We start from the raw sequence: 55,836 nt of genomic DNA, 5'->3' as shown, positions 1-55,836 counted from the left end.
AGAATCATTTCGCGCACGGCCATGATGCGGTCGGCATCAAAAAACATGTGCTCGGTACGGCACAGGCCGATGCCTTCGGCGCCAAACTGCCGTGCCACCGCCGCATCGGCCGGCGTATCGGCATTGGTGCGCACCTTCAGCCGCCGGAGACCATCGACCCAAGTCATCAGTTCGGAGAAATCACCGGTGAGCTCCGGCTGTACCGTCGGCACCAGACCGGCCATGACCTCGCCACTGGAGCCGTCGAGGGTGATGATGTCGCCCTTGTTATAAACCTTGCCACTCTTGTCGGTGAACTGCTGCTTGTCGTAGCTGATCTTGATGTCGCCGCAACCGGAGACGCAGCACTTGCCCATGCCACGAGCGACCACCGCCGCGTGGGAAGTCATACCGCCACGAGCGGTCAGAATGCCCTGGGCAGCATGCATGCCGTGGATGTCTTCGGGGCTGGTTTCGATCCGCACCAGGATCACCTTGCGACCCTGGGCCTTGGCCTGTTCGGCCTCATCGGCGCAGAACACCACCTCACCCGAGGCAGCGCCCGGCGAAGCGGGCAAGCCCTTGGCGATGATCTGCTTGGGTGCCTTGGGATCAAGGGACGGATGCAACAGCTGATCAAGCTGCTCCGGTGCGATACGCAACACCGCTTCCTGCTCGCTGATCAGGCCCTCGTGCACCATGTCGACAGCAATCTTCACTGCCGCGCGGGCCGTGCGTTTGCCATTGCGCGTTTGCAGCATGAACAGGCGGCCCTTTTCGATGGTGAACTCGATATCCTGCATATCGCGGTAATGCTTCTCCAGCTTCTGCTGAATCTCCATCAGCTGGGTGTAGCTTTGCGGCATCACCTCTTCCATCGACGGCAGGCTGCCGTCGCCGCCGGCCTTGTTGATGGGCTGCGGCGTACGGATGCCGGCCACCACGTCCTCGCCCTGGGCATTGACCAGAAACTCGCCAAAGAACAGGTTTTCGCCAGTGGAGGGATTGCGGGTGAAGGCGACACCGGTGGCGCAGTCGTTGCCCATGTTGCCAAACACCATGGACTGCACGTTGACAGCGGTGCCCCAGTCAGCCGGGATATTGTTGAGCTTGCGATAGGTGATGGCCCGTGGATTCATCCAGGAACCGAATACGGCACCAATGGCGCCCCACAGCTGTTCCTGCGGATCTTCCGGGAAGGCTTCGCCGAGTTCCTCGCGGTAGCGGTTTTTGAACAGGGTCACCAGTTCCTTCAGGTCGGCGGCGGTCAGAGCGGTATCCTCCTCCACGCCGCGGTGCTCCTTCATCTGTTCCAGCAAATCCTCCAGCACATCACCATCAAGACCCTTGACCACGTTGGAGTACATCTGGATGAAACGACGATAGGAATCGTAGGCAAAGCGCTCGTCGCCGCTCTGGCGGATGATGCCCTGAACCGTCTGATCGTTGAGGCCCAGGTTGAGCACCGTATCCATCATGCCGGGCATGGAAGCGCGGGCACCGGAACGCACCGACACCAGCAAAGGGCAGGCCGGATCGCCGAATTTCTTGTCCATCAGCGCCTCGACTTGCCGGAGTTTTTCTTCCACCTGCTCCTTGAGCCCGGCCGGATACTGACGGTTGTTTTTGTAAAATTCGGTGCATACCTCGGTGGTGATGGTAAACCCGGCCGGCACCGGCAGGCCAATGGCCGTCATTTCAGCCAGATTGGCGCCCTTGCCGCCCAGCAGGTTTTTCATTGCGCCAGAGCCTTCCGCCGTGCCGCCACCAAAGAAGTACACGTACTTCACTGCCATCGGATGTCCTCCTCGAAAAAGAATTGCGTCGGTTTTGTAGCGCCGCAGGCCCGATTGTCAGGTCAGGCCGTCAGACGCGAGAAGTCTGCCAAGCCACTGAACAGACTGGAAACGCGAGTAAGCAGTGCCAAGCGGTTGTCTTTCACCGCCGTATCTTCGACCATGACCATGACACCATCGAAAAAGGCGTCGACCGCCGGCCGCAGACCGGCGATCCGTTGCAGGGCCGCGGCATAGTCGGCCACCTGCAGATCCGTCACCAGCGCCTGCTCGACCTGCTCCAGAGCCGCCAGCAAGGCGGCTTCGCAGGGTTGCTCACAACGGGCCGGATCGACCGGGCCAGCGCTGTGGCCCTTGATGATATTGCCGGCGCGCTTGAAGGTGGCGGCCAGGGCGGCAAAACCGTCCTGCTGTTTGAAGTCGGCCAGGGCCTGCACCCGGCGACGGGCATCGCAGACATCGTCAAAACGCACGGCCAGCACCGCCTCGACCACGTCGGCCGGAAACTCCTGCGCCGTCAGCATGTTGAGCAGACGCTGGCGCAGGAAGGTCACCACCTCGTCCTGTACCTGGCCCGCCGGGCGGGTCAGTTTGGGCTCAAGGGCAGCGACAGCCTGTGCCACACAGGTCGGCAGCGACAGGACATAACCCCGGTCAAGAATGATATTGAGAATACCGATGGCGCTGCGCCGCAGGGCATAGGGATCGGCCGTGCCGGTGGGAATCAGGCCGACACCAAAGCAGCCACAAAGGGTGTCAAGCTTGTCGGCCAGCGAGACGAAGGCGCCAATATCATCCGTCGGCAGGGCACCACCGGCCTGCACCGGCAGATAATGCTCATAGATGGCCAACGCCACGCGCGGATTTTCCCCCTCCAGCCGGGCGTATTCGCGCCCCATCACCCCCTGCAGTTCGGGGAACTCGTAGACCATGCCGGTTTCCAGGTCGCACTTGGCCAGCCGCGCGGCCCGGCGCGTCAATTCGACATCGGCCGGCTTGAGCTGCTGCGCCAACGTCTCGGCCAGGGCGGTGAAGCGTTCGACCTTCTCATAACTGGTGCCCAGCTGCGCCTGATAAACCACATTTTTAAGGGCGTCGAGGCGACTTTCCAGCTTGTGCTTCTGGTCTTCCTTCCAGAAAAACATGGCATCGGACAGGCGCGCCCGCAACACGCGTTCGTTGCCCCGCACCACCACTGCCGGGTCGACCGGCCTGGTGTTGGAAATGGTGATGAATTTCGGCAGCAGGCGGCCCTGGGGATCGGTCAGGGTGAAATAGCGCTGATGCGCCTTCATGCTGGTAATCAGCAGTTCGTCGGGCAGTTGCAGAAAAGCCTCGTCGAAGCTGCCACACAGCGGGGTGGGATATTCCACCAGATAGGCCACCTCATCGAGCAGTTGCTCATCGACATTGAGGGCACCACCATGCTCGCGGGCCACGCGGGCGATTTCATCGGCAATGATGCGTTTGCGCTCGGCGGCATCGACAATCACGAAGTGCTCGCGCGTCTTGGTCAGATAATCATTAAAATCAGCAACCTCGAAGGCCGCGGGCGCCATGAAGCGATGGCCCCGCGAGGTGCGGCCGCTGGCCAGGTTGCCAAACCGGACGGGAACCAGTTCACCGCCGAACAGGGCCACCAGCCAGTGCACCGGGCGGGCAAAACGGACATCGAGATCGGCCCAGCGCATCGACTTGCGGAAGCTCAGTCCCGTTACCAGCCGCTGCAGCATTTCCGGCAGCTGATCGGCCACCGGCTGGCCCTCGATCACCCGGGAGAGGAACAGATAGGTGCCTTTGTCGGTCTGGCGCTGCTCAAGATCGGCCACTTCAACGCCATTGGAACGGGCGAAGCCCAGAGCGGCGCGGGTCGGCTGACCCTCGGCATCGAAAGCCACCTGGACCGACGGACCAGCGATCTCCACCTGCTGGCGCTGCTGCTGCTCGGCCACATCGCTGACCACCAGCACCAGCCGGCGCGGCGTGGCAAAGGTCTGCACCGCCCCGTAGGCGATGCGGGCGCTGTCAAATTCGCGCCGGATCATGCTGTCGAGATCCCGCAACGCGGTCGGCAGAAAGCCTGCCGGAATTTCTTCGGTGCCGATTTCAAGAAACAGTTCTTTGGCCATCGTGGGTCGACTCCATCTCCAAAAACGAAGCGGGCCGTGAAGGAGCACGGCCGCGCGGATGCGATTGAACGAATCAGGCCTGCTTGAGCAGCGGGAAGCCCAGCCGCTCGCGCTGGGCGACATAGCCCTCGGCGCACAGCCGTGCCAGGTTGCGCACCCGGGCGATGTAGTGGGCGCGCTCGGTGACGGAAATAGCCCCGCGGGCATCCAGCAGATTAAAGGCGTGGGACGCCTTCATGACGAAATCATAGGCCGGGAACACCAGCGCCTTGTCATTGAGGCGAATGCATTCCTTTTCGTACATATCGAACAGGCTGAACAGCATAGCGGTATCGGCGTGCTCGAAGTTGTAGGCGGAAAACTCGACCTCGGTCTGGTGATGGATGTCGCCGTAACGGATGCCGTCGACCCACTCCAGGTCGTAGACATTGTCGACTCCCTGCAGATACATGGCGATGCGCTCGCAGCCGTAGGTAATCTCGCCGGGGATCGGCTTCAGATCGATACCGCCGACCTGCTGGAAATAGGTAAACTGGGTGATCTCCATGCCGTCCAGCCAGACCTCCCAGCCCAGCCCCCAGGCGCCGAGGGTCGGCGATTCCCAGTCGTCCTCGACAAAACGGATGTCGTGACAGGCCGGATCGATCCCGAAACTGCGCAACGAATCGAGGTAGAGGTCCTGAATGTTGAGGGGAGCGGGCTTGAGGATGACCTGAAACTGGTAGTAATGCTGCAACCGGTTGGGGTTTTCGCCGTAGCGGCCGTCGGCCGGTCGACGCGAGGGTTCGACATAGGCCACATTCCAGGGCTCCGGTCCCAGCGAACGCAGAAAGGTGGCCGGATTGAAGGTGCCGGCGCCCTTTTCCATGTCGTACGGCTGCTGGATGACGCAGCCCTGACGCGCCCAGTAATTCTGCAGGGACAGAATCAGATCCTGAAATGTCACGGTAAACCTCCGGATAGACGTCATGCGGTCTGTGGTTCGCACGGATGGGACAGGGACGGGAAACAGCTGCTGGAGCGCTTTCGGACAGCAGCGCAGCAGGACTGTAAAGCCTGATTAACTAGCCCGTTTACCCTGAACTGTCAAGGTGCAAATCGCCGCGCCGGTCGCAGGCGGCAAACAGATCAATGAAGGGCGGGGTTTTCATCGACCGGGGCAATACCTGCCCCAGCACCTGACCGAGCACCGCGTGGCCCTCGCGCAGGGTCGCGCCACTGAGCCGCACCCCGGCGAAGCGGCACAGGTCGAGGCGGGTCAAGCGGGCCAGACTGCCAAGAGACAGGGCCGCCACCCGCAAAGGCTCGATTCCGCTGGCGCAGGCCAGGCAAAGGGCGCCACCACGACGGCTGTCGAACACCCGCTGCGGCCCGCCGGCCAGGGTGCCGCACTGGGCGCAGTGCCCCAGATGGGGCAACAATCCCGCCAGAGCCAGCAGGCGCAGCTCGAACAGCAGGCGCGCCTCGGCCAGCTGTGTCCCGTCAGCCAGGGCATCGCCATAGGCCAGCATCAATTCAAACAGGGCGGGCTGCGGGTCTTCCTCGGCAAACAGGTTCAGCACCAGCTCGCAGCCATAAACCCCCAGGGCCCAAGCCTGCAAGCGCGGCAACAGCCGGCGCGGCGAGACCAGCAGATCGGCCTGTTTAAGCTGGCGCAGATGACCGGGCCGGCTGCGCTGCCAGTAGATGCGGACATGGCTGAGGGGCTGCAGTGCCGGGCCGAAGCGCCGCCGGCTGTTGCGCGCCCCGGGCGCGAACCCGCTGCACAGGCCATTGACGGCTGTCAGCAGCTGGACCACCCGGTCGGATTCGCCATAATCGGTGGTGCGCAGCACCAGAGCCTCACTGGCTTCGTAAAACATGCAATCGGAGCACTGCGAACGGCCAAAGGCCTAGCTGCTGAGCTTGTCGAGAAAGAGGGTGGCGGTGCTGAAATAGATCAGAATGCCGGTGATATCGTTGGCGGTCTGAACAAAGGGGCTCGACGCGATGGCCGGATCGACACCGATCCGCTTGAAGAAGGTCGGCGCCAGTACGCCGGTGGTGGCGGCCACCGTCATGGCGGTGGCCATGGCCACCGCCACCACCAGACCAAGATAAATGTTGCCATGCCACAGCACCGCCACCAGTCCAACCACCAGGCCGCAAACCAGCCCCATGATGATCCCCACCCGCAACTCCTTGAAGAACACCTTGCGCAGGGTGGAAAAATCGATTCGGCCGGTGGCGAAGCCGCGCACCACGATGGTGGCCGACTGGCCGCCGACGTTGCCGCCCATGCCGGTGATGACCGGCACGAAGGACACCAGGGCGATGATCTGCTCCAGCGTCATGCGGAACAGCCACATCAGATAGCCGGTGATCACACCGCCAAACAGGTTGGTGATCAGCCAGGGCAGCCGCAGACGGGCGATCTTGAACGACTTGAAGCCGTAAAGCAGCTCCTCCTCGCTGGCACCGGCCATCTTGTAGAAATCCTCCGTCGCCTCCTGGCGCATGACGTCGATCACGTCATCGACGGTCACGATCCCGAGCAGATGGTTCTGGTCGTCGACAACCGGAATGGCCAGAATATTGTATTTGGCCACCAGTTGGGCGACCTCCTCCTGATCGGTATCAACCCGCACACTGATCAGTCCTTCGGTATCGACAATGTCGCGCAACAGGCGCTGGGGCGGCACCGTCAGCAACTGCCGCAGCGACAGCACGCCAATCAGATGGCGTTCGTCATCCACCACATAGACATAGAACACCATCTCGGCATCCTCGGCCTCCTGCAGGGCGGCAATGGCCTGCTGCACGCTCAGATCCTGATTGAGGCAGAAAAACTCCGTCGACATGATGCCGCCGGCACTGTCCTCGCGGTAGAGCATCAGCTGTTCGATCTCCTCCGACTCGTCATCGTGCATGCTGCTGAGGATTTCCTCGGCCAGTTCCTCCGGCATGTTCTGGATGATATCGACGGAGTCATCGTAGGGCATGGCCTGCAGCACCTCGACGATGGTGTCCTTGTCGATCTGGGCCAGCAACTGGGCGCTGGAGCTGTGCTCGATTTCCGATAACACCTCGGCCGCCACATCGCTGTCGTCAATCAGATGGAACAGGGTGCGCTGCTCGTTAATATCGAGATAACGAAACAGATGAGCAATATCCGCCGGGTGGGTTTTCTTCAGCAGATTGGCCAGATTCGGCAGGGCACTGCGCCGAATCAGCTTCCTGACCGTCGCCAGCAGCATCTGAATTTTCTGATCCATCGCCCCTCTCTTTCCATGACACAGGCGCAGACCGGTCCACGCCCAAAACCGTGTAGGTGTAGCAGGCTTTGGCGCGTGGCGCAACCGCCCGGCGAAAAAAGCCCCCAACCCGCGACGCCCCCGGCAACCGGAAAAAGCCCTTGACCCCTCGACGGATTTTCCCTATCTTCGTGGCGCGATTCCTGTACATCGCACACCATTTCTATTTCCAAGGAGGAAGAGACATGAAAAAACTGCTGGTTGCCCTGATGCTGGTTGCCTTTGCCGCTACCGCTGCTCTGGCTGGCGATGTCGTCACCTACGAGTGCAAAAACGGCAACGTCACCTTCAACCACAAGGCTCACGAAGGCTATGCCGGTGGCTGTAACAACGCCGCTTGCCACGGCGACGCCGCTCCCGCCAAGATCGAAGTGACCAAAGACACCGCACACAAGACCCTGTGCAAAGACTGCCACACCAAAATGGGCGGCCCGACCAAATGTGGCGATTGCCACAAGAAATAATTCCGGCCTGATCTCGCCTGCGGGCGAAGCCCAAGCCAAGCGACCTTCCCTTGTGGGGAGGTCGCTTTTTTTTAGGCCATCCTCCCGGCCAGCCTCCACAGTGACCTCTCCTGTGGTATGCTGCCGCCAAGGTGCCGATCGGTCCGCCGGTATCCTGAGAAGGCACCACACCGGTGCCCTCGCCCCTCCAGCAGCGTTGCCGGCAGCGTCGCGCAGCGCCGGCCAGCCGTTTTTCGCGAGGTTCGTCATGAACATCCGCCTATCCCCTCTGTTGCCTGTTCTGCTGTTGTTTGTCGCCCTGTGTCTGCCCCGGCCGGTAACGGCTGAACCGTTCAGCCCCCACATCGAACGCAGTGCCTACGGCTGGATCGACTGGGATGCCGGCCTGATCTACGGCACCGGCCGCGCCTACCTTGACAACAATGGCCAGGCCAAGACCAAGGCCCTCGGCGCCGCCCAGCTGGTGGCCGCCGCCAACATTGTCAAACAGGCCGCCGGCCTGCGGCTGGACGACCGCCGCACCCTGGAACGGCTCGGCGGCACCTTCACCGTCCAGCTCAAGGCCTTCCTGCGCTACCAGGAACATCAGCGCCAGCTGGTTCTCAACAGCAGCCGGCCCTATGCCGAGGTCACGCTGGTGACACCACTGCACGGCATCGAGGGGCTGACGGCCCAACTGCTAACCTACCTGCGCGGCAAGCCGCTGGAATGGCAGAAGTTTCCTCTGCCAACGCCCAGCCAGGGACGCAGCGAGCAGGCTGACGCGCCCTGGCTGGTGATCGACGCCCGCAACCTGAGCGGCAGTCAGGCGGTACAACCCGGCCTGTTCCCCAAGATCGCCAGTCGTGACGGCCGGATACTCTACGATGTCAACCGTGTCTACCAGGACGCCCTGCAGCAGCGCGGCATGGCGCGCTATGTTCACAGCACTGCCGATCTTGGTCAGCTGATGGCACAATGGGACGATTCCGCCTGGTGGCAACAGCTCAGCCCAGTCGCTACCGCCTGGGCCGCCGAGCCGCGCAGCAAACGTGGCCGCTATGTGGTGGCAAGGGCCGAGCAGGCCACCGGCCTGACCCGCACCAACCTGGTCATCAGCGCCAGCGACGCCCAGCGTCTGCAGACCGAGGATGCCCACAATGAACTGCTGCGCCAGTGCCGCGTCATCATTGTCACCGCCGCTCCCATCGGCGGCATCGAGGGCCGGCGCAGCCAGCCCCAGCCGCTGCGTTTCTAGTCGCTCGCCCTGCCACTCATGGGCGACGCAGCCGCGCTCGAACGACGCTATCGCCGCAATGCGGCTCTCTGCGGTCTGGCCCTGCTGCTGGCTGTGGCCCTGGCCGCCAGCCTGGGCGCTTTCCACTGGCTCGACCTGCTAACCTACGACCTGCAGGTGCAACTGCGCGGCGCCAGCACGGCATCGGGCCGGGTGGTGCTGGTCTACATGGACGAGGCCAGCGCCGGTGAGCTGGGCCGGGCCCAGGGCTACTGGTCACGCCGGCAGCTGGCCGCCGCCCTGCAGCAACTCAATGCCGCCGGCGCCGAGATCATCGGTCTCGACCTGCTGCTCACCCGGCCGGCCCAGCAGCCAGAGGACGATGTCGAGCTGGCAACAGCTATGGAGCAGGCTGGCAATGTGGTCGTGGCGCGGGTGGCCGCCGTCCCCGGCGTCGGCAGCCTGGAGGCCATTGCGCCGTTCAGCGACGCCATGCTGGGGGACGGGTTCATCGACCTGCCCCTCGACCGCGATGGCAGCCTGCGCCGCATCCGCTTTCTCGCCGCCGAGCCGCTGGCCGACGGCAGTCTGTCACTGACCCCCGCCTTTGCCCTCGAACTGACCCGCACCTATCTCAACCTTGCGTACCAGTTCGACTTCAGTCCGACCGACCACTTCCTGCTCGGCGCCGACGACCAGCAGCGCCTGCGCCTGCCCTACCCGGAGCTGTGGATTCATTTTCTCGGTGGCGAGGCATCATTCCCCCGGCTGAGTTACGCCGACGTGGTTAACGGCCGCTTCGATCCACAGCAGGTCGCCGGCCGTATTGTGCTGATCGGCAGCCGCCTGGCCAGTGACAAGGATCTGTTCAGCACGCCCTTCACCCGCTACCGCTCCCAGCGGCAGCCCTTCGAGCGCTTGTTCGCCCGCGTTGTCGCTGACGTTCAGGAACAGCGCGAAACCGGCCTGGCCTGTCATGCCCAGGCCATCGAAACCCTGCTGGCCGGCCGTTTTCTGCAGCCGGCCGGTCCCGCCGCCCGCCTGGCCCTGCTGCTGCTGTGCGGCCTGGCCGGCCAGCTGCTGTTCTATCGCCGCAGCCTGCCTCTGCCAGCCGCCCCGCTGTTGGCATTGTTGCTGATTCTGTTCGCCGGAGGCAGCCAGGGGGCCTTCCTGGCTGGCTACTGGCTGCCGCTGCCGGCGGCCCTGCTGCTCCTCGTCGGTCAGTTCGTCGCCGGTCATCTGTTGCAGAAAAACCATGAAAAGCAACGCAGCCAGTGGATCACCCAGGTCTTCGGCCGCTATGTTTCGACCAGCATCGTCGAACGGCTGCTGCGTGGCGAGCTGACCGCCGACCTGCGCGGCCAGCGCGCCGAGCTGACCATTTTTTTCGCTGACTTGCGCGACTTCACCCGCCTGGCCGAGGAACTCGACGCGCGTCAGACCGCCGAACTGCTCAACCGTTATTTCAGCTGCATGCTACCGGAGCTGCTGCGCCAGCAGGGCACCCTCGACAAGCTCATCGGCGATGCCATCCTGGCCTTTTTTGGCGCACCGCTGCCCAGCCCACAGCATCCGGCCCAGGCAGCCCGCGCCGCCCTGGCGCTGCTGCAGCGGCTGGAGACCCTGCGGCAGGAACCGCTGGCCGGCGCCGACCGTCTTGATCTGGCCATCGGCATCAACAGCGGCGAGGTCACCATTGGCAACCTGGGTTGCGATAGCTTCATGGACTACACCGTCATCGGCGACACCGTCAATCTGGCCTCAAGGCTGGAGGGACTCAACCGCGTCTACGGCACCCGCATCCTGCTCAGTGGCGCCACGGCCGCCAGACTGCCAGATCATGAATTCTGCCTGCGCCTGCTCGACCGGGTGACAGTCAAGGGCAAGCAGCACCCGATTGATCTGTACGAGCTGGTCGGCGAGGAGCGTTCGATCAGCCCGGCGCAACGCCAGATGCTGCAGCACTTCGCCAGTGGGGGAACGGCCTGGCGCCAACGCGACTGGGCCAGGGCACGAGCGGAATTCGAACAGGCCCTGGCCCTGGCGCCGCTCGACGGTCCCAGCCGGCTGTACCTGCAGCGTGTGGCCGAGTGTGAACAGCGGCCACCAGCGGCGGACTGGGATGGTCTGAGCCACTTCCAGCACAAATGAGGATGGATGAGGATGGGGTCGCAAACAGGCCAGAACGAAATTCGGAGAGACGCGAGAGAACAAGAACGCGGATCAGCGGCCGGCCAGGGCATCCAACCGTTGCAGATTGGTCTGCAGCTGACAGGCGTAGGGATGGTCGGCACGACCGTAGAAGGCCCGCAGACAGGGCTCGGCCAGGCCCAGCGCGGCCAGCTGTGGCAAAACACGCTGCCGCACAAAGGCGGCGGAACCGCGCTGCAGCGCCGTCAGATCGTCGAACAGGAAATAGCCCTGTTGCCGCAGAGTCACACGGCCGTGGGCAAGATAGGCTTCGCTGAACTCGGCGTAAAGGTCCGTCAGCCGCTCGGGGTAGTCGGGCGCCGTTACCTGGGCCAGCAGGTCGGCACTGGTCAGCAAATCCGGCAGCACCCGGAAGGGCTCCGCCAGTTGCACCTCGGGCCGGGCGCCGGCGAACTCGGTGGCGCCAATCAGCTGCCGCACCAGGGTGATGGCTTCCCGCTCCCAGCCCTGTTCGGCCAGCAGATGCGCCGCCAGGCGCTGGCCGCGCACCACATGGTCAAAGGTGTGCTGACCGCCCCGGCCCGTCTCGCTGTGACGCAGCAGATAGCCACTATCATGCAGCAGAGCAGCCGCCAGCAGACCTCGAACGGCCATTGCTGAAGCGGCCTGACAACGCAGTTGCTGCCAACCGGCCAACAGCCGCAGGGCCAGCAGACTGACGGCGACGGCATGACCAAGATCATGGTAGGGCGCCCGGCAGGGTTGCCACCGCCCGGAACCGTGGCGGTACAGCTGCGCGACCTGATCACAAAGCGGCACCAGGGCGCCAGCGACGGCCGCAAACTGCTGCTGCAACAACGCCACCAGTTCCGCCATCCCGTCCGAGTCCGGGCGGACACTCTCAACAGCCGGCAGTACCCGCTTCATCCCTGGCCTCGCTCGCGTGCAACTGATGCCACAGGGCCTCCAGCTCTGGCCGCCGGGCCAGAAAAACATCCACCAAAGCAGCATCGAAATGGCTGCCACGCCCCTGCGCAATCACCGTAAAGGCGCGCTCCAGCGCCAGCGGCGCATACCCCAGGCTGGTCAGCCCATCCTCGGCATATTTGGGGTAGTCGCGCCTTGAGGTCAGGGCGTCGAACACATCAGCTATGGCGATTATCCGGGCCAACGGCGGAATGGCGGTCGCATCCAGCCCGGCCGGATAACCGCTGCCGTCCATCCGTTCGTGGTGGCTGGCAGCAATAAACGGCAGCTGGCGCAGATGGCGCGGCAGCCGCATCTGCTCAAGAATGCGACCACTCCAGGCGGAATGGCCCTGCATCAGTCGCTGTTCATCGGTATCGAAACGGCCGTCCTTGGTCAGCACCCGGTCGGGCACGGCAATCTTACCGACATCGTGCAGCAACGCGGCGTACTGCAGTGTATCGAGGGTCTGCGCGTCCAGTTGCAGACTGCGGCCGAGCAGCAGGGCATATTCGGTCACCCGGTGGGAATGACCCGCGGTGAGGGGATGCTTGGCATCGATGGTGGCGGTGAGGGCGCGGATGAAACTTTCAAACCCCTGCCGCAGTTCCTCGAACAGCTGACGGTTTTCCAGCGCCACGCCGACCTGGGCGGCACAGACCGCTGCCAGTTCAAGATCCTCCGGCGTAAAGGCGCCACCCCGCCGATTGATCATCTGCAGCACGCCCTTGAGCTCTTGCTGGCGGTTGAACAGCGGATAGCACAGGATGTTGCGACTGCGATAACCGTGCTTGCGATCCCAGCTGGCGTCGAAATCGGGGTGGCGCTGGGCGTCGGCCACCAGCAGCGGCCGCTGCTCGCGGGCACAACGACCCGCCAGGCCCCGCTGCAGACTCAGGCGGATCACGCCGGAGACGCCCTCGGCCACCTGAGTCCAGAGCTGCTGGCGTTCTTCGTCAAACACGAACAGGCTGGTGCGATCGACCTGCAGGATGCGCGACACCGATTGGATAACCGCCCTGAACAGATCATCGAAATGGCGCTGGCTGTTCAGCAACAGCGCCATTTCCTGCACCTGTCTGAAAGCGGCGGCCGCGCGGGCCGCCGTCGCGGCCTTAGTTCGGGCTGTCCTGCGACGCCGGCGCATCCGCGTCCTCTCCCAGCACTTCGAGCAGTTCGACATCGAAGATCAGGGCGGCATTGGGCGGAATGATCTCGCCGCGACCTTCTTCGCCATAGGCCAGCTCGGCCGGCAGCACCAGTTGCCATTTGGCGCCTTCACGCATCAGCTGCAACGCTTCACTCCAGCCGGGAATCACCGCGTCCAGAGGAAAGGTGACCGGCTCGCCCCGCTGGTAGGAACTGTCGAACTCGGTCCCGTCAATGGTGCGGCCACTGTAATGCACCTTCACCTGATCCGTCGCGCCGGGCTGACGGCCCTCGCCGTCGCGCTCAACCAGATACTGCAAACCACTGGCGGTTTCCTGGACACCGGGCTTTTGGCGATGTTCGGCCAGGAAGGCCTTCGACTTGTCGGTCTGTTCCTGGGCCAGGGCCTTCTGGCGCTCCTCGAACTGGGCCACCATCTGCTGCTGGAAGGTCCGAATGGCGTCGTTCATTTCTTCTTCGGTCAGGCGCGGATCGGATTTCTGGCGCGCATCCTCAAAACCCAGCAGCAACATCGGACCATCGAGCTCGAAGCCGCTCTGGCGGAAATTGGTGCCAATATCCAGGCCCACGGCGTAACTGATCTTCTGCTGCAGTGTTTCCGGCTGGCTCGCCGGCGCGGCGGCCGCCTTGTCCTCATTTTGCTGACAGGCTGTCAGTCCGGCCAGGGTCAGACCTGCCAGTACCACACCGACCTTGATCCTTTTGCGCATAAAAAAACCTTTCTGCAGGAAAGAGAGGAGCCCCGGCATCCCCGCCGAAGCCGAGAAAAATACCCTTCAACTTACAAGTTGTAGTATAAAATTGCCAACAAAAAGCCAAAACATCGCTGTCCCGCAGCGCCACGCTGCCAGCACTTGCCCCCTGCCGGAGATTTCATGCCTGACTTGTGCCCGTTGCTGCCTACCACCCGCCGCCCGTTGCTGCTGTTTCTGCTGGTGCTGCTGGTGTCTCTGCCCTCCAGTCTGCTGGCCGCACCGCTCAAACTGCTGGTCAGTGTCGCTCCACAGCAATACCTGCTGCAACAATTGGTCGATGAAACCGCCCAGATCCGGGTACTGATCGGGCCGGGCCAGAGTCCGGCCACCTTCGATCCGACACCACAGCAGATGGCCCAGATCGTCGACAGTGATTTACTGTTCAGTATCGGCGTGCCCTTCGAACGTATCTGGTTGCCACGTCTGCGCCAGAACGCCCCCGGCCTGCAGCTGATCGACTGCCTGCAGGGCCTGCCGCTGCGCCAGCTCGCCGCCCATCACCATCCGGGCGAAGAGGATACGGCAACCCATCATCACCAGGCTGACGAACGCGATCCCCACGTCTGGCTCGATCCCCTGCTCTGCTCGCAGATTGCTGTCACCCTGTGCCAGGCTCTGCAACAGCACGATCCGGCTCAGGCGCCCCTTTACGCCGAGCGCCTGAGTCGGCTACAGCAGCAACTGCTGGCTCTGCACGAGGAGATCAGCGCCGAACTGGCCGGGCTGTCGAGCCGCCGTTTCATGGTGTTCCACCCGGCCTGGGGCTACTTCGCCGCGCGCTACGGTCTGGAGCAAGTCGCCATTGAGCAGGCCGGCAAGGAACCGGGCGGCGCACATCTGGCCCGTCTGATCCAGCAGGCCCGGGCAGAAAATATCGGCGTTATCTTCGTCCAGCAACAGTTCAGCCAGCGGGCCGCTACCACCCTGGCCCGGCAGATCGGTGCCCGTGTGGTGCCGCTTGATCCCCTGTCCGCCGACCTGCCCGCCATGCTGCGGGCCACGGCCACCGCGCTCAAACAGGCCCTGGAACCCTGAGCCCATGGCCAGTTGCATCCGACTGCATCAGGTTTCCTTCCGCTATGGCGCCCGGCCGATTCTGGAAAACATCGATCTGGAACTGAAGGACCGGGAATTTCTCGGCATTGTCGGCCCCAACGGCGGTGGCAAAAGCACCCTGCTCAAGCTGATTCTGGGCCTGCTCAAACCCGCCAGCGGCCAGATTGAGGTGTTCGGCACCAGCCCGCGCCAGGCCCGCCATCTGCTGGGCTATGTGCCCCAGTTTGCCACCTTTGACAGCGCCTTCCCCATCACGGTGCGCGACACGGTGCTGCAGGGGCGTTTCGGCTGCGCCACCAGCCGCTGGCGCTATACCGCCGCCGACCGCGCCGCCGCCGAACAGGCCATGGCCCGTACCGACATTCTCGACCTGCAGCAGCGCTCGATGCTGGAGTTGTCCGGCGGCCAGCGTCAGCGGGTGCTGATTGCCCGCGCCCTTGCCGGCAACCCCCGGATATTGCTGCTCGACGAGCCAACCGCCAACATCGATCCGCATCACGGCGAAAGCATCTTCAGCCTGCTGCACCGCCTGCACGACCAGCTCGGCATTGTGCTGATTTCCCATGATATGGGTTTTGTCACCCGCTGCGTTCACCGGGTCGCCTGCCTCAACCGCACCCTGGTCTGTCATGCCCACAGCCCGGTGGACAGCGCCGAGTTGGAGGCGCTCTACGGCATCCGGCTGTCTCAGGTCCACCACGACACCCAGCTGCCGGGGCAGCCGCCCAACGGAGATCCCTCTTGAGCTTTATTGAAGCCCTTACCCATCTCGACTTTCTCGCCCGCGCCCTGCTTGGCGGCCTGCTGGCCAGCATCGCCTGCGGCATTGTCGGCTCCTATGTGGTGGTACGCCGTATCGGCTATATGGCCGGTGGCATCGCCCACACGGTGCTTGGCGGCATGGGCATGGCCTATTACCTCGGTCAGGCACCGCTGCACGGCGCCCTGCTGTGCGCCCTGTTGGCGGCCATTCTCATCAGCCTGGTCAACCGTTACGCCAGCCAGCAGGAGGACACGCTGATCAGCGCCCTGTGGGCCATCGGCATGGCCAGCGGCGTGCTGTTCATCGCCCGCACGCCGGGCTACAACGTCGACCTGATGAGCTACCTGTTCGGTAACGTGCTGATGATTTCGCGCCAGGACCTGCTGTTCATCGCCGCCCTCGATGGTCTGATCCTGCTGTTTTTCCTGTTGTTCCACCGCCAGCTGCTGCTGCTGTGCTTCGATGCCGAATTCGCCGCCATCCGCGGCATCCGGGTCGAGCTGCTGCAGACCCTGCTGCTGTGCCTGGTCGCCCTGACGGTGGTCCTGCTGATCCAGTTGGTCGGCCTGATTCTGGTCATTGCCCTGCTGTGCCTGCCGGCGGCCAGCGCCCGCCTGTTTTCGCGTTCGTTGCACGGCATGATGCTGCGCGCCACGCTGATCGGCGCCCTGACCCTGGTGGCCGGGCTGGCCCTGTCCTTCCAGGCCGACCTGCCGGCCGGTGCCGTCATCGCCCTGCTGTGCGGTCTGGTCTACCTGCTGAGTCTGGTCGCGCAGCGCCTGCTGGGCCGGAGCACAGCATGACCGAGGCCAGGTTGCGGCTGCAGCAGCAGGATCGCCATTTGCGGCTGTGCCTGAGCGGTGACTGGCACCGGGACAGCCACCTGCCGGATCTGGCCGCGGTGGAAAGCGCCCTGCAACACGAGGATATCGCCGGGCTGGAACTCGATGGCAGCGCCCTGGGCCGCTGGGACAGCCTGCTTTTGCTGTTCATTCGCCAGTTGCAGCAGCTGGCCGACAAAACACAGCGCCCCCTGGAACTGACCGCCCTGCCGGCCGGCGCGCAACAGCTGCTTGAGCTGATGGCCGCCGTACCGCCAGCCCGCTTCCCTGCCCGCCCCCGCCCCTCCCTGCCGGAACGGGTCGGCGCCCAGGCCCGCCGGCAGCTGAGTGGCGTTGCCGCCAGCCTGGCCTTCATCGGCGCCGCCAGTCTGGCCTTCGGCCGTTTCGCCCGCGGCCGTGCGCGCTTTCGCGTCGAGGATCTGCGCGACCAGCTCTACTGCAGCGGCGCCCAGGCCCTGCCCATCATTACCCTGGTAGCCGTGCTGATCGGCCTGATCCTGGCCTTCGTCGGCGCGGTTCAGCTCAAACTGTTCGGCGCCGAAATCTACGTCGCCGACCTGGTGGCCATCGGCATGACGCGCGAAATGGGTGCCATGATGGCGGCGATCATCATGGCCGGCCGCACCGGCGCCGCCTTCGCTGCCCAGATCGGCACCATGCAGGTCAACGAGGAAATTGACGCCCTGCGTACCCTCGGCATCGATCCGATGGAGTTTCTGGTGCTGCCACGCATGCTGGCGCTGATTTTGATGCTGCCGCTGCTGTGCCTCTACGCCGACCTGCTGGGCATGGCCGGCGGCCTGCTGGTGGCCGGCGGTCTGCTCGACCTGCCGCTCAACCAGTATCTGCACCAGACCCTGGCCGCCCTGAGCCTCAACCATTTCCTGCTCGGCCTGGGCAAGAGCGTCGTCTTCGGCGTCATCGTCGCGCTGGCGGGCTGTCTGCGCGGCCTGCAGTGTGGCCGCAGCGCCGCCGCCGTCGGCGACGCCGCCACCTCGGCCGTGGTCAGCGCCATTGTCGCCATCATCGTCTGCGACGGTCTGTTTGCCGTGCTGGCCGATCTGTTCGGAGTCTAGTCATGCAGGACAGCCCTTGTCCCATTGTCGTGCAGGATCTGACCATGGCCTATGGCAGCAATCTGATTCAGCGCGACCTCAACTTCTCGGTGCCGCGTAATGCCATCTTCATCATCATGGGTGGCAGCGGCTGCGGCAAAAGCACGCTGCTGCGCCACCTGACCGGCCTGATGGCGCCGGCCAGGGGACGGGTTCTGCTCGATGGAACCGATTACTGGCAGGCGCCGGAGGATCATCGTACCGCCATGCGCCGCCACATCGGTGTGCTGTTTCAGAGCGGGGCCCTGCTCAGTTCCCTGACCCTGGCCCAGAATGTGGCCTTGCCACTGCGCGAACACAGCGACCTCAATCGGCGTCAGATCGACGAACTGGTCGAGCTGAAACTGGCACTGGTCGGCCTGGCCGGTTACGGCAACTTCTATCCGTCACAGATCAGCGGTGGCATGCGCAAACGCGCCGGACTGGCCCGCGCCATGGCACTGGACCCGCAGATTCTGTTCTTCGACGAACCCTCGGCCGGGCTCGACCCGCTGAGCGCCCGCCGTCTCGACGATCTGATCCTGCAGCTGCGCGAGAGCCTCGGCGCCACCATTGTGGTGGTAACCCACGAACTGGCCAGTATCTTCGCGATTGGCAGTGACAGCATCTTTCTGGATCCGCACAGCAAAACCCTCATCGCCCAGGGACCGCCCGCCTGGCTGCGCGACCACAGCGACCAACCGCTGGTGCGCGCCTTTTTGACCCGCGGCGCAGCCAGCTCGCCGCCGACAGGAGAATTCTGATGGCTTCCGATCGCAAGAATCTGTGGATTGGCAGTTTTGTGCTGGGCGGACTGGTGCTGTTCGTCAGTGCCCTGCTGCTGCTCGGTTCCGGCCGGCTGCTGCGTCAGGAGGTCGGCTTTGTGCTGTTCTTCGACGAGGCGGTCAAAGGCCTCGACGTCGGCGCGCCGGTCATGTTTCAGGGGGTGCGCATCGGCTCGGTGCGCGACATTCAGGTACAGTACGATCCAGGCGATCTGGTGGTGCGCATTCCGGTGGTCATCGACATCAACCCCGCCCGCCTGCGCGACGTCACCGGCAACGGCAAAAGCGCCAGCCTGACCCCGAAGCAGCTCGACACCGCTCTGCTCCAGTTGGTGCAACGCGGCCTGCGTGCCCAGCTGCAGATGCAAAGTGTGGTGACCGGCAAACTGATGGTGGCGCTCGATTTCTTTCCCGACCGGCCACCGCGCTATCTGGGCCATAACGGCGATCTGGCCGAACTGCCGACGGTTCGCACCAATCTCGGCGAACTGGCCGACGTGGCCACCAGCCTGATCGATCAGCTGCGCGCCCTGCCGGTGGAGGATCTGCTGGTCAATCTCAACCGCCTGATCGGCTCCGTCGAGGAGCTGCTCAACGCACCAGCCACCCGCGACAGCCTCAGCCGCTTCGCCCAGGTGCTGGCCCAGCTGCAGCAGTTGCTTGGTCGGGCCGACCAGGAACTGCCGCAGCTCAGCGCCGCCTACCGCGACCTGGCCGGCCGGGCCGGCGCCAGCCTGGCCGCCCTTGACACCACCCTGGCCCAGGGGCGCCAGAGCCTGCAGCAGCTCGACCGCACCCTGGCCAACGGTGAGGGTCTGCTGGCGGCGGAATCGGCCGAGCGTGCCGCCCTGCTGCAAGCCCTTGACGAAATCAGCGCCAGCGCCCATTCGCTGCGCCAGCTCACCGACTATCTGCAACGCCACCCTGAAGCCCTGCTGCAGGGCAAGGCCCTCTCCGGAGACCCCCGATGACGTTTTTCCCTGTCCGCCTGCTGAGTTCTTTGGTAGCGGTCCTGCTGTGCAGCGCCTGCATCGGCGGAACCAGTGACGAAGCCCGCTTTTACCTGCTGTCCTCCGAGCAGCTGGCCGGCACCGGCGCCACGACGAGCGCTGCCATTACGCAACAGGTCGAGCTGGGACCGATTCATCTGGCGCAATACCTCGACCGACCGCAAATCGTCACCCGCACGAGCGATAACCGCATCGCGCTGGCCGAATTCGACCGTTGGGCCGGTCGACTGAGCGATGAAATCAGCCGACTGCTGGTGCAACAGCTCAGCCGGCACCAACCCGGCCTGCTGGTACGGCCCGCCCCCTGGCGACTGGCGGCGGCACCAGATGTCCAGCTGGAGCTCTGGATCAACCAGTTCGAAGGGGTGCCGGGAGGCGCAGCCCGGTTGCAGGCACGTTATCTGCTGCGCCGACCCCGGCGAACCGCCCAGCAGGGTCAGCTGCACTACCAGCGCCAGATAACCGGACCGGACTACCCCCAGTTGGTGGCGACCCAGGCGGAGCTGATCGCGGATCTGGCCGCCGATCTGGCCAGGTTGCTGGGCAAGGAACCCTGAAGCGCCCGGCTTGACGCTGAGCGGGGGCCTGTCTACAATGCCGCTGGTCAGCCGCTGTGCCAGGCAAAGCGCCCCCGAGCGGTACACAGCCGCCCGCAACCCTTAGTCCAAGAAGACGCCATGTGCCCTCTCTCCCAATGCCGCAATGGTGAAACCGTTTACATCCGGGGCTTCGTCGGCGGCAGCCAGATCCGCCAGAAACTGCAGGCCATGGGGCTGATGCCCGGCGAGCAGATCGAAATCCTCTCCTGCGGCAACGGCCCGGTGCTGGTACTGGCCAAGGGTGTCCGCCTGGCCCTCGGCCAGGGACTGGCCGAGCACATTCTGGTGGCCTGCCAGCGCAACTGCCCACGCCAGCAGCCACCCCCGGCCTGAACCTCGGCCTCACCCCGCAGCTATCCGCCAGCCAGGTTCAGAAGAAAAGAATAACCGTTCTTCCCGCGCTGCTTTTCTGCTACACTCGCCTGTCATCAGCGCCCGTCCCGGACAGACCACCTGTGGCGTCCGTGCCAGAAACACCACAACGCCGAAAAGCGTTTCGCATGTGACAGGCGTGCGGTTGTTTCGGAAAAGTCTTTCGGAGAAGTCTTTATGTTTGCTCGCTTCGACCGCTATCTGCCACTGTACTATGCCGGCCTCTGCGTTCTTGCCGGCTTGGCGCTGGCCTGGTTGCTGGCGGTTATCAGCGGCCTGCTGCTTGATCCCGGCATCAGCCCAGCAACCGCCGGCCGACCGGCACCGGCAGCACCGGCAGCACCGGCGGTCGCGCCACCGGCCGACAACGGCCGGATTCTCGAACGCAATCTATTTCACTCACGGCTGGCCCCCCTAACGCGACCTGCTGCCGTTTCTTCAGCGGGCAGCGCCGGCAGCTCCAGGCCAGCCGCAATCGCCGGCGAGGCTCCAGCCAATCTGACCCTGATCGGCACCGTCGCCGGCAGTACCCCCGCCCTGGCGGTCATCGCACGCGATGGTCAGATCGGCATCTACCGCCCGGGTGAAACCCTGCCGGGAGCGGGGCGCATTGAACAGATCGCACCGGCTCAGGTCCTGTTGCGCCAGGGTGATGGCAGCCTGCTGCGTCTGGCCTTCAGCGACGCTCCGGCGGCCAGCCGACCGGCCCGGGCTGCCGTTACCGGCCGTGTTGCGCCCCCTTTGCCACAGAACTACGCCATCGAAGCGGCGGGTGAAAACCGCTGGCGCATCGCGGCGGGTCAGGCCCGGCAGTTGCGCGACAACATCGGCCAGCTGTTGCAGCAGGCCCGGCTGGAGGCGCTGGTTGTCCAGGGCCAGACCACCGGTTTCGTTATCCGCCATATCCAGGCAGGCACCCTGCTCGAACAGATGGGCCTCAAACGGGGCGACGTGTTGCGGCAGGTCAACGGCATCCCCCTCGACAGCCCGGAAAAAGGGCTGCAGATTTTCCAGCAACTGCGCGAGGCCAAAAGTTTGCGACTGGCTCTGGAACGTCAGAGCCAGCCACTGACCTTCGCCTACGACATCGAATAAAGGAGATTCCTAGGTGATGAAGCTGTTGATCCGCCAGTGGGTTCTGATCCTCGCCGCCTGCGGCCTGCTGTTGTCCGATTTCACCATGCCGCCCCGCGCGGCGGCCGAGGAAGCCGCCATCACGCTCGATTTCAAGGACATCGAGCTGACGGAACTGATCCAGACCATCAGCGCCCTGACCGGCAGGAACTTCGTCTACGACGAGAGCATTCGCGGCAAGGCCACCATCATTTCATCCGAACCGATGACCCGCCAGGAGGCCTATCGCCTGTTCCTGACCGTGCTCAACATCAAGGGCTACACCGTCGTCCCCAGTGGCGCGACCAACAAGATCGTCTCGACTCGCGACGCCAAGGAGGTGGGACTGCCCACCCTGCGTGCCGGCGAGGCCAGCGATCAGTTCGTCACCCGCATGCTGACGCTGCGCCATATCAACGCTGCCGATGTGGCCGAATCGATCCTCAGCCCGCTGATGCCCAAAACCAGCAACGTGGTGGTCTACGAGCCTTCCAACAAGCTCATCATCAGCGACAACGCCGCCAACATCGCCCGGCTGGTCAGTATTCTGCGTGAGCTGGATGTGCCCCTGTCGCAGCATCAGCTCAAGGTGGTCAGCCTGCGCTATGCCGATGCCACCGAAACCGCGAAAATCTGCAATGAGATTCTCGCCACCGGGCCAGCGCGCAATCTCAACCGGCGCCGCAGCACCAATGTCACCACCAGCGCCACCACGGCCGAGAGCAAGGTACTGGCCTATGATCGCACCAACCGGCTGATCCTGATGGCCAGCAGCGAGGACATGACCAGTCTGCTGCAGCTGATCGCCGAGGTTGATCAGCAGCCGGTACGCGAACATGCCCGCATCCATGTCTATTATCTGGAAAACGCCGACGCCGAGACCCTCAGCACCACGCTCAACGAAATCCTCAGCGGCGTCAAGGCGGCACCGGCCCCGACCGGCACAACCGATGCCGCCAAGGCCGCCGACAGCCCGATCAAAACCCAGGTCAGCGTCACGGCCGACAAGGCCACCAACGCCCTGGTGGTTAACGCCACGCCGGAAGACTACAGCGTCATCCGTGAAATCATCCGTCAGCTCGACATCCGCCGCAAACAGGTTTATGTCGAGGCGCTGATCATGGAACTGTCGATGGAGGCAACCCAGAAACTCGGGCTGGGCCTGCAGGGCGGTTTCGAGATCGGTGACGAGGGCGTGGTTGGCATCAGCTCCAACATGGAAAAAGCGGTCAGTGCCGACCTGCTGACCAATGCCGTCCAGGGCATCATGGCCGGCGGTTTCAGCAAGCTGATCAGCTACACCGATCCGGCCAGCGGTGAAACCCTCTACCTGCCGGCCTTCGCCGCCCTGTTGCAGCTGTCGAAAACCGATGGCGATGTCAACATTCTGTCGGCCCCCCGGCTGCTGACCACGGACAATGAGGAGGCCGAAATCATTGTCGGCTCCAACGTGCCCATCATCACCCAACGCCTGACCGATACCGGCGGCAGCGACTCGCTGGCCCAGAGTGTCGCCATCGAACGCAAGGACGTCGCCCTGACCCTGCGCTTCAAACCACAGACCACCGAAGGCAACCTGGTCCGGCTGACCATCTATCAGGAGACCACCGACCTGGCCAGCACCAATGTCGGCAATGTGGACCAGGTGGGTCCGACCTTCACCACCCGCAAACTCACCAACACGGTGCTGGCGCGCAACGGCCAGACGGTGGTGCTCGGTGGCCTGATCTCCACCAACCTGCAGGAAAATAAATCGCGCGTCCCCCTACTGGGAGACATCCCGTTGCTGGGACTGCTGTTCCGTTCCAGCAGTCTGGAGGAGAAGAAGACCAACATGGTGGTGTTCATCACACCGACGGTCATCGGTTCTCAGGAGGAACTTGACCGCATCAGTGACAGCAACCGCGCCGCCTTTGATGAACTGCGGCGCGCCAACGAAACCGAGACCAACTGATGCAGGGCAAGCGCATCGGCGAAATCCTGCAAGGCCGTAGTGACCTGTCAGCGGTGGCGCTCGACAAGGCCCTGGCCAGCCAGCAGCTGCATCCGGACCGACGGTTGGGCCAGCTGCTGCGCGAACAGGGTGCCATCAGTGCCGAACAGCTGGCTGCCGCCCTGGCCGAGCAACTCGATCTGCCCCTGCTGGAGAACCTGCCGGCCCAGATCAGCGATACCGCACTCCTCGATCTGATCCCCCTGGCCTATGCCCGCCAGCATCTGCTGCTGCCCCTGCGGCAGCAGGACAGCGTGCTGGAACTGGCCATGGCCGATCCCCTCGATCTTGATGCCATCAACGATCTGGCCCAGCGCAGCGAAGCCCTGGTGAGGGTGCAGGTCGCGGCCGAACCGGCGCTGCTGGAGCTGATCAACCGCAGCTTTGAAAGCCGCTCGACCCAGGCGCAGGATGTCATCAGCGATATAGACGATGGCAGCGATTTCAGTCGCAATCTCGAACCGGCCGACCTGCTCGACAGCGATGACGAGGCTCCGGTAATCCGCTTCGTCAACAGCCTGATCACCCAGGCTTACAAGGAACGCGCCAGCGATATCCACATCGAACCGTTTGAAAACGCGCTGGTGGTACGCTATCGCATCGACGGCCTGCTCTATGAGGTGCTACGGCCACCGGCGCGCGCCACAGCCAGCATCAGCTCGCGCATCAAGATCATGGCCGGTCTCAACATCGCCGAAAAACGCCTGCCGCAGGATGGCCGCTTCCGCGTGCGCATCGCTGGCAAGGATATTGACGTGCGCGTTTCCTCGCTGCCGACCGCCTTCGGTGAACGGCTGGTGCTGCGCCTGCTCGACAAGGGCGGCAGCGTGCTGGCGCTGGAGGATATCGGCATGGAACCGGCCCTGCTGGCCCAGGTGGATCGGCTGATCCGCACGCCGCACGGGGTCTTTCTGGTCACCGGCCCGACCGGCAGCGGCAAGACCACCAGTCTCTACGCCGCCTTAAGCCGCCTGAACGAGCGCGACAAGAACATCATCACCGTCGAGGATCCCATTGAGTACCAGCTGGCCGGCGTCGGCCAGATCCAGGTCAATCCCAAGATCGACCTGACCTTCGCCAACGGTCTGCGCTCGATTCTGCGACAGGATCCCGACATCATCATGGTCGGCGAGATCCGCGACCGCGAGACAGCCGAAATTGCCATCCAATCGGCCCTGACCGGCCACATGGTGTTCTCCACCCTGCACACCAACGATGCCGCCGGGGCGCTGACCCGGCTGGTCGAAATGGGCATCGAGCCCTTCCTGGCCGCCTCCTCCATTGTCGGCATCCTGGCCCAGCGACTGGTCCGCACCATCTGTCCGCACTGCCGCGAGCAGGTGCAGCCGCCAGCGACCCTGCTGCGCGATCTGGGCGTCGATCCGGCCAAGGCGCCACCCTTCTATCGCGGCCGCGGCTGTGACCGCTGCATGCAGATCGGCTACCGTGGCCGCAGCGGCATCTACGAGTTGCTCATCCTCACCGAGGATCTGCGCAGCGCCCTGCTGCAACACAGCGACGCCGCCAGTCTGCGCCAGCTGGCCATCGGCCAGGGCATGGTGCCCCTGCGGCAGGCGGGGCTGGAGAAGGCGCGCCAGGGACTGACCAGCCTGGAAGAGGTGCTGCGCGTGACTCGCGAGGAGAACTAGGCCGTGGCGCTGTTCGATTATTCCGGCTTCGATGACCGGGGCCGCAAGACCCGCGGCACGGTGGAGGCCGGCAGCAAGCGCGCCGCTCAGGAAACCCTGCGCAGCCGGGGAATTTTCGTCGCCGAGCTGAGTGAACAGCAATCCCGCTCGGCGACGCCCGGCCTGCGCCAGCTGCGCCGGCCGGGGCGTTTGCCGGTCGCCGATCTGGCCACCCATACCCGCCTGCTGGCGACCCTGCTGCAGGCCGGCGTGGCTCTTGACGAGGCCCTTCAATCCCTGGCCGACCAGGTGGAAAAACCGGCCCAGGCCCGCCTGTTCCGCCAGTTGCGCGAGCAGGTGCGCCAGGGCAGTGCCTTCCATCAGGCCCTGGCCGCTCAGGAACGCAGTTTTCCTCCGCTGTATCAGCGACTGGTGGAGGTAGGTGAAAGCAGCGGCTCGCTCGATCAGGTTCTGCTGCAACTGGCCGATTTTCTCGAAGAGCAGGCACGACTGAAATCGCGCACCACGGCAGCGTTGGCCTATCCGCTGCTGATGGCGTTGGTGGGCAGTGGCGTCCTGCTGTTTCTGGTCAGCGTGGTCGTGCCAAAGATCACCCGGATGCTGGTTGACCTGGGCCAGAGTCTGCCGCTGGCCACCCGCCTGCTGATCGGCGGCAATGCCCTGCTGGCACGTTACGGCTGGCTGCTGCTGCTGATCGGAGGTGCCCTGGGCCTGCTGCTGCGTCGCTACTACCGCAGTCCCGCCGGCCGGCTGCGCTGCGACCGCGCCCTGCTGCGCCTGCCGGTGATCGGCCCCTTGCAGCGGGCCATCGCCACCGCCCGCTTCAGCCGCACCCTCGGCACCCTGCTGCGCAGCGGTGTGCCCCTGCTCGGCGCGCTGGAGATCAGCAATAGCCTGCTGACCAACCAGCTGCTGCGCCAGACCGTCGTCGCCACCCAGGCTGCCGTACGCGAGGGCATCAGCCTGGCCGCGCCCCTGCACCAGGCCGGCGCCTTCGCGCCGCTGCTGGCGCAGATGACCGCCGTCGGCGAACGCAGCGGCACCCTCGAAGAAATGCTGTTGAAGGTAGCCGACCAGCAGGAACGACAGGTGGAAATCCGTCTCGCTACCCTGCTGGCACTGCTGGAACCACTGATGATTCTGCTGATGGGCTCGGTGGTGGGTTTTATCGTACTGGCAGTGCTGCTGCCGATTTTCCAGGCCAGTCAGGGCCTGGGTTAAAAGGATTGCCAACCTGCAAGGAGAGAACAACTGATGAACCGACAGAACCTGCTGGCGCGCGACCAGCGCGGTTTTACTCTGATTGAAGTCATGGTGGTGGTCGTCATCCTCGGCATCCTCGCCGGGGTGGTGGTGCCCAAACTGCTCGACCGACCGGAACAGGCCCGCCGCACCAAAGCCGAAATGCAGGTCAGAAGCCTCGAAGAGGCGCTGGGGCTCTATAAACTCGACAACGGCCAGTTCCCTTCGACCGAACAGGGCCTGCAGGCGCTGGTAACCAAGCCCCAGAGCGGTCGCATCCCACTGCGCTATCGCGAAGGCGGTTACATCAATAAGGTGCCACAGGATCCCTGGGGCGGCACCTACATCTACCTGTCTCCGGGACTGCACGGCGAATTCGATCTGCTGTCCTACGGCGCCGACGGTGAAGCCGGCGGCGAAGGCAAGGATGCCGATGTCAGAAGCTGGGAGCTTGAATAACACGCGGGCCTTCACCCTGGTCGAACTGGGACTGGTTCTGCTGCTGCTGAGCCTGTTCGGCCTGCTGAGCCTGCCGGCGCTCGACATCTACCGGCAGGATGCGCTGGACCAGAGTGCCCGCCGGCTGACCAGTCTGGCGCGCCACCTGTTCAACGAGGCGGCCCTGACCGGTGCCCGCCACCGGCTGTGGTTCGATCTCGACGGCCAGAACTACCGGGCCGAGCGGCTGCAGGACAGCGGCGAATGGTTACGGCTTGACGGCCGTCTGGGCGGTGGCACCTGGCCCGCCGGTGTCCGTCTGTGCGAATTACGCATTGAAGAGCAGGGCAGCCTGACCCGCGGCACGGCGACGGTGGAATTTCTGCCACAAGGCTATTTGCCGGCCACCACCCTCTATCTGCAGCAGGAGGGTGACCGCCAGCTCAGTCTGCATCTGGAGCCGCTCAGTGCCCAGGGGCTGATTCGGGAAGGACACCATGTGTTCGACTGATCATCGCGGCTTCACCCTGCTGGAAGTGATGATCGCCCTAGCGATTATCGCCATCGCATTGCTGAGCTGCCTGGGGCTGGCCAACCGCTGCATCGCCAGCCATGCCCAGGTACGCCACATCACCACGGCCACCCTGCTGGCCCAGCACAAGATGAGCGAAATCGAGGCGTTGGCAACACAGCGGCAACTGGACCAACAGGACGACAGCGGCACCTGGGAGGCCCCCTTCGACCTCTATCAGTGGCAGGTCAGCTTCAGCACCACGCCTCTGCCCCAGGTGCGGCAGGTTCGGGTTTCGGTGCGCTGGGGCGACCCGGCCCGCAACGAAGAGGTATGGCTTGATTCCTTTGTCCTCGACTGAACGCTGCCGTTCCGGCCAGGCCGGCTTCACCTTGGTGGAAGTGCTGGTGGCTGTAGCCCTGGTCAGTCTGGTGCTGACGGCTCTCTACGGGCTGTTCGGCGGGCTGTCTCAGACCCAGCAGCAATTGCGCGACGAAGCGGCGCTCTATCATCAGGCGCGGGTGCTGTGCGACCGGCTGGCGCGCGAGTTGCGCAGTGTCCTGCCGCCCGGCGGCGATGACGGCAGCCGTTTCAGCGCCGGATTTGACAGCCGCGGCAACCCCTATCTGCAGTTCGCCAGCCTCTCGGCCGTCAGTCCGGGCGCGCCGGCGGGTCAGGCCATCGCTGTGCGCTACGCCCTTGAACGTCTCGACCGCAACGCTCCCGCAACGCTGCGACGTTATGCCCGCGGTCTGCTGGAAACCCGCACCGCTGAGCGCGGCCTGCGCGTGACCAGCGCCATACTGGCACTGCAGTGGCGCTTCCATGACGGTATAGACTGGCGCGACGACTGGGACAGCGACCGCGATGGCGGCCTGCCGCAGCGTATCGAACTGCGCCTGAGCCTGCAACAGGCCGATCAGCCATTGCACCTGCTGACCGCTTTTGATCTGCCGCTGGCCGGAGAACAAGACTGATGCGGGCCGCTCTGCTGGCACCCTTGCACAACCAACGCGGTGTCGCTCTGCTGCTGGTGCTGGTCGTCACCAGCCTGCTGGCACTGCTGATCAGCGAGCTGGCCTTTTCCACCCTGGTGGATCTGCGCCTGGCCCAGACCCAGCGTGACAGCACCCAGGCCTCCTATCTGGCCCGCGGTGGCCTGCAACTCGGCCGCAGCCTGCTCAGCCGTGACACCAACAGCTACGATGGCGCCGATGAGCTCTGGGCTCAGGGTTTGCAGCAGTATCCGGTAGGCGATTTCGGCCTGCTGAGCCTGCAACTGCAGCCTCTCGACGGCCGTATCAATCTCAACCGGCTGATTCACAGCTCCGGCAACACCGACGCGGTGGTCAAGGATCAGCTGCTGCGCCTGTTTGAACTGCTGGGGCTTGATCAGCCGCACCAGCGCGTTGATGCCCTGATCGACTGGCTCGACGCCGACGACATTGCCGAACCAGCCGGGGCGGAAAGCACTGTCTACGCCCGCCGCGATCCGCCGTTGCGCTGCCGCAACGGACCACTGGAGACGGTTGCTGAGCTGGCGCTGGTGGAAGGCTTCAGCGCCGCCGATATCGAACGGCTAAGGCCCCACGTCGACGTAAAGGGCGACAGTCGCCTGCATCTGAACTCGGCCAGCGCCGAGGTCCTCTGCGCCCTGTGTGCCGAGCTTGACCTCGAACGGGCCGAGCAGATCGTCCGCCGGCGTCAGGCACAGCCGTTCCGCCAGCTGGAGGAGTTGAAGCAGCTGCCCCGCTGGGAGGATTTCTACTGGGCGCTCAGTCCCCAGCTCAAGACGCGGGCAGTCTATTACCGGATCGACAGCCAGGCCCAGATCAACCAGGGTTTTTACCGCATTGAGGCCATCGTGCAAAAAGACAACGACCGGCTGCTGCGCTTTCGCGTTTACTGACCGGGCGCGCCACGGGCGGGGCAACCCGCCTCCACAACTGAAGGCAGGCTGCACTTTTGTGGCCAGGGGAAACGACCCGCGCCATCGTTTGCTAAAAACCCGCACAGGGCGCCTGCGCCCTGCGCGCCCGTTGCCATTGCAAAGGAAGTCACCATGAGCAAACGCCGCATCGGCATCGAAATCGGCAGCAGCCAGCTGCGCCTGGCCCAGTTCAGCGGCCAGGGCGACAGTTTGCAGCTCGAACGCCTGTGCCAGCTGGCCCGCGATCCGCAGCGCCCCCTGGCCGAGCAGCTGACCAGTCTGCTGGAGCGACGGCTGGGATTCGCGGACCGGCTGCTGGCGGTGGTGCCCGCGCTGCAGGGCTACGTCCGACGGCTGGAGTTCCCTTTCAGCGATCCGCGCAAGGTGACGGCCGCTGCTCGCATGGAATTGCAAAGCCGCCTGCCCCTTGATATCACCGACCACCAGCTGGCCCTCGGGCCACTGCAGGCCGAAGGAACCGGTTGCAGCACCCTGGTGGCCAGCGTGCCCGTCAATGCCGTTGCCGCAGCCCTCGAACCCTTCGATGCCGCCGGCCTGCCACTCCAGCAACTGGGGCTGACCCCCCTAAGCCAGGCCGCAGTGCTGGCCCGTTGGATCGAAAACGGCCTGATGGTGCTGGCGCACGAACAGCAGCTGCACCTGGCGCTATTGCAGCACAGCCAGGTTGTCACCACCCTCAGCAGTACCCTGCCCCAGAGTTCCACGGAACATCTGGCCCGGCACCTTGAGCAGCAGGCGCGACGACTGTGCCACGCCAATCGCTGCCCTCTTCCGGCCCTTTATCTGTTAGGCGATGGCTGCGAAGCCCAACTATCCGACGCTTTGCGCCGGATTGACTTAAACCCTCAGCCCCTGCCCCTGCCGCCGGCACCGGCGGACGGTCCGCCCCTGAGCACCGCCTTGCTGCCGGTCTGCCTGGCCGCCCTACAGGACGGCGAGGCGGCCTTCAACCTGCGCACGGGTGCCTTCGCGCCACGACACAGCCTGGGACGCCTGAAAAAACACCTGATCGGCGGCGCTCTGTTGCTGACCTTCAGCCTGCTGGCCGCAGGCAGCGCGGCTCTGCTGGAGTTGCGCCATAAGCAGCAGCTGGCGCAAACCTATCAGCAACAACTGACCGCCCTGTTCCGCCAGACCCTGCCGCCGGGCACGGCAATGGTCGATGCCGACTTGCAGATGCGCAACGCCACCGAACAGTTGCGCCAGATCAGCCAGCAGGTCGGGCTTGATACCAGCAACTCGGCCTTGGCCCTGCTGCGCGAGCTTTCCCGTCTGGCGCCGGACGACAGCAGCCTGCGCCTGACCCGCTTTACCTATGAAGAAAAAGACATCGCCATCGACGGCAGCGCCAACTCCTTCGACCGGGTCGACCGGCTGGCTGCCGAGTTGCGCAAAAGCCCACTGCTGGCGGCCGTCCGTATCGCCGACGCCAAGATGGCGCTGGATGGTCAGCAGGTGCATTTTCGCCTGCAGCTGACCCCCACTGCCGGGAAAGGATCCTGATCGCCATGGCTTCCTGGACTCTGCCCTCCTTCAGCAGCCTGACCGCGCGCGAGCGCCTGCTGCTGCTTCTGACCGGTCTGACCCTGCTGATCCTGCTGGTCTATCTTGTGTTGCTGGCACCCTATCAGCACTACCGCCACCAGCTCGACCAGCGTATTGCCAGCCGGGCACACCAGCTGCAGCAACTTGACGGACTGCGGCAGGAATACCTCCAGCTGCAGCAGCAACTGCAACGCCTGCAGCAGCCGCCGGCCGAATTTTCCCTGTTTTCCTTTGTCGAAGGCCAGATCAGTCAGATCGCCGGGCGGGAAAATCTCACCGCCATGCGCCCGCTAACCCCGGTTCAGCTTGATGGTCTGATTCAGGAGGCCGTCGAGGTGAAGCTTGAGCGCGTACGCCTCGACCAGATCGTTCAGCTACTGGTACAGATCGAACAGGCACCGGCACCCCTGCGCGTCACTGCCCTGAACCTGCAAAGCCGTTTTGACGCGGCCGATCTGCTCGACAGCCGGCTGCTGATCGCCGCCTACCGTCAGGAATAGCATGACCGCGCCCACCAACCGTCGCCGTAACCGCCTGCTGCCGCTTCTGGGTCTGGCTGGCTTGACCCTGCTGAGCTGTCTGGCCGGCTTCTGGCTGCTGTTTCCGACCCAGGCTCTGGAACGGCGCCTCAACCTCGAAATCAACCGCGCTCTCAAGCCGCTGGTCCCGCCCGGCTTTCCCCTCGAGGTTCGGCTGGAGGGTGTCGGCCGACCCGGCCTGCTGCGCCTGAACGCCCGCCATCTGCAAGTGCATCTGCCCGCCAACCAACTGCAGCTCGACCGGCTGCAGCTGCGGCTGCCCCTGACGGCGCTGCTGACCGGCAAGCCACGGCTGCTGCTGCGCGGCCAGCTGTTCGGTGGCCCGCTGCAACTGCAAGCCCGACCCGATGGCAACATCAGTCTGCAAGCCAGCGCCATGCAGGCGGTTGTGCAGCTGCCGGCGCTGCCGCAGCTTCGCCTGGAAGCTCAGCTCGACAATCTGCACCTGCAGGGGCAATTGCAGGGCCAACTGCTGCGCACCCGCCAGCTCAACCTGAACCTGACCCAGCTGCGCTTAAGCGGCCTTGAACCCCTGGGCGGACCGGCGGTCCCCCTGGAACTGGGCCGCTGGCAGCTCAATGGCCAGGGCAGCGACAGCGACACCCTGCAGCTGCAGCTGGACAATCCGGCAGGGCCCCTGCGTCTGAACGGCAACGCCCGCATCCAGCTGACCGACAATCCCCAGCGCAGCCGCCTCGCTGGCGAACTGCAGTTCGGCCCCTTGAGCGACGAGCTGGCCTTTGCCCGACCACTGCTCAGCCTGCTGGGTCAGCCTGCCAGCGATGGTCGCTACCGGTTGCGTTTGGGCGGCACCCTGGCACGACCTCAGCTGCGCTGATCCGCGACGGTTTTCCGGCGTGACGGTTGACAAGTGCAGCGCCACTGATTAGCTTCGCGGAATACATGACGCCGTCTTGGCGTCGCAGCCCCCACAGCGCCCGGCGCCGCCCCAGACCGCTGGCCCGGCCCAACCCGAACAGGATTGCTGATGACGCAGCACAACGAAGAGGATCCGCAGCAGGAGCAGCCGCCTGAGCAGACCGACAGCACCCCTGAAGAAGCCGATGTGACCCCTGCCAGCGAAGAGACCGCCGAAGGTCTGGTTCTGGCCAGCGACATCCTGCCCGACAGGATTCCCATCATACCGCTGCGGCCACGACCGGCCTTTCCCGCCATCCTGATTCCACTCAACATCACTGGCGCGGAAAAGGTCTCAATCGTCCGTAAGGCCGCCGAAAGTGCCTCTCAGGCCATCGGCATGGTCCTGGTACGCCAACTCGACGGTCGAGACGAACCGGACAATCTGCACCCGGTGGGCGTTGTCGGCAAAATCGTCAAGGTGCTCAAGGCGGAGGAGGACAGCGCCCAGGTGCTGGTCAACTGCCTCGAACGCTTTGTCATCCGGGAAATCTTCGACACCCCCGGCGGTCTGTTCGCTCGCGTCAGTTACCAGTTTGAGCAAGACACCAAGCGCCGCGAAGAGCTCAAGGCCTATTCCCTCGCCATTCTTTCCACCCTTAAGGAACTGGTGCAGATCAACCCGCTCTATTCCGAGGAAATCAAGATGTTCCTCGGCCGTTCCAGCATGGACGATCCGGGCCGGCTGGCCGATTTTGCTGCCAACCTGACCAGTGCCGATGGCCAGGAACTGCAGCAGATTCTGGCAACCTTCGATGTCCGCGAACGCATCGAACAGGTGCTGGTGCTGCTGAAGAAGGAACTGGAGGTCTCGCGCCTGCAGAGCAAGATTTCCAAGCAGATCGAAAAACGCATTTCGACCCATCAGCGCGAATTCTTCCTGCGCGAACAGCTTAAGGCCATCAAGAAGGAACTGGGGCTGGAAAAGGAAGGTAAAACCAGTGAAATCGAAAAGTTTCGCGAGCGGCTGGCAGGGCTCAAACTCAACGACGAGGCCCGCAAGGCCATCGACGAGGAGATCGAAAAGCTTCAGCTGATCGAGCCGAGCTCACCGGAATACAATGTCAGCCGCAACTATCTCGACTGGCTGACCATTTTGCCGTGGGGCAAACACACCCGCGATTCCTACGATATCGCCAAGGCCAAGAAGGCGCTCGACCGCGATCATTTCGGGCTGGAGGACGTCAAACAACGCATCCTTGAATTCATCGCCGTCGGCAAGATGAAAGGAGACATCAGCGGTTCGATCCTGTGTCTGGTAGGCCCGCCAGGGGTCGGCAAAACCTCCATCGGCAAAAGTGTTGCCGCCGCCATCGGCCGCAACTTCTACCGCTTTTCCCTCGGCGGCATGCGCGACGAGGCCGAGATCAAGGGCCACCGACGCACCTATATCGGTGCCATGCCGGGGAAATTCATTCAAGCCATGAAGATCGCCGGCAGCGCCAACCCGGTGCTGATGCTGGATGAAATCGACAAAATCGGCGCCTCGTTCCACGGCGATCCGGCCTCGGCCCTACTGGAGGTGCTTGATCCGGAACAGAACAACAGCTTCCGGGACCATTATCTGGACGTGCCCTTCGATCTGTCCAACGTGCTGTTCATCGCCACCGCCAACCAGCTCGACACCATTCCGGCGCCGCTGCTCGACCGCATGGAGATCATTCGCCTGTCAGGCTACATTCTGGCCGAAAAGGTTGAGATTGCGCGGCGCTACCTGATTCCCAAGGCGCTGGAGAACCACGGCCTGACACGTCAGCAGGTCAGCATCCGCAAGGAGGCTCTCGAAGCCATCGTCGAGAACTACGCCCGCGAGGCCGGTGTGCGCGGCCTGGAAAACCGCATTAAGAAGATCATGCGCAAGGCTGCCATGGCCTTTGCCGAAGGGGCGCAGGAGCGCCTCACCATTGGCCGCAAGGAACTGGAGAGCTATCTGGGCAAGCCGGTGTTCAGTCAGGACGAGGTCTTCAAGAATGTCCCCGGCGTGGTCACCGGCCTGGCCTGGACCAGCATGGGTGGCGCCACCCTGCAGATTGAGGCCACGGCGGTCGCAAGCCAGTCCAAGGGCTTCAAGCAGACCGGCCAACTCGGCAAGGTGATGGTGGAAAGCTCGGAGATCGCCTACTCGTACGTCATGGGCCATCTGCAACAATTTGGCCTACCACAGGACTTCTTCGACCGCCACTTCATCCATCTGCATGTGCCGGCCGGCGCCACCCCCAAGGATGGCCCCTCGGCCGGAGTCACCATGACCACAGCACTGCTGTCAATGATCAGTGGCCGACCGGTGCGCAAAAAGCTCGGTATGACCGGCGAACTGACCCTTACCGGCCAGGTACTGCCCATCGGCGGAGTGAAGGAGAAAACCATCGCCGCCCGCCGCAGCGGCCTGAAGGTGCTGATCTTCCCGGAGAGTAACCGCAAGGATTTCGAGGAACTGCCCGACCATCTGCGCGAAGGGCTTGAGGTACACTTCGCCCGAAACTATCAGGATGTCTATGCCGTGGCCTTCGGCCAACCGGCCGCAACCGCCAAGGAGTGATACATGTCATTGGAACAGCTGCAACAACAGATCCTGGAATTGCCCACGGCCGACAAACAGGCCTTTATCCTCAACTGTCTGCCGCCTCTGGCCAAGGAAGCGCTGCAGGACTCCTCCTTCATGATGCAGTTGCTGCCGGTCTTTCTCGGCATCGTCAAGGACAGCGGCCTTGATCTGCAGCAGCTGCTGCAGTTTGCCGCCCTGCATTCTGCCACGAGCGCCGGGCCACGCTGACAGCTGGGGCGGCGGGCACATAAAAAAACCCCCTGGGCAAGGAGGAATCCCAGGGGGAACAGGGGGTTTACTGGTGAATCCGCATCCCGCAAGATGCGTTGTGCTTTATTGATAACCTAAGCAGTGATAATTGTCAAGCCAGCCCGCTTGTTTTTTTCCGTCAAACAGGATCAGGCCGCGTACAGCGCCCGGCGCACTGCCGCCGTCAGCTCAAAGCTGCGGCCGTCGCCACCCTGTTGCTGCCACAGGTGCGCCAGCCCCCTGAAAGCGCTTTCCATTAGTTCCTTCTGAAACAGGTTCATCAGCACCGGCACCTGCTCGCCCAGGGCCGACAGGCGCAGGGCATCGCGACAGCTCCGGGGGCAGGTGGAGGTGACCGCCCGGCACAGCAGCGGCCGCACCGGGTAGATCGTACAATGCCCCTCGGTATCGAGAAAGACACAGTGGCAGCCACAGGCCGCCCGTTCCTCCTCGTCCAGACCTTCAATGGCAATACACAGCCGGTTCATGCGGCGGCGCAGTTCAGCCAGTTCGGTGGCGGACCGGGTCTGCCGCAGATAGGCGGCGATATGCAGCGCTTCGGGTTCGAGTACGGCAACATGCACCTGGCAGCAGGTACCACAACCGGCACTGCAGGCGATGGCGGCAGCCTCCTGCGGTTTCAGGCCCAGACGCAGATCGGTCTCCACCTGTTGCAGAAAATCCGCCATCACCTGGCTGTGAACCCGCCTGTCGCGGGCCTGACGCAAAGGCGCCGCCCAGCGTTGTTCGAGTTGCTTCTGCCAACGGGCCAGATCGGAGGACAAAACAGCTGTCATTGACACCTCCCGTTCGGTTTACGGTTGCAGGGCTTCCTTTTTTAAGAAACACTGTTTTGCAAAACCTCAAGACTGTCAACCCTTCTAACAAATTAAACCATTTCACCGATTTTAACCGTCCTGGTGCACCAGGACACAACCGTGACAGGAGACGGATCATGAAACGATGGATGCAAAGCCTGCTGGCGGCCCTGCTGGTGCTGCCGCTGCTGGGCGGCTGCGGCTACAACGAGATTCAACGGCAGGAGGAAGGGGTTTTCAAGGCCTGGGCCGATATCGAGGCCACCTACCAGCGCCGTGCCGACCTGATTCCCAATCTGGTGGAAACGGTGAAGGCCTACGCCGCCCACGAACGCGAAACCCTCGAACAGGTGACGGCGGCACGCGCTTCCGTCGGACGCGTCCAACTCAACGCCGCGAATCTGAGTGATCCACAGCAGGTGGAGCAGTTCCTTGCCGCCCAGCAACAGATGTCCGGCGCCCTGTCACGCCTGCTGCTGGTGGCCGAACGCTACCCCGACCTCAAGGCCAGCCAGAACTTCCGCGATCTGCAACATCAGCTGGAAGGCACGGAAAACCGTATCAACGTGGCACGGCAGCGCTACAACGAGGCGGTTCAACAATTCAACAGCGCCATCCGCACCTTTCCCGGCAACCTGACCAACAAATTTCTGCTGAAACTTGAGCGTAAAGAGCCCTTCAAGGCTGAAACCGGCGCCGCCAGTGCGCCACAGGTGAAATTCTGATGGCTCTGCGGCGTCTGGCAGCCACACTGATGCTGCTGGTGCTGCTGCCACTGACGGCGCAGGCGACCCTGCCCGAACGGCTGCAGCACTATGTGACCGACCAGGCCGATCTGTTACCGCCCCAGACAGAGCTGCAACTGGAACACTTTCTGGAGGATTTCGAGCGCAGCGACAGCACCCAGGTAGCGGTAGTGACCGTACCCTCGCTGGCCGGCCGCAATCTGGAGCAGTACAGTATCGAGCTGGCGCAGAACAGCGGACTGGGCCAGAGGGGTCGTGACAACGGTGTGCTGTTGCTGATCGCCCGGCAGGAACGCCAGGTGCGTATCGAGGTGGGTAAGGGACTGGAAGGCCGGCTGACCGATCTGCTGGCCGGCCGCATTATCGACCAGGAAATCGTGCCACAATTCCGCCAGGGCGCCTATGCCGACGGCGTTCTTGCCGGCGTGACGGCCATTTGCGCAGCGGTGCGCGGGGAATACCAGGGCAGCAGTCGCAAGGCCAAAAAGGAGCGCGATCCTTTGAGCCTGCTGCTGGTCCTGCTGTTTCTGGCCCCGGCACTGCTGCCACGCGGCAGCCGGCGTTCGGGCGGGTTCTGGATCGGCGGAGGCGGTTTTGGTGGCAGCTCGGGTGGCGGCGGATTCAGCGGCGGCGGTGGCAGTTTCGGCGGCGGTGGCGCCTCGGGCAACTGGTAGGAGGAGGGGAACGGATGGAACGAAGCAAAAGTCTACGGGCCCAACAATTTTTCACCGCGGCGCAACAGCAACGCATCCGCGAGACCGTCGCCAGGGTCGAACAGGACAGCCGGGGCGAAATCGTTCCCCTGGTCATTGACCGGGCCGGTGATTACCGCAGCACCAGCCTGACGGCTGCCGGTCTGCTGGCCTGGGCCGGGCTGGTCCTGCTGCTGTGGTGGCAGCCGGACTGGCCGGCGGCGCAACTGGCCTGGCGCCTGCCGCTGGTTTACGCTGTGCTGTTCGGCCTGGGATTCGCCGCGCTGGAGCTCCTGCCCGGTCTCAAGCGCCGCCTGATTCGGCCCGCTGTGCTGGACGAACGTGTGCGCGAACGCGCTCTGGCGCTGTTCATGCATTACAACCTGCACACTACCCGTGATCACACCGGCGTGCTGATCCTGATCAGCCTGTTTGAACGCCGGGTGCGGATTCTGGCCGACAGCGGCATCAACGCCCGGGTGGCAGCGGAATACTGGCAGCAGCGGGTCGATGACATCATCATCGGTCTGCATCGGCAAGAGGCCTGCGAGGCCCTGTGCCAGGCCATCGACCAGTGCCATCGGCTGCTGGCCGAGCATTTCCCCCATAACGGCGGCGCCAACCCCAACGAACTACCGGACCTGATTCTGCACTAACCAGCGCGCCAGCGGGTCAGACAATAAAAGGCAAGCGGCGAACAATCTGCACCTGGCACGGCAGCTCATCGCCGGTGACGGCCGTCTGCCACACCTGCACCTCGACGCCAGCCTGCAGCGCCGCCTCGAACTGGCGGGCATAGGCCGGATCAATATCCGCCGCCGGTGCGAACAGACGGGCCTCCGGTCGCTGCACCAGAAACAGCAGCACGGCGCGCTGGCCCTGCTGCCGGGCCGCCATCAGCTCCAGCAGATGCCGCCGGCCCCGCTCGCTGACCGCATCGGGAAAGCCGGCACAGACCGGGGTGCTCATCAGGGTGACGTTCTTGACCTCCAGCCAGACCGGCCCACCCGTACCCTGCAGCAGAAAATCCAGCCGACTGGCGCCCAGCCGCTGCTCCGGCAGCACCCTGAAACCGGCCAGATCCGCCAGCCAGCCCGCCCGCAGGGCCTCCTCCACCACCCGGTTGCTGCGCTGGGTATTGATATCGACCCAGGCGCCCGCCACCTGCACCAGCTCCAGGGTGGCGGCGTATTTACGCCGCGGGTTGTCGACCAACGAATAGGCCACCGCGCTGCCCGGTTCAGCGCATTGGCGCATACTGCCGGTATTCGGCACATGCGCAGTCAGCTGACGACCATCGGCCAGCTGCAGATCGGCCAGAAAACGCTGATAACGTCGCAACAGCCTGGCCGGATACAGCGGTGGCAAATTCATGACACAATTTCCGCCAACTCGCGCTCGGACAGCCCCAGCAAAAACAGAATCGAATCGAGCCCCGGCTGGCTGATATGGGTATCGGCCTGTTCGCGCACCCGCGCCTTGGCGTTGAAGGCGATACCCAGACCGGCACGGCCGAGCATCGGCAGATCGTTGGCGCCATCGCCGATGGCAATGACCTGATCGAGCGACAGGCCCTCGCTGGCAGCAATCTGCTCCAGCAGCCGGGCCTTGGCCTCGCCGTCGATAACGGGCCCGAGGGTGCGGCCGGTCAGCTGCCCATCTATCATCTCCAGCTCGTTGGCATAGGCATAATCCAGCCCCAGTTCCTGCTGCAGCCGCTGGGTGAAAAAGCCGAAACCGCCCGAGATCACCGCCGTACGAAAACCCAGCCGTTTGAGAATTCGCACCAGTTCGCGTGCGCCGGGGGTGAAGGGAATGTTGCGGTAGACCTCCTCCAGCGCCGCCACGCTCAGGCCCTTGAGATGGGCAACGCGCTGCTGCAGCGACTGACGAAAATCCAGCTCGCCATTCATGGCCTGTTCGGTAATCCGCGCCACCGCCGCGCCGGCGCCAGCCAGGCGGGCCAGTTCATCAATCACCTCGATCTGGATCAGCGTTGAATCCATATCCATTACCACCAGGCGCTTGGCACGACGATAAAGACTTTCACGCTGAACAGCGACATCCAGCTGCAGGCCGCTGCCCACTTGTAGCAGCTCGCGCTTGAGCTGGCGCAGATTGAGATGATCACCGGCGCTGACCAGCAGCTCGACGCAGCGCAGGCCGCCCTGGGTCAGACGCGAGATGCGTTCGATATTGGCCTGATTCTGCACCAGCACCTGTGCCACCGCCGCCAGTCCGGCGGCACTGATCTCGGCCGCCAGCAGCGTCACCACATAAAGCGGCCCCCGGCTGCTCGGCGTCTGAACCGCATCGACCACGGTAAAATCCAGATGCAGGCCCAGTTCCTTGGCACTGAACAACAGATCCTTGACCAGCGGTTTGTGACTGGCGCTTTCCGCCGAAAGATCCAGCAACAGTGTCAGCACCATCTGGCGTTGGGTCACGGTCATCTCGATATCGCGAATCTGCGCGCCCCGGGTAGCAGCAATCTGCTCGCTCATGGTGGCCAGCACCCCCGGCCGGTCCGGCCCGGTCATGGTAATCAGAATCAATCCGCCCGTCATCAATACCCCTTCACTTCTCCGGCCGTCAGGCCAGTGTCAGATGTTCCAGCAGAATCTTCAGCCCCAGGCCACAGAGCACCAGGCCACCAACCATCTCCATGCGCGGGCCCCACAGCTGGCCGACCCGGCACCCCAGCAGCATGCCCACCAGCGTGAAGGCGCCGGCCACCAGGGCGATCACCAGTGCCGGCCACCAGACGCTCACACCCAGCACGCCCAGGGTCAGACCCACGGCCAAGGCATCGATACTGGTCGCCAGCGACAGGGTCACCAGGGTCAGGCCGCGGGTCGGATCGCAGCGGGGGCTGTCGCCATCGTCCGGCTGAAAAGCCTCATACAGCATCTTGCCCCCCACCCACAGCAATAAAGCAAAAGCGACCCAGTGATCGTAAGCGGCAATCAGCTGCTGCAACCGGACACCGGCCAGCCAGCCCAACACCGGCATCAGGCCTTGAAACAGCCCAAAATGGAAGCTGAGGCGGAACAGGTGACGGCCGGTGACGCAGGGCAGGGCCGCCGCCGTCGCCAGCGCCACCGCAAAGGCGTCCATGGCCAGCGCCACCGCCAGCCCCAGCAGGGTCGCAAGCGCCATCAGACGGACTCCGCCGCCAACAGGGCTTCCAGTTTGGCACACTTGCGCGCCACTGCAGCCGCCACCGCCGCCGGTCCGAACATCCAGCTGAGTTGGGCGACCATCAGGGCCACATCGGCCAATTCATCGATCACCTGCTGCGGAACCGCCTTGCCACGACGGAAATGCAGCAGGGCCACCGCCAGTTCGTTGCATTCCTCAATGGCCTGGTCGTACTGACCCTGTTCTCCCCAGCGCTCCAGGGTGCGTTCAAACAGCGCCACATCCACGCCGGCCAGCAAGTCTCCAAACGACGGCTTTGTCATGCACAATCCTCTCAACGTCCGCACCCAGCCGCCACGCTTAAACGCTTGACAGCGCCCCACCCGGCGCGGTAAAAAGCGGGCACTTTTGTGCCACCCTAGCTCAGCTGGTAGAGCAACTGATTCGTAATCAGTAGGTCGTCGGTTCAAATCCGATGGGTGGCTCCAGTAATTTTAAGGGGTTGCGTCAGCATGGCGCAGCCCTATTTGCGTCTTATACCCTAATTGTCATGTAATTGTCATGTAACTTTCACCCAGGCCAGAACTAGCGCAGGTTTGCAGGGAATAGCGTTTTCCCCGTTGTAACAGTAAATATAGGGGAAATGAAGGTCACAAAGGTCACTACTTCTGTAAAGTACCGGAATCAATAAGAAAACCCCGTGACCTTTGGTTGTGACCTTCAAAGTAAGAAGGTCATTCGCTGGTGAAAGGTCACAGGGCTTGTTTTTGCCTTTTGGCTGTTCGGGTGTTCGGCGGTTCGCCTGGTTCAGCCGATCCACAGCCAGCGGCCACCTTCGCCGGTTTCAAAATTTACGGGGATCCCCCCTTCGATCTTGTCCCGCCACAAAAGCGCCTGTTCTTTTTCAACCGGCAGCCAGCAGGCCCCGTCTGTGTTCACGCGGATACGGATATAATCAGCAGCGTTCACGGCCCGAACAAAAACAGCGGCGGTCATAGTGTCCCCCTTTCTTCGTTTAGCGGGCGGCCTTTTGCCCGGCGGCCTGGCGCGATCCGCTCAGGCGGTCAAGTACGGCAACGGCGCTTTGCAGGTGGTCCGGGGCTAAATGGGCATAACGTAGCGTCATGGTCAGGCTGGCATGACCCAGCAGGCGGGAAACGCTGGTCAAGTCTACCCCGCTCATGACTAGCTGACTGGCGAAGCAGTGCCGCAGGTCGTGAAAGGTGAAGTCATGGATACCGGCGCGGCGGCAAGCGGTGGCGAAACTCCGCTTTAGGTCGTGGTACTTCGCGCCAGTGTCAGGGTTGACAAACACCAGCCCGGCGGGATTGATGTTGCGGGGCAGTCGCTCCAGCACTTCCCGAAACGTTGCATTGATCGGGATTTCACGCGGCTTGCCGCTTTTGGTTTGGGTCAACCGGATAAAGCCATGACGCAGGTCAACCCGATCCCAGGTCAACCCCAGCAGTTCCCCCTTGCGGCAGCCGGTGTTCAGCGCAGCAATCAACAAGGGTCTCAAGTGGGGCGCGGCACAGTCGATCAAGCGGGCGCTCTCTTCGGGTGAAAGAAAACGCAAGCGGGCGTTGTCTTCGCGATCGAGCTTGACGCGGCACAGCCGGTCAAAGGTTTCGCGGGTGATCAGTTCCCAATCAAGACCCTTGCGCAGCATGTGCTTGAAACAAGCCAGGTGCCGATTGACAGAAGCCACAGCCAGCGGCCCGCGTGTTGTCTGGTTTTTCCGGCCCTGTCGGGGTTCGCTCAGAAGTTTCGCCTTCCAGCCCTCGACAGCGGCCAGGTTCAGGGCAGACAGGCGAACCGTGCCGAACTCCGCCCGCATCTCTCGCAGGAAGAGCCTTTTAACAGCGGCGCTTTTTTGCCCAGCAATGAACCTTTCGTATTCATCCGCCAGGGCGGCAAAGGTGGTTTGCTTCGCCTTGCGCAGCCGATCGAGCGGTTGCGTTCCTTCGGCAATCGCCAGGCGGCGCTTGTTAAGCAAAAACTCCGCGTCGGCCCGAAGCTGGCTCCCGCTGCTCTCAAAGTGCTGTTTGCCGTCCGGCCCCTGGTAGGTCAGCCACCAGATTTTCCCGCGTTTATAAATGCCTCGCGTTCGTCGCGCCATCGCTTAACCCTCCAGAATGAAACCGGACAGCAGGGGCGCGGATTGTTGCACCCTTTTCGGCTTGGCCCGTTTGCCTAGCTGCCCGCGTTAGGAAGCGCTCCGGGGCTTGCCTTCATCAGCGTTTCAGCGCCGTCATAAGCTCGTTACACCCGGCGGCCATCGCTTCCGCTCTTTTTTATTTATTGTTGTCGAAAACAATTTATTTTGTATTGTCTTTATTTGTTATTGTCAAGCGGATTATATTGACAAAATAGAAAGGGAACGTTAAATTTCCGTCTATGGCAGCGCGTCCACGTTCAGACATTCGCCGGAATCAAACCGGCGTCCGACTTCGGCCAGAAGTGTATAGGGCCGCTCAACATCGGGCCCTTGATGAAGGGGTTCCGGTCAGTGACCTTATTGAACGCGCCATGATTGAATACCTCGAACGCCAGGGGGTCGAAGTCCCTCCGCCTGAAATTCTCCAACCTGGTGAAACGGAAAAGCCCTAGTCGTTTTCCGTCATGTTTTCGGCCGCTCGCTTTTCCTGCCCGCCCCGCTGCAACCCACCAAGCCGACTTTGCCAGACTTTCGCGGTATCCCATCCCCGCCCGAGTGCCAGGGCAACCGCTGCCGCATCCGCCCCGGCCGCCGTCAACCCGGCCGCTAAAATGATTTCCGGTTGCGACAGCTGGCAATGGTGAAGAGCCGTCCCGGTGGTGGCGCGGAATTGCAGACCACAGGCCGGGCAGGCGACCTTTCGGAACCGCGCAAAACTCAGGGCGCGGCGCTCCGATAGTTTCGCCCCACAGCCGGGGCAGCAGTGGGCGGCTGCCCCCGGGTGAAGAAAGCCAAACAGCCAGGCGCGGCAGCGTTCCGGGTCGAGCAGGCTTGACAGGCCAGCCAGGGCGGCCGGGCCGATCAGGTTTGACGAAAACTCGGCAGCGGTTCCGCTGTTCGGTCCCGGTTTTTTGTTCATGAAATAACCTCCTGTTTTTTCATCGTTTTTCTAAAATTCTAATCAGCCCTAAAGTTTCGAATGGGGTTGAATTTCGGGGCTTAACATCCCGCAGTGAAGCAAACAGCAGAAAGGACCCACGGCGGCAGCGGCCAGCGGCAGAAATTGCACGGCTGCCTGGTGCCGCTGTGCCGGTTTCCGTGACCTTTTTTTTCATCGGGCGTTGTCCATCGTAGGGGCGCGGGGCGGGGCAGAGGCAACAGCCTGCACATAACCGTTCAGCAGCCACAGCCTAATTCCCTGTTGGTTCCGCCGGAAGCTCTCCAGCATCCGGGCGGCCTCGGCTTCTGGAACCTCGTCGTCCAATCTGTGACCGGGCGGCAATGTGGCTGAAGCGGCAGCCACCAGCTGTTGAATATCACCAAGGGAAACCCCGCTTGCATCGGCCAGGGCGCGGGCCATGATTTCGGAATTTTTCATTGCTTATTGTCCTGTTGTCATGTTGTTGTGAATTGCCCCCAGGGTTACCCCTAGGGGCGCGAAAGATCGTCGCTTGTGCGGGCGCTCAGCGCGTCGGTTTTAGCCAGCGGGCGGATTGATTTCGGCCCGCAGGCGGGAAATGTGGGCGGTCAGCTCTTCGCTTCGGCCAGAAATGTAGCAGGCCAGGTGTCCGGGCGGCTCGATACCCGCCTCAAAATAAACATCGTCCATCAGGGCGGTCAGCTGGTCAAGCTCGCGCAAAGCGCCGGTGAAAAAAACAAGCTTTGTTTGTGGTGATAGTGTGCGGGTTTCGGTCATGGGTCGGTGTCCTTTCGCTTTGTGGGGTTGGGGTTTTCCGGTGGAGCGAACAAGGCCTTCAGGGTCGGCGACAAAGCTTGCAAAGACCCACGGCGTAAACTCCGTGATGTGCCCGCGAATAAATATCTCGCAAGCCGCGATCCTCCCACAGCGCGCAGTCCCACGCCAGGCAGGGCTTCCGAGTGAGTGGGCACTTTCTGCGGGTTGCTTCGGCGGCAACGATCAACTTTTTGGCTCTGTTCATGGGTCGGTGTCCTTCGTTTTTCGGGGTTGGGGGTGGTAGCCGGTGATTTCAGCGGCCCGGCGTTCGGCTTCGTCTCGGGGCAGGCCCCCGTCAAATTCCATAATGGCGGCGCGTTCCTCGAACAGCTCCCGCAGGGTGTCCAAGGCAGACTGTCCCCCGGCCCACCATTTGAAGCGGGCCGGGCAATTCAGCGGAATCACCAGTTCCCCGGCCCGGTCCAGGTAGGGGCGCGGCAGGTCGGCAGGCTCAGCGATCCCGGCGGCGATCAGGGCGCGGGCTTTCTCTTCGGCAAGATCCAGCTCCCGCCCGGCAGGCAGCAGGCGCGGGCCTTCGGTGGTTTTCGCTTCAAAATCTTTCAGCAGGGTGATTTTCACGGCCCCAACTCCCCCGGCTCGAACATCAGCCCGGCCAGTTCCGGCGGTGGTTCCGGTGGTAGGGGTGGGGCGTCGGTCAATCCGATTGCCAGTTCGGAGGATGTGGCGCGGGTGAAAATACGCACATGACCTTTTGCGGTGGCGGTGCGCTCGCCCGGTTTTGACAGCACAAACCCAATTCCGGCGGCCTCAAACGCCACCGCCAGCCGCTCCAAAGTGCGGCGCAAGCTGTGCGCGGTAGGGAATTTTTCTTTTGGGCCAGGGTTCGCAATCTCTCGCAGGTGGTCGCAGACCTCTTTGAATGACCCTTCAAGCGGGTTTTTCGTGCGCAGCGCCTCCAGCGTAGCAGCAAAAAGGCCGTCACTCTCGGCTAGTTCCTGATATTGATTGCCCTGATTTTTGAAGAACGCGGCCAGATAGCGCCCACCTCCCCCCGGTTCAGCGGCTTCGGCGCAAGCCGCAGCCAAGCGGCTAAACTCAGCCAGACGCGGCAGGCGCGGCGGTCGATAGCCGGGCAGCACGGCCAGCCCAGCGGCCAAGGCATCAAACAGCCCCCCGAGTATCTCGGGCAATGCCTCAGCAAATTCGGCGTCAAGCTCGCGATCCGTCCGGCGTTCGTCGTCCGCGATCCGCTCCAGCCTGATTTTCAACATGCGTTCCGTCAAGTCGGGCCGATTCGACAGCGCGGAAATGCCGGTGAAAATCAAAAGCACGTCAATATCAATCTCGAGCAGCTCGCTTGTCGTGTGCAGCACACGGCGCAGCAGCCCGGCCCCGGTAATCAGCCCGCAAAAATAGTCAGCCAACTCGGGGGGAACAAAACTCACATTGTCTAAAACCGCCACAAAATGCCGAGATAGGATCAGGTCCAAGTCCTCAACCTTGCGCGGTATCAGTGCGATTTCCGGGGTGCCGGGGTCCAGCAGGCGCTTAACCTTTCGGGCGGCAGAACTTTTGCCGGACCCTTGCGGGCCTTCAACATTGAGTGCCGGACGGGACAGCCCCGGCGCCAAACTCGCAACGAGTGAAAACAAAAAAAGTTCGGCATCCTCCGGCGCGACGCGCACAAAATCGAGCAGGCGGCGCAGATTTCCCCCCTTGACGGGTTCCGGGTGTGGGCGTTTGTGTTGCCAATCGCGAAAGGTGCCGGGTGCGGGTTCGGTCACTTGCCACGCGCCGGGGGTGATCCGTACAGCGCGGCGGTTGCCCAGGTCGAACACCAGCGCATCGCCTACAGCGGCGCAACGGTTCGCCATGGGTGCAAGCTCCCCGGTTTGGCGGGCCTGGTGGGACAGGATATGACAAGCAGCGGTCAGGGCTTCACGGCCGATCGTTTGCCCGGTTGCGGCATAGTAGCGGGCGGCCATCACCTCAGCCAGGCGCGGGCTTTTGGGGTCCAGCGGCAACACATCGCCATCAATTTGAACATAGGTCCCGCCGGTGGAATCGCATAGCAGCGGCTGTCCGGCCAGCATTGCCAGCAGGCGCGGTGCTCCCCGTGTGCTCCGGCTTCGCTCCGGGGTGGTGTCGTCGTCTCCGCCGTCGTCCTCATTCTCCGGCGGTATCACCACCGGCAGCTTTTCCGCCGGGGCTTGCCAGGGTTCGCAGTGGGTCGCGGCCAGGTGAAGAAATTCGGCCGTGATTTCGTCAGCCGACAAGCCGGCAGCCCGGCGGGCGGCGATCCAGTCGAGAACGTCGCCTTTTTCGGGCAGGCCCGGCAGGCGCAAAACCGAAATTGACCCGGCGGACCCTTCCAGCGCGGCGGCAACCGTTGCGGCGTATTTTTCCCCCGGCGCGTCGTTGTCGGGCAAAATCACCACGCGGCGGCCCGTGAAAAAGTGATTGAAGGCTCCCGGCCAGCGGCCAGCGGCCCCGGAATCGGTACAAACCGCAACCTCTCCCCAGGCGGCCAGGGCATCGGCCTTGCCTTCGCCTTCGACCACAAAAACACGCCCGGCAGGCGGTGCAGTCGCCAGCCGATGCAGGCCATACAACAGCGGCGGGTGTGGTCCCCGCCCGGGTGCGAATCCTTCGCCGGTCAGGTGTTCAAAAGCAAACTCTTTCGACTTGCCGTCGCGGCCGGGTTCAAACCTGGTTTTCTGGTAACAAAATACGTTGTTGTCATCATAGTACCGAAACACGGCAACCGCCGGGCCACGCGGCGAAGAAGCGGCGGCCTGTTTCGGGTTGGCTTTGGATGTCGTTTTTTTCGGGGCAGGTGTGGCGGTGTTCTTGCGCGGTGATCCGCCGTGCGGCTCGATCCCGCAGCGGCTTTCCAGTTCGGCCAGGGCGGCGGCGAAGTCCAGCCCCCGGGCGGCCATGTACATATCAAACACGTTGCCGCTCTCCCCGCAGGCTTTGCAGTTATGAAGGCCGGACCGGGTATTGACCGAACAGCTCGGGGTGCTTTCCGAGTGATAAGGACACAGCACTAAAACCTGATTCGCTCCGGCCGGGGTTCGGCGGTCGAACAGTTCAGCAACCAGCCCGGCCACGTCAAGGCGATCCAGTACGGCGGATTTTCTCTCCTCAATCGTCAGCATTCCGGCGGGCCTCACTCGCCGGCGGCTACGCGGTTGGATTCCATCCAGGCGGCCAGCTCCGAGAGCTTGAAGCGGCGAAGTTTGCCCGCTTTATAAGAGGGGACCTTGCGAGATAAGGCCAACTTGTAGCAGGTGTTTTCGGGAATGCCGAGAAATTCGGCGGCGATCTTGACGCTAACAAAGGGTTCAGCGGTGGCGGGTGTTTCGGTGTTTTTGTTGTCGCGGGTTTGTGTTTTCATGTTGTCTAATCCTTTCAGGGTGTGGGGTGTTGGTCACAGCCCGGAGTAGACAACAAAGCCACAAAAAGCAAAAACTATTAAAAAACTTTTTATATTAGGCGGGTGCGGCTTCGGGCTCCCCCTGCAAAACCCGCTGTTCAACGCGGCGGAAGTCCTCGCTGGTGAAGCTGCAATTTGTGTCAGCAGCGGCTTTGCGCATGGCCTCGCCGTATTCAGCGAAAACCCCGGCGGGGTCCGCCTGGGCATCCTCCAGCCAATGGCAAGCCCAGCTGTCAGGGTCGGACAAAAGATGTTTGTTGTTGTCAAAAATCCCGCACAGCGCTTTTACCCCCAGCGCGACAAAGTGCAGCCGTTGTCGGTGGCGGTAATAGCCCCCGCCCGAACTATAGAAGCCTCCGCCTTGATGAGAAAAAATCTCAGCGCATTTTTCCACGCCAAGCCCGGTCAAGGTTTTCAGCCGCAGCAACCCCGCGAATATGGTTTCATCGCGGTCGAGCCTCAAGCGCTGTGCGTATTCGTTCCCGGTTCGCTGCTTGCCCGTCAAATTGAGCAGCGCCCGCAGGCCCTTTTGCCCGGCGGAAGCGTCGAACTCAAAAAACGCATCATAAAGCCACCGTTGAACCCAATAAGGCGGGTCGTAACCACTATCACACGCGAGTAAGTATGCCGTCACAGCGGCACTGGCAGAACCCTGCTCGAACGCTTGGCGCAGGTCGTAAAACTCCACCTGTAAAAAATAGTGGCGTTGCCAATCCTCGTCAGTCTCAGGCCGCGCTATCCAATAGGCCCCCGTCACCTCAAGGACCGAGACAGGGTCTTTTTTGAAGTCGTCAAGGCTGATTTCATCCCAGTCAATTTTCTTCACTCAACCGCCCCCCTCTCAACTTTTAGAGTCACCCTGTCTTGATAGCCCGACTTCATCTTGACAGTCAAGTCCCGCTGTTTTTATGTTGTCATAAACTCAAAAGCGCAACATGACAAACAACATGACACAGGGTTTTAACATGCCGGAAATATGAAAGAATCTGATAGGGCATTTGATAAACAATCAAAAGGCCGGGCGGCAAAGGCAGGCAGGGGGCGCACTTGTGGCGCGTCATACAACGGCCCACAACTCCGAAGCGAAAAACAATCACAGCCGGGCCTAGCCAAAACCCCGCCCCCTTGCTCTCAGCGGGCGAACACAAACCGCAAAGGTCAGGCCGCAAACAATCCCGGCAGAAAATGACCTTTGTGACCTTCCGCTTTCAGAAGGTCATTAAATTTTAGTCTTTGATTTCAGCAGGTTATGACCTTGTGACCTTCGTGACCTTTCTTTTTATTTAATATAAAAAAAAGGGAATACCACAAAGGGCATGACACAGGGTGCGGTGTCATGCGGCTTGTCATGTGCTGGCGCAAGGAAGGGCGAACGGGGCAGGATAAAGCAAGGAGGCATTCGCAGAAAAGCCCGACAAATCAAGGCATCGCGCTACAATAAAAAGCGGGAAAAAGGATTAAGCGAGATTCGTAATCAGTAGGTCGTCGGTTCAAATCCGATGGGTGGCTCCAGCAATATCAAGGGGTTGGGCGACAAGCCCAGCCCCTTTGTTGTTTCACGTTCCTCTGGACATCCCCCTGGTAAACCAGCAACCATGCCACGGTCTCCGCAGCACCGCCCCTTTTACCTCCGCCCGTCAGACAGGTAAAGAAAAAACCCAGCCAGGTCGCGATTCATCGCCCACGGCACTGATGCCGCAAGTTTCAGGCCAGTTGCGCCCTGGCAGCCAGGCGCTGTTCCTGTTCGCTGGCCCGATAGCGACAGGCCACCTCTCGAAACGCCGGCCTTAACAGGGCAAAGGCATCGACGATGCGCGGATCGAAATGCCGGTCTCTCTCGGCAAGAATCAGTTCTTCAGCCTCTTCGAAAGGAAAGATATCCTTATAACAGCGCCGGCTGGTCAGGGCATCGTACACATCGGCCAGGGCCATCAACCGCGCCTCCAGTGGAATCTGTTCGCCCCTGAGCCCCTGCGGATAGCCGCTGCCATCCCATTTTTCATGATGACTGTAGGCGATATTGGCGGCGATACTGAGAAATTCGTTGGTTTTGTTGTAGCTGTTGATCGCGTTCTGGATCACGCGGTAACCGATGGTGACATGGCTGCGCATAATGGCGGTTTCCGCATCGGTCAGCCGCGCCGGCTTGCGCAGGATTTCATCGGGAATGCCGACCTTGCCAATATCGTGCAAGGGGGCGGCACGGAACAGCAAGTCGATCACATGGGGGGACAGTTGCCGCGGAAACAGTCCCTGACACAACAGCTGCTTGGCCAGCAGCCGCACATATTCCTTGGTACGCTGGATATGGCAGCCGGTTTCGATGTCACGGCTTTCGGCCACCATGGTCATGCTGTCAATGGTGGCGGAATGGGCGGCGCCCAGATCCTCCAAAAAGCGTTTGCGCTCAACATAGTGCAGAACGGCAAAAAACAGAGACACCAGGAAGAACAAGAAGGAAAAGGGCAGCAGGAAATAGCCCAGCGCGACATACACCCCCTGGCGCAGCAACAGCCAGGCAAACAGGACCGCCCCGCAGACACCGCCCAGATAGGTGATCCACGACAGCAGATAACGGTGCTGCAACACCAGCCAGACCAGCACCAGCGACAGCATCAGTGACAGGCCGAAGGCCAGTTGTGGCGCACTGTCCGGCTGGTAGAGACTGACACCGCGCAGCAGATTTTCCAGCAGGGCGGCATGCACGAACACCCCCGGTAACACCTCACCAGCCGGCGTGATGTACTGGTCAAACAATCCGGCGGCCGTTGCCCCAATCAGAACGATCTTGCCACTGGCCAGATCCGCCGGCACCTCGCCGCTGAGCAGACGCGCAAGGGAAACCCGCCGGAAAGCCGTTGCCGGATAAAGCCGGGTGAGGGTTTCACCCCGCTGATTGGTGTGCACCGTACGGCCCAGCACATCAAAGCACAAAGGCGCCCAGGACTCCGGTGCCGACGGCAACAGACGAGCCGCTGGATCAATCTGACGCAGCAGTGCCAGGGCCAAGCCCGGCACCAGCTGGCCATCATAACCGATGACCAGGGGCTGACGGCGGAACACACCGTCGCGGTCGAGGGCAGCGTTGATATAGCCACTGCCCGTCGCAGCCTGCTGCAGTATTGGCGTGTTGATCAGCAAGGCTCCCGCCTGGGGCACCTTGCTGTCCGGCGGCAGTGGACCAAAACGGGCAGAGTCCGGCAACGGCCGATCTTCGGCCGTCGGCTGGTGCTGCAGAAACAGCGGCAACACCGTGGGACCACGGGCCAGCGCCGCAGCAAAGATGCGGTCATGGTCGATAAGCGCAGGTGGAAACGATTCCAGCGGCACCTGCAGGCCAAGCAGTTGCCGGTAAAAGCGGGCAATCTGCACCGGTGAGGTGCGGTCAGCCTCAGGAAAAAAGATGTCGAGCCCCACCGCCGCCGGTCGCTGTTGCAACAGCAGCTCCACCGTTTTGGCCAGCAGCAGGCGCGGCCAAGGCCACTGGCCCAGCCGCTGCAGGCTTTCTTCGTCGATTTCCACCACCAGGGTGATGGCACTGTCTGGCGTGAATGGCGCTTCGGGCCGACCAGCCAGCAGATCGTAGCAACGGAAATCGAAAAAAGGCAGTGCTCCGCTGATTCGACAGAGACCATGCAGAACAATGACCAATGCCAGAATCAGGCCGTAGCGGGCCAGAATACGCATGTCAACGAATCAGCAGTTCAACACGCCGGTTGCGCGGTTCCGCCACATTATCAGCGGTCGGCACCAGAGGATCCTCCTCGCCATAGGATTCCACCGACACCGCCAGAATATCGAGATTGCGACTTTCCAACCAGCGCTGCACGGCCTGGGCGCGCCGCAGGGACAGGGCAACATTGTACTCGCGGCTGCCGGTTCGGTCGGAATGGCCGATGATGTTCACCGCGCAGGGTACCCGACGAACGATGGCCTGCTCAATCTGCGGCAGCAATTCGCGCGAGGCCGGCTGCAGATCAGTGCCACCCGTGGTGAAATAAAGCAGAAAGGAAACCGGCGGCAGAGGCGCCTGGTCGATCAGCGCACCATAGCGGGTGTCCACCTCGACCGCGCTCAGCTGACGCACCTGCGGCCGACTGCTGGCCGAGCGCACCTGCGCACAGCTGTTCACCTCCGACAACGCCAGCTCACCTGCGGCAGTGGTCAGACACAGCCCCTGTCCGGCGGACCCGGCATCAAGCAGCACCACGCGACTGGAGGAACAGGCCGCCAGCAGTGCCGTCAGCAGTACCAACAGCAGCCGTGCAAACGAGTAGCCAGTAATAGCGCAACAAGCGGATCTCATGGCTCCACCTCCACGATAAACTTGGTGCCGCGAATGCCGATCGTCCCCTGCGGAATGGCAAAGGAAAACTGTTCCGGTGCCAGGGTGCCGATCTTGCCGGATTCAAACAGCGCACCGCCCTGCTCCAGCGACAGCTGAAAATCGAACTGCTCCTCCAAAGGCTCGAAACGAAACGCCTGAATGCGCAGAAAACTGTTGTCGCGCAGCGCCAGTACGCTGCCATCATGAAAAATCAACCCCACCTGACCATCGGCCGCCGTCGTCAGCACATCGCCGGCCTGCAGGGCCATGCCGGCCATCAGCGGCTGCCGCTGACCAGCCCGCACCAACTCGGCTTGCCCGGCAACCTGTTTGACTACCGCCACTCCCGTCACTGCCGCCCAGCTCCAGGCTGTCGCCAGCACCATGGCCAGAACCAACAGCACCACTCTTGAGCATTTCATGGCCCCTCCCGTGGTTCGCCCGCAGGCGTTTATCCAATGCGCATGATGGCGCAACTCTCGCCACAATATGACCGGCAGCACGGCGCAGGCCCCTTTCTCAGGATTCCCTCTCGGCCAGTTCAACCCGGTTACGGCCGCTGCCCTTGGCGCGATACAGAGCATCATCGGCCCGCGCCGTCAGCCGCGCACCATCCTCAGCAGGCTGCAGTTCGGCAACACCGAAACTGGCGGTCACCGGCCGGGGCAATGCAAAATCGGCCTGCTGCAGAGCCAAACGCAGTTTTTCCGCTACCCGGCAGGCCGCCTGCGCACCGGTCTGCGGCAGCAACAGCAAAAACTCTTCCCCGCCCCAGCGGCCAGCGCTATCGCTGTCGCGCAGATTGTCGCGCAACAGCGCGCCAGCGGTGCGTAATACCATATCTCCGGCCGCGTGACCGAATTGGTCATTAATCTGCTTGAAATGATCGAGATCGAGCAGTATCACCGTCAACGGATGCTGGTAGCGGTTGGCGCGCTCCATCTCTTTCTGCAATAAGCGCTCGGCCTGCATCCGGTTGGCCAAACCGGTAAGGGCATCCGTAGTGGCTTGCTGCTGCAACTGACGATTGAGGGTTTCAAGCTGCTTTTCATAGCCCTTCTGGGCGCTGATATCGTGAAAGGCCAACACCGCGCCCTGATACTGCCCCTCCTGCCAGATCGGTCGGCAGACCAGCGCCACTGGCCGTTCGGGCACACCCCCGGCCGGTTGCAGCAACAGATCCTGACTGTGAAAATCGTGACCGGCTTCAAGGGCCTGCCGCAGCTGCGCGGCCGCCGCCGGCGCGGCGGCAAAAAAATCCAGCAGCTTCCGTCCTGTCCAGGTCGGAGCAGTGGGAGCCGACAGACGTTCCTGCCCCAGCCCCAGCAGTTTCGCCGCTTCGGGATTGGCAAAGGTCAGACCACCGGCGCCATCCACCAGACAGACGCCCTCCCCCAGCACCTCGGTAAGGGTCTTGAGCTGTTCCTCGATGGCGCGATTGCGCTGCAGGGCAGCGATCATGGCATTGAAGGCGGTGGAAAAATCACCGAGAAAATGCACCCGCTGGTTCAGATCGCCCTCGGCCACGCGGCAGGCCTGCCAACTCAGATGCTGCAGATTGGCCTGCAGCGCCTTAAGAGGCATCAGCAACGGATTGTCGCGTGGCAGACTGACCTGCAGATCACCATCGGCCAGTGTCCGTCCCAGGCGGGTAGCCTGCTGCAGCCAGCGCACCAGCAGATTCAGGCGCTCAACCGGCCCGACCAGTTCGTCATCGAGAGACCCGGGCAGCACCAAGGCCGCGTCCTCGGGCAGACGCCCGTTTCGCTGCAGCTGCTGAAGCAAGCCATCGAGCTGCTGCAGCAGCGCGATGGCCGCGCGGCCGCTCTCAGGCACAGGACTCATAAAGGCATGGCCCGGACCTCAAAGCGGCAGGTCCGTCCCCCAGTAGCCCAGCAGTCGATCTCAACCGCCTCGAACGGTCGGCCAAGATACTGTTCGAACACACCGGCAATGAAGCCTTCGTCGTAATCGCAGACGGTTTCGCCCATCAGCGGCAGACCAGAACAGTCGAGATCCTCATCAACGGTCAGGACGAAATGTAAACGTTCCAGATCGGTCTGTTCAAAACGCAGGATACCGATTCCTTCGTCGATCAGCCGCTGTTGCAAAGCGGCAATAAAATCCATCGGCGGCAATCCGGTATCCAGCAGATTTCTGCAGAATTCACGGCCCGCCAGCAGGCCGGCCGCCCGAAACAGCTCGGCAGTCTGTTCGCGGCCAAAACGTTCACAGAGCACCTGCTTGAAAGTGAACTGCATCAGGCGATAACTCTGTACCGAGGTGCTGTTCCCCAGATGGGGACGACCCTCTGTCAAATCCCCCAGATCGTTCCAGTTGAAGCGGTATGGCTGCGCCATGATATTCTCCTTGTCGTTCGCCGACCTATCTCATTAATCGAGACATATGCCGTCACGAGAGGTTTCCTTGACCCGGTACATACGGTTGTCGGCCAATCGAATCAGATCAATTTTGTTATCAGCATCCTCTGGCAGACTGGCAATGCCGAAACTGGCCGTCACCTGCACAGGCGTGCCATTATCCGCCAGCAGAACATGCTCACGGATACGCTGGCGCAACTGACTGACCAGTTCGAAGGCGCCAGTCTTGCCGGTCTGCGGCAGAATCAGCACAAACTCGTCTCCCCCATAACGGGCACCGAAATCAACTGCCCGGATGCGGTTCTTCAGCAGCTGCCCGATCTCCGCCAGCATTCGGCTGCCCACCAGGTGGCCATGACGATCGTTGACCCATTTGAAATGATCCAGATCCATGAACACCAGGGACAGGGGTTCGCCAAAACGGTGGGCACGGCTGATCTCGGTCGTGAGCAGATCATCGAAATAGCGGGCGTTGAACAGCCCGGTGAGATCATCGGTGATCACCAACTCATGCACCCGACTGAAATTGCGGGCATTGGAGATGCCAATGGCAACATAGTCGGCAATGGTTGCCAACAGCTGCATGTCGTTATCGTTAAAAGACGGATCACCGGGACCGTTGACCAGTTGCATCACCCCAAGCAGCTGTCCCTGTATCTGCACCGGCACGCACAACACCGAACAGGTCGGAAACCCGGTCAACCGATCCATCGCGGCACAAAAGCGCGGATCACGGCGCACATCCGCCACCAACAGCGGCTGGCGCTGCAAGGCGACATAGCCGGCGATACCCTGCCCCAGCGCCAGTCGCTGGCCCTTGAGCTGGGGGGCCACCTCGGAAACCACCACATCAAACACCAGTTCCTGGCTGGCCTCGTCAAGAAACAGCAGCGACCAGGCGCGTGACTTAAACAGCAGATTGGCTTTTTCGATGATGATATTGGTCAGTTCTTCAATATCCAGCGTCGACGTCAGCGTCTTGCCGATCTGAACCAGGGTTTGCAGCTCTTCATTGCGCCGGTGCAGCATCTCCAGCAGCCGACGATCCTCGCAGGATTCAGCCATCCGCTCCTCCACGCGCCGTTCGACAAAGTCGCGCGTTCTTGAGTTTGTCCGTCATTCCAACTCGTTGTCGCAAACGCTTGGACACCGCAGATCATCAGATCCGCTATCATTACAGGCCGCCAGTGCCGGCGGCACACGAAAACAGTCCGGCACCAGCGCCACCGGTACGGGTACTCCCAGCAGATAGCCCTGTACCTCCTCACAACCAAACCGGCGCAGGCAGTGCAACTGAGCACTGTT

General features: G+C 62.7%; 57 protein-coding genes and 1 tRNA gene (2 of these 58 only partly in view). 29 read left to right on the top strand and 29 right to left on the bottom strand.

The annotated features are described in order from the left end of the window. The 5 genes from ppdK to mgtE all read right to left on the bottom strand — a co-directional run. Positions 1-1,775 carry the 5' portion of a pyruvate, phosphate dikinase gene (gene ppdK / locus BLR80_RS02160; protein ID WP_092075788.1) on the bottom strand. The gene continues 892 nt to the left of window position 1, outside the view, so 1,775 of the gene's 2,667 nt are visible here — the first part of the coding sequence; its start codon is at positions 1,773-1,775; its stop codon lies off the left edge, out of view. Positions 1,776-1,837: 62 nt separating this feature from the next. Beyond that, positions 1,838-3,904 (bottom strand): glycine--tRNA ligase subunit beta, encoded by a 2,067-nt coding sequence (gene glyS / locus BLR80_RS02155; protein ID WP_092075786.1) that lies wholly within the window; start codon positions 3,902-3,904, stop codon positions 1,838-1,840. Positions 3,905-3,977: 73 nt separating this feature from the next. Next, positions 3,978-4,850 (bottom strand): glycine--tRNA ligase subunit alpha, encoded by an 873-nt coding sequence (gene glyQ, locus BLR80_RS02150; protein WP_092075784.1) that lies wholly within the window; start codon positions 4,848-4,850, stop codon positions 3,978-3,980. Positions 4,851-4,977: 127 nt separating this feature from the next. Then, positions 4,978-5,766 carry a DNA repair protein RecO gene (gene recO / locus BLR80_RS02145; protein ID WP_092075782.1) on the bottom strand — a complete coding sequence of 263 codons (789 nt, stop codon included), beginning with the start codon at positions 5,764-5,766 and terminating at the stop codon, positions 4,978-4,980. 30 nt (positions 5,767-5,796) lie between these two features. Beyond that, the gene (gene mgtE / locus BLR80_RS02140; protein WP_092075780.1) at positions 5,797-7,158 is read right to left on the bottom strand and encodes a magnesium transporter; all 1,362 of its coding nucleotides are present in this window, start codon (positions 7,156-7,158) and stop codon (positions 5,797-5,799) included. A 224-nt stretch (positions 7,159-7,382) separates the two neighbouring features. On the opposite strand from mgtE, the gene BLR80_RS02135 reads away from it, so the two are divergent. The 3 genes from BLR80_RS02135 (at position 7,383) to BLR80_RS02125 (ending at position 11,028) form a co-directional block, all read left to right on the top strand. Beyond that, positions 7,383-7,661 carry a cytochrome c3 family protein gene (locus BLR80_RS02135; protein ID WP_092075778.1) on the top strand — a complete coding sequence of 93 codons (279 nt, stop codon included), beginning with the start codon at positions 7,383-7,385 and terminating at the stop codon, positions 7,659-7,661. 247 nt (positions 7,662-7,908) lie between these two features. Continuing rightward, positions 7,909-8,898, top strand: a complete 990-nt coding sequence (locus BLR80_RS02130; protein WP_092075776.1) for a hypothetical protein — start codon at positions 7,909-7,911, stop codon at positions 8,896-8,898. An 18-nt stretch (positions 8,899-8,916) separates the two neighbouring features. Beyond that, positions 8,917-11,028, top strand: coding sequence for an adenylate/guanylate cyclase domain-containing protein (locus BLR80_RS02125; RefSeq protein ID WP_092075774.1), 2,112 nt, complete (start codon positions 8,917-8,919; stop codon positions 11,026-11,028). 72 nt (positions 11,029-11,100) lie between these two features. On the opposite strand, the gene BLR80_RS02120 is transcribed toward BLR80_RS02125, so the two are convergent. The 3 genes from BLR80_RS02120 to bamJ are packed head-to-tail and all read right to left on the bottom strand — an operon-like array spanning position 11,101 to position 13,874. Next, positions 11,101-11,955, bottom strand: coding sequence for an HD domain-containing protein (locus BLR80_RS02120; protein WP_092075772.1), 855 nt, complete (start codon positions 11,953-11,955; stop codon positions 11,101-11,103). Then, the gene (locus tag BLR80_RS02115; RefSeq protein ID WP_171906277.1) at positions 11,930-13,060 is read right to left on the bottom strand and encodes an HD family phosphohydrolase; all 1,131 of its coding nucleotides are present in this window, start codon (positions 13,058-13,060) and stop codon (positions 11,930-11,932) included. The genes BLR80_RS02120 and BLR80_RS02115 overlap by 26 nt, the downstream gene beginning before the upstream one ends. A 49-nt stretch (positions 13,061-13,109) precedes the next feature. After that, complete coding sequence (bamJ, locus tag BLR80_RS02110; RefSeq protein WP_171906276.1) at positions 13,110-13,874, bottom strand: BamJ family beta-barrel-assembly machinery protein; 765 nt, start codon at positions 13,872-13,874, stop codon at positions 13,110-13,112. Between the two features lie 165 nt (positions 13,875-14,039). On the opposite strand from bamJ, the gene BLR80_RS02105 reads away from it, so the two are divergent. The 22 genes from BLR80_RS02105 to BLR80_RS02000 all read left to right on the top strand — a co-directional run bounded on the left by BLR80_RS02105 (position 14,040) and on the right by BLR80_RS02000 (position 35,112). Beyond that, on the top strand, positions 14,040-14,954 hold the full coding sequence (locus BLR80_RS02105) for a metal ABC transporter solute-binding protein, Zn/Mn family (protein WP_092075766.1): 915 nt from the start codon (positions 14,040-14,042) through the stop codon (positions 14,952-14,954). Between the two features lie 4 nt (positions 14,955-14,958). Further along, positions 14,959-15,720: a metal ABC transporter ATP-binding protein gene (locus BLR80_RS02100; RefSeq protein ID WP_092075764.1), complete on the top strand. Its 762-nt coding sequence runs from the start codon at positions 14,959-14,961 to the stop codon at positions 15,718-15,720. Then, the gene (locus BLR80_RS02095; protein ID WP_092075761.1) at positions 15,717-16,541 is read left to right on the top strand and encodes a metal ABC transporter permease; all 825 of its coding nucleotides are present in this window, start codon (positions 15,717-15,719) and stop codon (positions 16,539-16,541) included. Before BLR80_RS02100 ends, BLR80_RS02095 begins: the two co-directional genes overlap by 4 nt. Beyond that, positions 16,538-17,656 (top strand): ABC transporter permease, encoded by a 1,119-nt coding sequence (locus BLR80_RS02090; RefSeq protein WP_092075758.1) that lies wholly within the window; start codon positions 16,538-16,540, stop codon positions 17,654-17,656. Before BLR80_RS02095 ends, BLR80_RS02090 begins: the two co-directional genes overlap by 4 nt. Positions 17,657-17,658: 2 nt before the next feature. Further along, entirely contained in the window at positions 17,659-18,438 is a 780-nt protein-coding gene (locus BLR80_RS02085; protein WP_216095157.1) for an ABC transporter ATP-binding protein, read from the top strand. After that, entirely contained in the window at positions 18,438-19,430 is a 993-nt protein-coding gene (locus tag BLR80_RS02080) for an MlaD family protein (protein WP_092075756.1), read from the top strand. Before BLR80_RS02085 ends, BLR80_RS02080 begins: the two co-directional genes overlap by 1 nt. Beyond that, positions 19,427-20,026 (top strand): PqiC family protein, encoded by a 600-nt coding sequence (locus BLR80_RS02075; protein WP_092075754.1) that lies wholly within the window; start codon positions 19,427-19,429, stop codon positions 20,024-20,026. Before BLR80_RS02080 ends, BLR80_RS02075 begins: the two co-directional genes overlap by 4 nt. A gap of 120 nt (positions 20,027-20,146) precedes the next feature. After that, on the top strand, positions 20,147-20,401 hold the full coding sequence (locus BLR80_RS02070; RefSeq protein ID WP_092075752.1) for a FeoA family protein: 255 nt from the start codon (positions 20,147-20,149) through the stop codon (positions 20,399-20,401). A gap of 216 nt (positions 20,402-20,617) precedes the next feature. Beyond that, positions 20,618-21,535 (top strand): type II secretion system protein N, encoded by a 918-nt coding sequence (locus BLR80_RS02065; RefSeq protein ID WP_092075750.1) that lies wholly within the window; start codon positions 20,618-20,620, stop codon positions 21,533-21,535. 16 nt (positions 21,536-21,551) lie between these two features. Continuing rightward, a complete protein-coding gene (gene gspD / locus BLR80_RS02060; protein ID WP_092075748.1) occupies positions 21,552-23,507 on the top strand; it encodes a type II secretion system secretin GspD in 1,956 nt (651 codons plus the stop codon). Then, complete coding sequence (gspE, locus tag BLR80_RS02055; protein WP_092075746.1) at positions 23,507-25,195, top strand: type II secretion system ATPase GspE; 1,689 nt, start codon at positions 23,507-23,509, stop codon at positions 25,193-25,195. Before gspD ends, gspE begins: the two co-directional genes overlap by 1 nt. Before the next feature lie 3 nt (positions 25,196-25,198). Then, complete coding sequence (gspF, locus tag BLR80_RS02050; RefSeq protein ID WP_092075744.1) at positions 25,199-26,416, top strand: type II secretion system inner membrane protein GspF; 1,218 nt, start codon at positions 25,199-25,201, stop codon at positions 26,414-26,416. A 33-nt stretch (positions 26,417-26,449) separates the two neighbouring features. Beyond that, positions 26,450-26,896, top strand: a complete 447-nt coding sequence (gene gspG, locus BLR80_RS02045) for a type II secretion system major pseudopilin GspG (RefSeq protein WP_092075742.1) — start codon at positions 26,450-26,452, stop codon at positions 26,894-26,896. Next, positions 26,889-27,386 carry a hypothetical protein gene (locus tag BLR80_RS02040; protein WP_092075740.1) on the top strand — a complete coding sequence of 166 codons (498 nt, stop codon included), beginning with the start codon at positions 26,889-26,891 and terminating at the stop codon, positions 27,384-27,386. The genes gspG and BLR80_RS02040 overlap by 8 nt, the downstream gene beginning before the upstream one ends. After that, positions 27,373-27,747 (top strand): type IV pilus modification PilV family protein, encoded by a 375-nt coding sequence (locus BLR80_RS02035; RefSeq protein WP_092075738.1) that lies wholly within the window; start codon positions 27,373-27,375, stop codon positions 27,745-27,747. Before BLR80_RS02040 ends, BLR80_RS02035 begins: the two co-directional genes overlap by 14 nt. After that, entirely contained in the window at positions 27,725-28,363 is a 639-nt protein-coding gene (locus BLR80_RS02030; protein WP_171906275.1) for a prepilin-type N-terminal cleavage/methylation domain-containing protein, read from the top strand. The genes BLR80_RS02035 and BLR80_RS02030 overlap by 23 nt, the downstream gene beginning before the upstream one ends. Beyond that, positions 28,363-29,295 carry a type II secretion system minor pseudopilin GspK gene (gene gspK, locus BLR80_RS02025; protein ID WP_092075734.1) on the top strand — a complete coding sequence of 311 codons (933 nt, stop codon included), beginning with the start codon at positions 28,363-28,365 and terminating at the stop codon, positions 29,293-29,295. Before BLR80_RS02030 ends, gspK begins: the two co-directional genes overlap by 1 nt. Before the next feature lie 153 nt (positions 29,296-29,448). After that, positions 29,449-30,840: a type II secretion system protein GspL gene (gene gspL / locus BLR80_RS02020; RefSeq protein WP_092075732.1), complete on the top strand. Its 1,392-nt coding sequence runs from the start codon at positions 29,449-29,451 to the stop codon at positions 30,838-30,840. A gap of 5 nt (positions 30,841-30,845) precedes the next feature. Continuing rightward, complete coding sequence (gene gspM, locus BLR80_RS02015; protein WP_092075730.1) at positions 30,846-31,382, top strand: type II secretion system protein GspM; 537 nt, start codon at positions 30,846-30,848, stop codon at positions 31,380-31,382. Between the two features lies 1 nt (position 31,383). After that, positions 31,384-32,259, top strand: a complete 876-nt coding sequence (gspN, locus tag BLR80_RS02010) for a type II secretion system protein GspN (RefSeq protein WP_092075728.1) — start codon at positions 31,384-31,386, stop codon at positions 32,257-32,259. Positions 32,260-32,409: 150 nt separating this feature from the next. Further along, entirely contained in the window at positions 32,410-34,878 is a 2,469-nt protein-coding gene (gene lon, locus BLR80_RS02005) for an endopeptidase La (protein ID WP_092075726.1), read from the top strand. A 3-nt stretch (positions 34,879-34,881) separates the two neighbouring features. Then, positions 34,882-35,112, top strand: a complete 231-nt coding sequence (locus BLR80_RS02000) for a hypothetical protein (RefSeq protein ID WP_092075724.1) — start codon at positions 34,882-34,884, stop codon at positions 35,110-35,112. A gap of 170 nt (positions 35,113-35,282) precedes the next feature. On the opposite strand, the gene BLR80_RS01995 is transcribed toward BLR80_RS02000, so the two are convergent. Further along, positions 35,283-35,930, bottom strand: a complete 648-nt coding sequence (locus tag BLR80_RS01995; protein WP_092075722.1) for a YkgJ family cysteine cluster protein — start codon at positions 35,928-35,930, stop codon at positions 35,283-35,285. A 158-nt stretch (positions 35,931-36,088) separates the two neighbouring features. On the opposite strand from BLR80_RS01995, the gene BLR80_RS01990 reads away from it, so the two are divergent. The 3 genes from BLR80_RS01990 to BLR80_RS01980 are packed head-to-tail and all read left to right on the top strand — an operon-like array spanning position 36,089 to position 38,045. Continuing rightward, positions 36,089-36,676 (top strand): LemA family protein, encoded by a 588-nt coding sequence (locus BLR80_RS01990; RefSeq protein WP_092075720.1) that lies wholly within the window; start codon positions 36,089-36,091, stop codon positions 36,674-36,676. Beyond that, positions 36,676-37,371, top strand: a complete 696-nt coding sequence (locus BLR80_RS01985; RefSeq protein ID WP_092075718.1) for a TPM domain-containing protein — start codon at positions 36,676-36,678, stop codon at positions 37,369-37,371. The genes BLR80_RS01990 and BLR80_RS01985 overlap by 1 nt, the downstream gene beginning before the upstream one ends. A 14-nt stretch (positions 37,372-37,385) precedes the next feature. Then, positions 37,386-38,045 carry a TPM domain-containing protein gene (locus tag BLR80_RS01980; protein ID WP_092075716.1) on the top strand — a complete coding sequence of 220 codons (660 nt, stop codon included), beginning with the start codon at positions 37,386-37,388 and terminating at the stop codon, positions 38,043-38,045. Positions 38,046-38,061: 16 nt separating this feature from the next. On the opposite strand, the gene sfsA is transcribed toward BLR80_RS01980, so the two are convergent. From sfsA to BLR80_RS01960, 4 genes are read right to left on the bottom strand one after another with little or no spacing between them, the layout of a single operon-like run. Beyond that, entirely contained in the window at positions 38,062-38,763 is a 702-nt protein-coding gene (gene sfsA, locus BLR80_RS01975; RefSeq protein WP_092075714.1) for a DNA/RNA nuclease SfsA, read from the bottom strand. Next, the gene (serB, locus tag BLR80_RS01970) at positions 38,760-39,956 is read right to left on the bottom strand and encodes a phosphoserine phosphatase SerB (RefSeq protein ID WP_092075712.1); all 1,197 of its coding nucleotides are present in this window, start codon (positions 39,954-39,956) and stop codon (positions 38,760-38,762) included. Before serB ends, sfsA begins: the two co-directional genes overlap by 4 nt. 25 nt (positions 39,957-39,981) lie before the next feature. Then, positions 39,982-40,548 carry a manganese efflux pump MntP gene (locus BLR80_RS01965; protein WP_092075709.1) on the bottom strand — a complete coding sequence of 189 codons (567 nt, stop codon included), beginning with the start codon at positions 40,546-40,548 and terminating at the stop codon, positions 39,982-39,984. Further along, positions 40,548-40,853: a nucleoside triphosphate pyrophosphohydrolase family protein gene (locus BLR80_RS01960; protein WP_092075707.1), complete on the bottom strand. Its 306-nt coding sequence runs from the start codon at positions 40,851-40,853 to the stop codon at positions 40,548-40,550. Before BLR80_RS01960 ends, BLR80_RS01965 begins: the two co-directional genes overlap by 1 nt. An 89-nt stretch (positions 40,854-40,942) precedes the next feature. Between BLR80_RS01960 and BLR80_RS01955 the strand changes: the two genes are divergently transcribed. After that, positions 40,943-41,018, top strand: a tRNA-Thr gene (locus BLR80_RS01955). 319 nt (positions 41,019-41,337) lie between these two features. Here BLR80_RS01955 and BLR80_RS01950 read toward each other — a convergent pair. The 16 genes from BLR80_RS01950 to BLR80_RS01875 all read right to left on the bottom strand — a co-directional run. After that, entirely contained in the window at positions 41,338-41,526 is a 189-nt protein-coding gene (locus BLR80_RS01950) for a hypothetical protein (protein WP_092075705.1), read from the bottom strand. A gap of 19 nt (positions 41,527-41,545) precedes the next feature. Next, complete coding sequence (locus BLR80_RS01945; protein ID WP_092075703.1) at positions 41,546-42,649, bottom strand: integrase; 1,104 nt, start codon at positions 42,647-42,649, stop codon at positions 41,546-41,548. Positions 42,650-43,136: 487 nt separating this feature from the next. Then, entirely contained in the window at positions 43,137-43,607 is a 471-nt protein-coding gene (locus BLR80_RS01940) for a hypothetical protein (RefSeq protein ID WP_092075701.1), read from the bottom strand. 192 nt (positions 43,608-43,799) lie between these two features. Continuing rightward, complete coding sequence (locus BLR80_RS01935) at positions 43,800-44,066, bottom strand: hypothetical protein (RefSeq protein ID WP_092075699.1); 267 nt, start codon at positions 44,064-44,066, stop codon at positions 43,800-43,802. A gap of 99 nt (positions 44,067-44,165) precedes the next feature. Beyond that, a complete protein-coding gene (locus BLR80_RS01930) occupies positions 44,166-44,384 on the bottom strand; it encodes a hypothetical protein (RefSeq protein ID WP_092075697.1) in 219 nt (72 codons plus the stop codon). Between the two features lie 240 nt (positions 44,385-44,624). After that, positions 44,625-45,002, bottom strand: a complete 378-nt coding sequence (locus tag BLR80_RS01925) for a hypothetical protein (protein WP_092075695.1) — start codon at positions 45,000-45,002, stop codon at positions 44,625-44,627. Beyond that, positions 44,999-47,545 (bottom strand): CHC2 zinc finger domain-containing protein, encoded by a 2,547-nt coding sequence (locus BLR80_RS01920; protein WP_092075694.1) that lies wholly within the window; start codon positions 47,543-47,545, stop codon positions 44,999-45,001. Before BLR80_RS01920 ends, BLR80_RS01925 begins: the two co-directional genes overlap by 4 nt. A gap of 11 nt (positions 47,546-47,556) precedes the next feature. Further along, positions 47,557-47,784 (bottom strand): helix-turn-helix domain-containing protein, encoded by a 228-nt coding sequence (locus BLR80_RS01915; protein WP_092075692.1) that lies wholly within the window; start codon positions 47,782-47,784, stop codon positions 47,557-47,559. Positions 47,785-47,878: 94 nt separating this feature from the next. Then, a complete protein-coding gene (locus BLR80_RS01910) occupies positions 47,879-48,649 on the bottom strand; it encodes a hypothetical protein (protein WP_092075690.1) in 771 nt (256 codons plus the stop codon). Positions 48,650-49,527: 878 nt separating this feature from the next. Then, positions 49,528-51,510, bottom strand: coding sequence for a CHASE2 domain-containing protein (locus BLR80_RS01905; RefSeq protein ID WP_092075688.1), 1,983 nt, complete (start codon positions 51,508-51,510; stop codon positions 49,528-49,530). A gap of 1 nt (position 51,511) precedes the next feature. Further along, positions 51,512-52,129: an OmpA family protein gene (locus BLR80_RS01900; RefSeq protein WP_092075686.1), complete on the bottom strand. Its 618-nt coding sequence runs from the start codon at positions 52,127-52,129 to the stop codon at positions 51,512-51,514. Further along, complete coding sequence (locus BLR80_RS01895; protein ID WP_171906274.1) at positions 52,126-52,572, bottom strand: FecR family protein; 447 nt, start codon at positions 52,570-52,572, stop codon at positions 52,126-52,128. The genes BLR80_RS01900 and BLR80_RS01895 overlap by 4 nt, the downstream gene beginning before the upstream one ends. A gap of 97 nt (positions 52,573-52,669) precedes the next feature. Then, positions 52,670-53,995, bottom strand: coding sequence for a sensor domain-containing diguanylate cyclase (locus tag BLR80_RS01890; protein ID WP_092075682.1), 1,326 nt, complete (start codon positions 53,993-53,995; stop codon positions 52,670-52,672). Continuing rightward, positions 53,992-54,510 (bottom strand): V4R domain-containing protein, encoded by a 519-nt coding sequence (locus BLR80_RS01885; protein ID WP_092075680.1) that lies wholly within the window; start codon positions 54,508-54,510, stop codon positions 53,992-53,994. The genes BLR80_RS01890 and BLR80_RS01885 overlap by 4 nt, the downstream gene beginning before the upstream one ends. Positions 54,511-54,543: 33 nt before the next feature. After that, positions 54,544-55,596 (bottom strand): sensor domain-containing diguanylate cyclase, encoded by a 1,053-nt coding sequence (locus tag BLR80_RS01880; protein WP_092075678.1) that lies wholly within the window; start codon positions 55,594-55,596, stop codon positions 54,544-54,546. Positions 55,597-55,647: 51 nt separating this feature from the next. After that, positions 55,648-55,836 carry the 3' portion of a putative bifunctional diguanylate cyclase/phosphodiesterase gene (locus tag BLR80_RS01875; protein ID WP_092075676.1) on the bottom strand. It continues 1,908 nt past the right edge of the window, so only the last 189 of its 2,097 coding nucleotides appear in the window; its start codon lies beyond the right edge, outside the window; its stop codon occupies positions 55,648-55,650.

This window comes from Desulfuromonas thiophila (assembly GCF_900101955.1).
In the GTDB taxonomy this organism is placed as follows: domain Bacteria; phylum Desulfobacterota; class Desulfuromonadia; order Desulfuromonadales; family Desulfuromonadaceae; genus Pseudodesulfuromonas; species Pseudodesulfuromonas thiophila.
This window is presented reverse-complemented; position numbering and strand designations above follow the sequence as displayed.

Excerpts from the sequence above, each read along its gene's own strand:
- glyS (WP_092075786.1), bottom strand. The coding sequence starts at position 3,904 with ATGGCCAAAGAACTGTTTCTTGAAATCGGCACCGAAGAAATTCCGGCA.
- recO (WP_092075782.1), bottom strand. The coding sequence starts at position 5,766 with ATGTTTTACGAAGCCAGTGAGGCTCTGGTGCTGCGCACCACCGATTAT.
- mgtE (WP_092075780.1), bottom strand. The coding sequence starts at position 7,158 with ATGGATCAGAAAATTCAGATGCTGCTGGCGACGGTCAGGAAGCTGATT.
- BLR80_RS02135 (WP_092075778.1), top strand. The coding sequence starts at position 7,383 with ATGAAAAAACTGCTGGTTGCCCTGATGCTGGTTGCCTTTGCCGCTACC.
- BLR80_RS02130 (WP_092075776.1), top strand. The coding sequence starts at position 7,909 with ATGAACATCCGCCTATCCCCTCTGTTGCCTGTTCTGCTGTTGTTTGTC.
- BLR80_RS02125 (WP_092075774.1), top strand. The coding sequence starts at position 8,917 with ATGGGCGACGCAGCCGCGCTCGAACGACGCTATCGCCGCAATGCGGCT.
- BLR80_RS02120 (WP_092075772.1), bottom strand. The coding sequence starts at position 11,955 with ATGAAGCGGGTACTGCCGGCTGTTGAGAGTGTCCGCCCGGACTCGGAC.
- BLR80_RS02115 (WP_171906277.1), bottom strand. The coding sequence starts at position 13,060 with ATGGCGCTGTTGCTGAACAGCCAGCGCCATTTCGATGATCTGTTCAGG.
- bamJ (WP_171906276.1), bottom strand. The coding sequence starts at position 13,874 with ATGCGCAAAAGGATCAAGGTCGGTGTGGTACTGGCAGGTCTGACCCTG.
- BLR80_RS02105 (WP_092075766.1), top strand. The coding sequence starts at position 14,040 with ATGCCTGACTTGTGCCCGTTGCTGCCTACCACCCGCCGCCCGTTGCTG.
- BLR80_RS02100 (WP_092075764.1), top strand. The coding sequence starts at position 14,959 with ATGGCCAGTTGCATCCGACTGCATCAGGTTTCCTTCCGCTATGGCGCC.
- BLR80_RS02090 (WP_092075758.1), top strand. The coding sequence starts at position 16,538 with ATGACCGAGGCCAGGTTGCGGCTGCAGCAGCAGGATCGCCATTTGCGG.
- BLR80_RS02085 (WP_216095157.1), top strand. The coding sequence starts at position 17,659 with ATGCAGGACAGCCCTTGTCCCATTGTCGTGCAGGATCTGACCATGGCC.
- BLR80_RS02080 (WP_092075756.1), top strand. The coding sequence starts at position 18,438 with ATGGCTTCCGATCGCAAGAATCTGTGGATTGGCAGTTTTGTGCTGGGC.
- BLR80_RS02075 (WP_092075754.1), top strand. The coding sequence starts at position 19,427 with ATGACGTTTTTCCCTGTCCGCCTGCTGAGTTCTTTGGTAGCGGTCCTG.
- BLR80_RS02070 (WP_092075752.1), top strand. The coding sequence starts at position 20,147 with ATGTGCCCTCTCTCCCAATGCCGCAATGGTGAAACCGTTTACATCCGG.
- BLR80_RS02065 (WP_092075750.1), top strand. The coding sequence starts at position 20,618 with ATGTTTGCTCGCTTCGACCGCTATCTGCCACTGTACTATGCCGGCCTC.
- gspD (WP_092075748.1), top strand. The coding sequence starts at position 21,552 with ATGAAGCTGTTGATCCGCCAGTGGGTTCTGATCCTCGCCGCCTGCGGC.
- gspE (WP_092075746.1), top strand. The coding sequence starts at position 23,507 with ATGCAGGGCAAGCGCATCGGCGAAATCCTGCAAGGCCGTAGTGACCTG.
- gspG (WP_092075742.1), top strand. The coding sequence starts at position 26,450 with ATGAACCGACAGAACCTGCTGGCGCGCGACCAGCGCGGTTTTACTCTG.
- BLR80_RS02035 (WP_092075738.1), top strand. The coding sequence starts at position 27,373 with ATGTGTTCGACTGATCATCGCGGCTTCACCCTGCTGGAAGTGATGATC.
- gspK (WP_092075734.1), top strand. The coding sequence starts at position 28,363 with ATGCGGGCCGCTCTGCTGGCACCCTTGCACAACCAACGCGGTGTCGCT.
- gspL (WP_092075732.1), top strand. The coding sequence starts at position 29,449 with ATGAGCAAACGCCGCATCGGCATCGAAATCGGCAGCAGCCAGCTGCGC.
- gspM (WP_092075730.1), top strand. The coding sequence starts at position 30,846 with ATGGCTTCCTGGACTCTGCCCTCCTTCAGCAGCCTGACCGCGCGCGAG.
- gspN (WP_092075728.1), top strand. The coding sequence starts at position 31,384 with ATGACCGCGCCCACCAACCGTCGCCGTAACCGCCTGCTGCCGCTTCTG.
- lon (WP_092075726.1), top strand. The coding sequence starts at position 32,410 with ATGACGCAGCACAACGAAGAGGATCCGCAGCAGGAGCAGCCGCCTGAG.
- BLR80_RS02000 (WP_092075724.1), top strand. The coding sequence starts at position 34,882 with ATGTCATTGGAACAGCTGCAACAACAGATCCTGGAATTGCCCACGGCC.
- BLR80_RS01995 (WP_092075722.1), bottom strand. The coding sequence starts at position 35,930 with ATGACAGCTGTTTTGTCCTCCGATCTGGCCCGTTGGCAGAAGCAACTC.
- BLR80_RS01990 (WP_092075720.1), top strand. The coding sequence starts at position 36,089 with ATGAAACGATGGATGCAAAGCCTGCTGGCGGCCCTGCTGGTGCTGCCG.
- BLR80_RS01985 (WP_092075718.1), top strand. The coding sequence starts at position 36,676 with ATGGCTCTGCGGCGTCTGGCAGCCACACTGATGCTGCTGGTGCTGCTG.
- BLR80_RS01980 (WP_092075716.1), top strand. The coding sequence starts at position 37,386 with ATGGAACGAAGCAAAAGTCTACGGGCCCAACAATTTTTCACCGCGGCG.
- sfsA (WP_092075714.1), bottom strand. The coding sequence starts at position 38,763 with ATGAATTTGCCACCGCTGTATCCGGCCAGGCTGTTGCGACGTTATCAG.
- serB (WP_092075712.1), bottom strand. The coding sequence starts at position 39,956 with ATGACGGGCGGATTGATTCTGATTACCATGACCGGGCCGGACCGGCCG.
- BLR80_RS01965 (WP_092075709.1), bottom strand. The coding sequence starts at position 40,548 with ATGGCGCTTGCGACCCTGCTGGGGCTGGCGGTGGCGCTGGCCATGGAC.
- BLR80_RS01960 (WP_092075707.1), bottom strand. The coding sequence starts at position 40,853 with ATGACAAAGCCGTCGTTTGGAGACTTGCTGGCCGGCGTGGATGTGGCG.
- BLR80_RS01950 (WP_092075705.1), bottom strand. The coding sequence starts at position 41,526 with ATGACCGCCGCTGTTTTTGTTCGGGCCGTGAACGCTGCTGATTATATC.
- BLR80_RS01945 (WP_092075703.1), bottom strand. The coding sequence starts at position 42,649 with ATGGCGCGACGAACGCGAGGCATTTATAAACGCGGGAAAATCTGGTGG.
- BLR80_RS01940 (WP_092075701.1), bottom strand. The coding sequence starts at position 43,607 with ATGAACAAAAAACCGGGACCGAACAGCGGAACCGCTGCCGAGTTTTCG.
- BLR80_RS01935 (WP_092075699.1), bottom strand. The coding sequence starts at position 44,066 with ATGAAAAATTCCGAAATCATGGCCCGCGCCCTGGCCGATGCAAGCGGG.
- BLR80_RS01930 (WP_092075697.1), bottom strand. The coding sequence starts at position 44,384 with ATGACCGAAACCCGCACACTATCACCACAAACAAAGCTTGTTTTTTTC.
- BLR80_RS01920 (WP_092075694.1), bottom strand. The coding sequence starts at position 47,545 with ATGCTGACGATTGAGGAGAGAAAATCCGCCGTACTGGATCGCCTTGAC.
- BLR80_RS01915 (WP_092075692.1), bottom strand. The coding sequence starts at position 47,784 with ATGAAAACACAAACCCGCGACAACAAAAACACCGAAACACCCGCCACC.
- BLR80_RS01905 (WP_092075688.1), bottom strand. The coding sequence starts at position 51,510 with ATGCGTATTCTGGCCCGCTACGGCCTGATTCTGGCATTGGTCATTGTT.
- BLR80_RS01900 (WP_092075686.1), bottom strand. The coding sequence starts at position 52,129 with ATGAGATCCGCTTGTTGCGCTATTACTGGCTACTCGTTTGCACGGCTG.
- BLR80_RS01895 (WP_171906274.1), bottom strand. The coding sequence starts at position 52,572 with ATGAAATGCTCAAGAGTGGTGCTGTTGGTTCTGGCCATGGTGCTGGCG.
- BLR80_RS01890 (WP_092075682.1), bottom strand. The coding sequence starts at position 53,995 with ATGAGTCCTGTGCCTGAGAGCGGCCGCGCGGCCATCGCGCTGCTGCAG.
- BLR80_RS01885 (WP_092075680.1), bottom strand. The coding sequence starts at position 54,510 with ATGGCGCAGCCATACCGCTTCAACTGGAACGATCTGGGGGATTTGACA.
- BLR80_RS01880 (WP_092075678.1), bottom strand. The coding sequence starts at position 55,596 with ATGGCTGAATCCTGCGAGGATCGTCGGCTGCTGGAGATGCTGCACCGG.